A 54,920-nucleotide genomic window follows, 5' to 3' on the forward strand; every position below is an offset into this window, starting at 1 on the left:
AAGCCCCGCTTCGGCGGCGCCCTGCAGGATCTCGTCGAGTAGCGGGATCAGCGATTCGCCGCCCTCGAGGCTGAAACGCTTCTGGCCGACGAACTTCGTCTGCAGGAACGTCTCGAATGCCTCCGCCTGGTTCAGCTTGTCGAGGATCCGCATCTGCTCGTCGTGGCCGGGCTTTTGGTACTTCACCTCGACGTTGCGCTGGAACCAGGCGCGCTGCTCCGGGTCCTGGATGTGCATGTACTCGATGCCGATGGTGCGGCAGTACGAGTCGCGGAGAACCCCGAGCACCTCGCGCAGCTTCATGACGCGCTTGCCGCCGAAGCCACCGGTGACGAAGGAACGATCCAGATCCCAGAAGGTCAGGCCGTGGCTTTCGATCTCCAGGTCAGGGTGCGTGCGCTGAACGTATTCCAGCGGGTCGATGTCGGCCATGAGGTGACCGCGCACGCGGAAGGAGTTGATGAGCTCCTGCACGCGCGCGGTCTTGTCGACCCGCTCGGCGATGTCCACGTTGATGTCGTTGGCCCACCGGATCGGCGCCGTCGGGATGCGCACGGCAGCGAAGATCTCATCGTAGAAGCCGCGCTGGCCGATGAGCAGCTCGTGCACCTTCTTGAGGAACTCGCCCGAGCCGGCACCCTGGATGACACGGTGGTCGTAGGTGCTCGTGAGGGTGATCGTCTTGCCGATCGCGAGCTCGTTGAGCGTCTTCTCGCTCGAACCCTGGAACTCCGCCGGGTACTCGAGGGCGCCGGCGCCGATGATGCAGCCCTGGCCGTTCATGAGTCGCGGCACCGAGTGCACGGTGCCGATGCCGCCCGGATTTGTCAGCGAGATCGTCGTGCTCTGGAAGTCGGCGGCCGTCAGCTTGTTGCCGCGTGCGCGAGCCACGAGGTCTTCGTACGCGGCGAGGTACTCGTTGAATCCGAGCGTGTCGGCGCGCTTGATGCTGGGCACGAGAAGCGCACGCGTGCCGTCGGGCTTGGGCAGGTCGATCGCGATGCCCAGGTTCACGTGCGCGGGTGCGACGACCGACGGCTTTCCAGCGACCTCGGCGTAGAACACGTTCTGGCTCGGGAACTCCTTGAGTGCCTGAATGATCGCCCAGCCGATGAGGTGGGTGAAGCTGAGCTTGCCGCCGCGCGTACGAGACAGGTGGTTGTTGACGACGATGCGGTTGTCGATCATGAGCTTCGCCGGAATCGTGCGCACGCTCGTGGCCGTGGGCACGGTCAGCGATTCGTCCATGTTCGCCGCGAGAGTCTTCGGAAGGCCGCGCAGCGGGGTCACCTTGTCGTCGTCCGCCTGCTCCTCCGGGGCCGGGGCCGACTTCGGCACCTGCGCGGGGATCGGCTGCGGCGCGGCGGGCTTGGCGGTGGTGCGGGCGACCGGCTGGGCGCCGAGCACGGGGACCGGCGCCGTCAGGGGGTGGGCTTCGGACGGCGGTGCCGCCGCGGCATCCGTCTTCCCTTCGCCCTTCTGCCCGGCCTCGCCGACGACGGGACGATAGGCCTCGAGAATGGGCCACCAGTCCTTGTCGACGGAGTTGCGATCCCGAGCGAACCGCTCGTACATCTCCTCGACGAGCCATTCGTTTCGGCCGAATTCGCCCTCGTTCGACACTCCTGCGCCCGTCACCTGGTGGGACACGCCCGATCGCCTGCCTTCGTCTGTGAAATGTGGGAGACATACGGGTTCGCTTCTGCCCCGCACACCTTCGTCAAGCCTAATCCAGTCTGCGTGCCCGGTGCGTGCCATCGAGTCACTACTCTTGACGCGTATGGAGTTCTACGGCGAGCGTCCGGACGTCGACCTGACGTACTCGGATGTGTTCCTTGTCCCGCGTCGATCGGCGATCCGCAGCCGGCTCGACGTCGACCTCGCGCCGCGCGACGGCACCTCGGCGACCGTTCCGCTCGTGTCGGCGAACATGAACTCGGTCACCGGTGCCCGGCTCGCGGCCACGCTCGCCCGTCGAGGCGGGCTCGGAGTGCTCCCTCAGGACATGCCGCTGCAGGAACTGGATGCCGCCATCCGCTGGGTGAAGGATCAGCCGGTGGCGTGGGACACACCGATCGTGCTGCCGCCGCACGCGAGCGTCGCCGATGCCGCGCGCATGCTGCCGGCCACCCCCGGGCACGGCATCGTCGTCGCCGACGAGGCGACCGGCCCGCTGTCGTTCGACCGCGTCCACGGCATCGTGGCGGCGGAGCGTCTCGGCACCGCCCTGCCCGACGCGCGCCTGGGCGATCTCGCCCGCGGCGGCGTGCCGTCGATCGACGCCGAGGACGTCGAGAGCCCGCGTCACGCGTTCGACCTGCTCGTCAGCGTCGACGCCGAAATGGTGTGCGTCCTGCACCGTGGCTTCGTCGTGGGCACCCTGTCGCGCCGCACGGCATTGCGAGCTACGCTGTATCGTCCCGCGGTCGACGCGGACGGTCGCCTGATCGTGGCATCCGCCGTCGGCATCAACGGCGATGTGGCAGCCAAGGCCCGCGCCCTCGCCGCCGCGGGTGTGGATGTGCTCGTCGTCGACACCGCACACGGCCATCAGGAGGGCATGCTGCGCGCCCTGCAGTCGGTCTCCGAGCTCGCCCTCGGCATCCCGATCGTCGCGGGCAACGTCGTCACCGCCGAGGGGGTGCACGACCTCGTCTCCGCGGGGGCCGACATCATCAAGGTGGGTGTGGGACCGGGTGCCATGTGCACGACCCGCATGATGACCGCCGTCGGGCGTCCGCAATTCTCCGCGGTGCTCGAAGCCGCCGAGGCGGCGCGGGTCATGGGCGTCCACGTCTGGGCCGACGGTGGTGTGCGGTATCCACGCGACGTCGCCTTGGCGCTCGCGGCCGGCGCGTCGTCGGTGATGATCGGCTCGTGGTTCGCCGGCACGATCGAGGCGCCCGGCGAACTGCAGACGGACGCCTCGGGCCGCGTCTTCAAGGAGTCGTGGGGCATGGCCTCGACCAAGGCCGTGCACGAGCGCTTCGGGCGGCTCGACCCCTACGAGCTGGCGCGCAAGGAGTTGTTCGCGGAGGGGATCTCGTCGTCGAAGATCTACCTCGACCCGCTGCGGCCGAGTGTGGAGGACCTGCTCGACATGATCACCTCGGGGGTGCGCTCGTCGTTCACGTACGCCGGGGCGGCATCGGTGCCCGAGTTCCACGACAAGGCGCGCGTCGGCCTGCAGTCCGCCGCCGGCTACGAAGAGGGCAAGGCGCTCCCCGTCAGCTGGTGACCCGCGCGTGCGGCGCGCGCGTAATCGCCGAAGAACAGGCGTCTCGTGCGGAGCACCCGACACTCTTGGAGACGCGGCTTCGGGAGCCCCAGCCGGGCGATGACGACGCGCCTCTGGCTCTGGCGGACGTTCGCGGCGACGGATGACATCCACTCGGCTCTCCGGACTCGTCACCCTGCCACCGTGGCCGTCATCCGGGTTCCTCCTCGCCCGTGACGAGGTCAGGGTGCCGCTCCGTAGAGAGCGCTCCGTGGGGTCCACCTGTGGAGAACCGCTCGCCGTGGCGCACCGCGTACACTTGATGCCCTGATGGACGACCCTCCTAGTTGCAGACGATCGCCCCGCGCCGGCTTCCGCTCCGGTCCCCGCTCCGATGATCTGGGCGGTGGGTGATGTACGAGTGGATCATGCTGGGCGTGGGGCTGCTGCTCATCATCGGCACAGGCCTGTTCGTGGCCTCCGAATTCGCGCTCGTGAACCTCGATCGCGCCGAGCTCGAAGCGCGGCGCGAGCGCGGCGAGACACGGCTGACGCTCACCATCAACGCACTGCGCATCACGTCGACGCACCTGTCGAGCGCGCAGCTCGGCATCACACTGACGACACTGCTGACCGGGTACACGATGGAGCCGGCGATCTCGACGCTGCTGGCGCCGGTGTTCGACGTGTGGGGCGTGCCGGCGGCGGTCTCCCGCACCCTCGCCGCGGTGATCGGCGTCGCGATCGCGACGATCCTGTCGATGATCATCGGCGAGCTGGTGCCGAAGAACTTCGCTCTGGCGCTGCCGCGTCAGACCGGCAAGCTGGTCATCCCGTTCCAGGTGGCGTTCACGGCGGTGTTCCGGCCGGCCGTCGCACTGCTCGACGGCAGCGCGAACGCGCTGATCCGGTCCTTCGGCATCGAGCCGAAGGAGGAGCTGTCGGGCGCTCGCACGGCGGAAGAGCTGTCGAGCCTCGTGCGCCGCTCCGCCAGCGCGGGTGTGCTCGAGGCCGACACCGCATCGCTGCTGGCGCGCACGCTCACGTTCTCGCGTCTGAGCGCCGGCGACGTCATGACCGCCCGCCCCAGTGTGCACGCCGTGGCCGTCGGCGACTCGGTGGACGACCTCATCCAGCTCGCACGGCGCACCGGGCACAGTCGCTTCCCGGTGTTCGACGAGTCGATGGACGACATCGTCGGCGTCGCACACCTGAAGCAGGCGGTGTCGGTGCCGCGCGCCAAGCGTGCCGACGTCCCCGCGGGAGGGATCGCGACCGAGCCCATGCGGGTTCCCGAGACGCTGCATCTGGACGGGCTGCTCGCCGAACTGCGCGCCCGGGGGTATCAGATGGCGATCGTCGTCGACGAGTACGGCGGCACTGCCGGGGTCGTCACGCTCGAGGATCTCGTCGAGGAGATCGTCGGCGAGGTTTTCGACGAGCACGACCGTGGCCGTGCGGGCATCGTGCGCGGGCGCGAGTCGCTCACGTTCCCGGCCGATCTGCGGCCCGATGAGCTGCGCGACCGGGCCGGGGTGGAGGTTCCCGAAGGCGACGTCTACGACACTGTCGGCGGCTACATCATGAGCGTGCTCGAGCGGATCCCCGTGGTGGGCGACGAGGTGCGCGTGGAGGGCGGCACGATGACCGTGCTGCGCATGGACGGGCGCCGTGTCGACCGCGTGCGTTTCACGCCCGATCCGCCCGCGACCGCTGCCGAGGCCGGTGATCGACCGTGAGCGATTGGATGGGGCTCGTCTGGCTGGTGGTACTGCTGGCCCTCAACGCGTTCTTCGTGGGTGCCGAGTTCGCCGTCGTCTCTGCGCGGCGTTCCCAGATCGAACCGCTCGCTGACGCCGGGTCGCGTGCTGCGAAGACCGCGCTGTACGCGATGGAGCGCGCGACGCTCATGCTGGCGACCAGCCAGCTGGGCATCACGATCTGCTCACTGCTGATCCTGAACGTCTCGGAGCCGGCCATCCACCACCTGCTGGCGGTGCCGCTGGGCCTGACCGGGTGGGAGGTGACGGTCGTCGACTCGCTCGCCTTCGTCATCACGCTGGTGATCGTGTCGTACCTGCACGTCGTGTTCGGCGAGATGGTGCCGAAGAACCTGGCCTTCTCGCTGCCGGATCGGGCCGTACTGTTGCTGGCGACGCCGCTCGTGTGGGTGTCGAAGGTGTTCCACCCGCTGATCGCGTCGCTGAACTGGACCGCGAACCACGTGCTGCGCCTGTTCGGCACCGAGCCCAAAGACGAGGCGGCGTCGACCTTCACGCTGGACGAGGTCGCGACGATCGTGAACCGCTCCCGTGAGGAGGGTGTGCTCGACGACAGGTCGGGCACCGTTGCCGCCGCCGTGGAGTTCACCGACAAGAAGGCCCGCGACGTCGCCGTGTCGCCGACGGCGCTGGTCACGCTGCCGGAGATGACGACGCCCGACCAGATCGAGCGGGCGGTGGCCACGCACGGCTTCTCGCGCTACGTCATCACCGATGCCGACGGGAATCTCGTCGGGTACGTGCATCTCAAGGACGTGCTGCGGGCCGCCGAGGGGCCGGATGCCGGAACCGACACCGCGCCGATCCCTGCCAAGCGCATCCACCGCATGGTGCCGATCCACGAGAGCACCGACCTGGAGGACGCACTGGCCGCCATGCGCCGCGCGGGCCGCCACCTCGCCGCCGTGCGCGACGACGAGGGCGAGCTGAGCGGCGTGCTCTTCCTCGAGGATGTGATCGAGGAGCTCATCGGTGAGGTACAAGACGCGACGAGGCGGCGATGAGCGCGAGGATCCGGGTGCCGGGCCCCGCCGATGACAAGTACCGTCGCGGGGTGGTCGGCCTGCGCACGGGATCGGATGCCTACCCCGGTGCCGCCGTGCTGGGCGTCGAGGCCGCGTGGCGGACGGGCATCGGCATGGTGCGGTACGTCGGGCCCGACCGTGCCGCGCAGCTCGTGCTGCAGCGTCGTCCGGAGACGGTGTGGGGCGATGGGCGCGTGCAGGCCTGGGTGATCGGCTCGGGCACCGAGGCTGGGACGCGTCCGGCCGAGGAGACGGCGGCGCTGCGCGGCATCCTGTCGGGTTCTGTTCCCGTGGTCGTCGACGCGGGCGCGCTCGGCCTCGCGCCGGGGGCCGCCGCGCCCCTGCTGGCGACCCCGCATGCACGCGAGCACGACGCGTTGCGTGCGGCGCTCGGCCTGGCGCCGGTCGCACCCGACGCCGACGACGACACCCGCGCGGACGCGGTGCGCGCGACCGCCGACGCCCTCGGCGGTGCCGTGCTGCTCAAGGGCAGTGTCACGATCGTCGCCGCACCGGGCGGAGCCGCGATCCGCGTCGGACCGGCGACGCCGTGGCTGGCCACGGCCGGCACGGGCGACGTGCTGGCCGGCGTGCTGGGATCGCTCACGGCGGCGGCCGGTGCGGCCGCGCCAGACGAGCTCGTCTCCGTCGCGGCACTCGCCGCGCGCCTGCACGACCGTGCGGCGCGCATCGCGGCGGGTGTCTACGGACCGCGCGGCGGGCCGATCACGGCGCTCGACGTCGCCGCGGCCCTGCCGCACGCCGTCGCCGAGCAGTCGGCCTGATCGGACCGGACTCTACACTCGAAGCGTGTCGAGGCGAGCGGTGCTGTGGGTCGCGTTCGCGGCCGTGCACTCGTTCGTCGCCGTGCTCGGCTTCGTGCTCCCGAACGAGCCGATGGGCGACCTCGACAAGGTGTACGAGCCGTGGTCGCGTGCGGTGCTCGGCGGCGGCTGGATCATGGGTGTGCACGAGTCGTGGGTGTATCCGCAGCTCGCCCTCGTGCCGCTGGTGGTCGTGCAGCTGGTCGCGCAGCCGTTCGCTCTGCTGCTGCCGGCGGCCGGCGCGTTTGCGGTGGCATGGGCGATCGTGGTCACCGTGGCGGACGCTCTGGCGTTCGCGCTGCTCGTCGGGCGTGCGCGTTCGACCGGCCGGCGACGTGCCGCGTGGTACTGGCTCGCGTTCGTCGCGCTGCTGGGGCCGATCGCCATGTACCGCGTGGATGCGGTCACGGTGCCGCTCGCCGTGGCCGGATGCCTGTGGCTCATCGGCCGGCCCTGGCTCGGGGGCGCACTGCTGGCCGTGGCCACGTGGATCAAGGTGTGGCCGGCAGCCCTCGTCGCGGCGGCACTGGTCACCGTCCGGCGGCGATGGGCCGTGCTCGGCGCGGGGGCGGCCGTCACCGCAGCGGTCGTGCTCGCGGTGGCCGCCGCCGGCGGTCTGGGGCACCTGCTGGGCTTCGTCGGCGGCCAGACGGGTCGCGGCCTGCAGATCGAGGCGCCGGTGAGCGCCATGTTCCTGTGGCCCGCCGCGCTCGGTGCCCCCGGCGTCGCGGCGTACTACGACACGGGGCTGCTGACCTATCAGGTGAGCGGACCGGGGGTAGACGCGGTGAGCGCGGCCATGACGCCGCTGCTGGTGACCGCCGTGGTCGGCATCCTGGTCGTTGCCGTCGTGAAGCGGGTGCGCGCAGCATCCTTCGTCGCGCTGTTCCCCGCCCTGTCCCTGGCGCTGGTGATGGCGCTCATCGTGGTCAACAAGGTGGGGTCGCCGCAGTTCTACCTGTGGATCGTCGTACCGCTCATCGCGGGGCTCGTCCTCGAGCGGGACCGGTGGTGGGCGACCGGCGTGCTTGGCCTGGTCGTCGCGGCCCTCACACAGCTTGTGTACCCCGTCGTGTACGCCGGGCTTGCGGTGATGCCGAACCCTGCGATCGTCGCCGTGCTCGTGCTGACGATCCGCAACCTCGCTGCGATCGCGCTGTTCGTGTGGTCGCTGGTGCTGCTCGCGCGCGTGCGCACGCGGCGCGCGGTGCCCGTCGCCGTCTGAGAGGATCGAGCCATGCTCATCGCCTTCTCCGTTGCTCCGAGCGGCACCGGGCGCGCCGACGGGTCGGTGCACGACGCGGTCGCTGCCGCCGTCGCCGTCGTGCGCGCCTCCGGCCTGCCGCACCGCACCTCATCGATGTTCACCGAGATCGAGGGGGAGTGGGACGAGGCGATGGATGTCGTCAGACGCGCCACCGAGGCGGTGTTGCCGTTCGGCTCGCGGGTCTCGCTCGTGCTGAAGGCCGACATCCGGCCCGGGTACACCGGGGAACTGGACGGCAAGCTCGAGCGGCTCGAGCGCGCCCTCCACGATGAGCGCCGCGATGACTGACCGCGACGGCGCGGCGCCGCCCGACTTGGCCGCAGCCATGGACGGTGCACGGATGCGCACGCACGAGGACGGCACCGATCCCGAGGTGCCCGTCGCGGGCACCGCACTGCTGCTCGACGACGGCGCCGACGGCCCCGAGGTGCTCATGCTCGAACGCCCCGACCGCGGGTCGTTCGCGGGGGCCTGGGTGTTCCCCGGCGGCAAGGTCGAGGACGGGGACGAGGGCGGCGGAGAAGAGGATGTCGCCCGTGCCGCCGCCGCCCGGGAGACCTGGGAGGAGACGGGCCTCGTCGTCGCGACGGGGGCACTGCGCACGCTCTCGTGCTGGGACCCGCCGCCGGGCCTGGCACTGCGCATTCGCACCTGGTTCTTCCTCGCCGAGCGGCCCACCGGTGCCCTCGCGCTCGCCGCGGATGAGGCGGTGGACGCCGCCTGGGTGCGACCGGCCGATGTGCTTGCGAGGCACGCGCGTGGGGAACTCACGCTGTATCCACCAACGTGGGTGACCCTGCACGGGCTGGCACGGCAGCCGGATGTCACGGCCGTCTTCGACGCCGCGCGGCTGAGCGGTGTGGAGCGCTTCGAGACCGTGACGCGGCCGGGGAGGGCCGGTCCCATGCTGCTGTGGAACGGTGATGCCGAGTACGGGCTGGGCGACCCGCCGGAGGCCGCGTCGGCACGGCACCGGCTCGAGGTCGGCGCGCGCCCCTGGCTCTACACCCGCACGGACGCCTGAGCTCACACCGCCGTATCGAGGAGCCGCCTCAGGTGCGTGCCGACCGCCGCGGTCTCGATGAGGAACCCGTCGTGCCCGAAGTCGCTCACGAGCACCACCGCCGCGTCCCCGCCGAGCGTCGAGGGGATGCCACGGGCGATCCTGTGCTGCCCGTCGATTGGGAACAGCCGGTCGCTGTCGATCCCGAGCACAAGGGAGGTCGCGGTCACGCGCGCCAGCGCGTCCTCCACGCCGCCGCGGTCGCGGCCGATGTCGTGGGAGTCCATCGCACCGACGAGGCGGATGTACGAGTTGGCGTCGAAGCGCCGCGTGAACTTGTTGCCGTGGAAGTCGAGATAGCTCTCCACCGCGAAGCGGCCGCCGTCGCCCAGCGGGCTGACCCCCGACTGCCAGGAACGCCGGAAGCGCTGATTCAGCTCGGCGGGACTGCGATAGTTGAGCAGGGCCATGCGGCGGGCCAGGGCGAGACCGCGATGCGGGCCGTCGCCGTCGCCCGCGTCGTAGTACTCCCCGCCCTGGAATCGCGGGTCCATGCGGATCGCCTCGAGCTGCACCGAGTTGAGGGCGATCTGGTCGGCGGTGTTCACCGGTGGTGCCGACAGCACAGCGAGGCGCGCGACGCGATCGGGGTGCGACACGGCCCACTCCAGCGCGTGCATCCCGCCCATTGACCCGCCGATCACCGCCGCCCAGCGGTCGATGCCCAGTGCGTCGGCGAGCCGCGCCTGCGCGGCGACCTGATCGCGGATCGTGAGGTAGGGAAAACGGGAGGCCCATTCGTAGCCGTCGGAGGCGACGCTGGCCGGCCCGGTCGAGCCCTGGCATCCGCCCAGCATGTTCGGGGCGACCACGAACCAGCGGTCCGTGTCGACCGGGCCGCCGGGGCCCACCACCTCGCCCCACCAGCCGGCGGTGGGATGCGTCGGGCCCGCCGCCCCGCGCACATGGCTGTCGCCGGTGAGCGCGTGCGCGATGAGCACGGCGTTGTCACGTGCCTCGTTGAGCTCGCCCCAGGTCTCGTAGGCGAGCCGAAGCCCGGGAAGCCGCTCACCACCCTCGGTGTCAAGGGCGCCGAACGTGGCGAACAGGCGGTCGCCGGGCGCGTCGCCGTCGCGCCACGCGCCGGTGACCGGCGGGCGGCCGAGCAGCAGGCGCGCATCGGCCTCGGTCACCAGAGCCGATGGCACCGTGTCCTCGGAGATCTGCCAGTCCATGCGCCCCATTCTCGCGGCTCGCGCTGTGCGCAGGGGCTCGTGTTACGGCCGGCGCAGGGTCACTCTACGTTGTGGGGACCGGTGACCAGCACCTCTGGCGCGCCGAGCGTGCCGCCCACGATGCAGTCGATCGCGCCCGCGCCCCCGCCCGTGGTCTGGGTGTATGTCACGGTGACCGCGAACGTGCCGCCGCCCTGATCGTGCACCGCGTCGGCGCGGTAGCCGTCGCGTTGCCAGTCGGCCATGGGGAAGTACTCGGTGGCGATGCCCGCGCAGATCGACCACGCGTTCAGCGCGGCCAGCGGATCGTCGGGCGAGGCGTCACTGGAGGCCGGGGGTGCCGGCTCCTCTGTCTCGGCAGGGGTGGGCGGCGGCGGTGTGGTGACGGGTCCGGTACCGGTCGGTGTCGGCGCGGGAGTCGTGGCGCCGGGTACCGGTTCGGGGACGCACGCCGAAAGGGCGAAGGCCGCCAAGGCGAGCGACGTCACAGCACACACGGTACGAAACGCCACAGAACTCTCCCTTGCCGGCCCTGCCCTTCAGCGTAGTGACGGATCAGGCTCGCGTGGCCTCCGACGCCCGGCGTGCCGCGGCGAGGGCCTGCTCGAGATCTGCCTTGAGGTCGTCGACGTTCTCCAGTCCCACCGACAGGCGCACGAGGCCTGGCGTGACCCCGGTGGTCAGCTGCTGCTCGGGGGTCAGCTGCGAGTGGGTCGTTGATGCCGGGTGGATCACCAGCGAGCGCACGTCGCCGATGTTGGCGAGGTGGCTGAACAGGGTCAGCGAGTTGACGAACTCGCGGCCCGCCTCGATGCCGCCCTTGAGTTCGAACGAGAGCACCGCGCCGACGCCCTTCGGGGCGTACTCGTTCGCAGCGGCGTACCACGGCGACGTCGGCAGGCCCGCGTAGCTGACCGAGGCGATGTCGTCCTGGTTCTCGAGCCATTCGGCGATCTCCTGGGCGTTCTGCACGTGACGTTCGATCCGCAGCGACAGCGTCTCGATGCCCTGGATGAGCAGCCAGGCGCTGTTCGGCGAGATCGCCGCGCCGATGTCGCGCAGCAGTTGCACACGTGCCTTGATGATGTAGGCCAGACCGTCGCCGACCGCCGCCGTGTAGCTGGCGCCGTGGTACGACGGGTCGGGCTCGGTGAGGCCGGGGAACTTCTCGACGTGCTTCGACCAGGCGAAGGTGCCGCCGTCGACGATGACGCCGCCGATCGTGGTGCCGTGACCGCCGAGGAACTTCGTCGCCGAGTGGATGATGATGTCGGCACCGTGCTCGAACGGGCGGATCAGGTACGGGGTCGCGATCGTGTTGTCGACGATGAGCGGCACGCCGTTCTCGTGTGCGATGTTGGCGACCGTACGGATGTCGAGGACGTTGATGCGCGGGTTGCCGATGGTCTCGGCGAAGAACAGCTTCGTGTTCGGGCGCACCGCGGCACGCCACTCCTCGGGGTCGTCCTGGTTCTCGACGAACGTGACCTCGATGCCGAGCTTGGCGAGCGTGTACTTGAAGAGGTTGTACGTGCCGCCGTAGATCGACGACGACGAGACGAAGTGGTCGCCGGCCTCCGCGATGTTCAGGATCGCGAAGGTCGACGCGGCCTGCCCGCTGGACAGCAGCAGGGCGCCGGTGCCGCCCTCGAGGGCGGCCAGGCGCTGCTCGACGACGTCCTGCGTCGGATTCTGGATGCGGGTGTAGATGTTGCCGAACTCGGCCAGCGCGAACAGGTTCGCGGCGTGGTCGGTGTTGTCGAACACGTACGAGGTCGTCTGGTAGATCGGGGTCGCGCGGGACTTCGTGACCGGATCCGGCTGCGCGCCGGTGTGGATCTGCTTGGTCTCGAAGCGCCAGTTCTCGGGTGCGGACATCGGTTGCTCCTGCGGGTCGTTCCTGCCGACGGCGGGTTCCGCGGCTGGATCGAGGCTACGGAGGGGGAGGCCGCGGTGACAACGAGCGGGAAATGTTACGTAACACGCGCGGTGCCCGGGCGGGCGGGCGTCACGGGTTAGCGTGGAGGGATGAGCAGACGTGCTGTCGTGACAGGGGCGAGTTCGGGAATCGGGGCAGCGACGGTGCGCGCCCTGCGGGCGGCCGGGTGGGATGTCGTCGGTGTGGCGCGCCGTGCCGATCGCCTCGCTCGGCTCGAGGCCGAGACCGGTGCTGCGGTGTTCGCCGCCGACCTGACCAGAGCCGAGGATGTCGATGCACTGACGCTGTGGCTGGATGAGACCGGCCCCGTGCACGCACTCGTGAACGTCGCCGGCGGTGCCCGCGGCACCGACCGGGTCGACGAGGGCGCCGCCGACGACTGGACATGGATGTACGAGACGAACGTGCTGGCGACCCAGCGCGTGGTCGCGGCGCTGCTGCCGCTGCTGCGCGCGGGCGCCGCCCGGGACGGGCACGCCGACACCGTCTTCGTCACCTCGACGGCCGCCTTCACTCCGTACCCCGGCGGCGGCGGGTACAACGCGGCCAAAGCCGGGCAGGCGATGATCGCCCACGTGCTGCGGCTCGAGCTGAACGGCGAGCCGATCCGGGTGACCGAGGTCGCGCCAGGGATGGTCTACACCGAGGAGTTCACCCTCAACCGACTCGGCGGTGACGCCGACGCGGCGTCACGCGTCTACGAGGGCGTCGAGCATCCGCTGACCGCCGACGACGTCGCCGACGTCATCGCATATGCGGTGAACGCGCCCGGCCATGTCAACCTCGACCTGGTGACCATGCGTCCGGTCGCCCAGTCGGCGCAGCACCTGCTCGCCCGCGGACCCCTCCGCCCGCGTGGCTACGACGACTGAGGCCGCGGCCCGGTGACGACGTGGCGATGACGCTGACCGAGCTGGCGGATGCCGGGCTCATCGACGCGGACTGGGCGGCAGCGCTCGCGCCCGTGGGGCCCGACATCGCCGCCCTCGGCGACCGGCTGCGTGCCGAGCAGGCCGCGGGCAGGCGGTATCTGCCCGCGGGAGACCGGGTGCTGCGGGCCTTCCAGTGCCCGCTGGCCGACGTGAAGGTGCTCATCGTCGGACAGGACCCGTATCCGACCCCGGGTCACCCGATCGGGTTGTCGTTCGCGGTCGATCGGCCGGTGCGTCCGCTTCCGCGCAGCCTCGGCAACATCTACCGCGAGCTGCACACCGACCTCGGCATCCCGCCCGCCGTGCACGGCGACCTGTCGGCTTGGAGCACGCAGGGCGTGATGCTGCTGAACAGAGTGCTCACCGTCGCGCCGGGAGCACCGGCATCCCACCGCGGCTGGGGCTGGGAGAAGGTCACCGAGCACGCGATCCGCGTGCTCGTGGCGCGAGGTCGCCCGCTCGCCGCGATCCTGTGGGGCAGGGATGCCGCGGGCCTGAAGCCGCTGCTGGGATCGACGCCCGTCGTCGAATCGGCGCATCCTTCACCGCTGTCGGCCGCGCGCGGCTTCTTCGGCTCGCGACCGTTCTCGCGTGCCGACGCGCTGCTGCGCGCACAGGGGGCCGAACCTGTCGACTGGCGGCTGCCGGACTGACGCGTCGCATAGGCTCTTCCCGTGCTGGAGGAAGAGTACGAGAAGGACCGCCGTCGCCCGCCACGGCACCTGCGTCGCGTCCGGCCGACCGAGCAGCCGTTCTCGTACTCGCTGCGCCCCGTGCGGGAGAGTGACACTCCCGACATCCGCGAGATCTACAACCACTATGTGACCAACTCCTCGGTCACCTTCGACGAGCAGGAGTCGACCCTCGCGCACTGGCACGAGAAGCGGCAGCGACTGCACGCGGCGGGACTGCCGTTCCTGGTGGCCGAGTCCCCGACCGGGCAGGTGCTCGGCTACGCGTACGTGCAGCCGTGGTCGAGCAAGACGGCGTATCGGTTCACCGTCGAGGACTCGATCTACCTCGGTCAGGCAGCCGCCGGTCACGGCCTGGGAACGGCGCTGCTGGCCGCGCTCGTCACTGCGTGCGAGGAGTCCGGCATCCGCACGATCATCGCGGTCATCAGCGACAAGGGGGCCGAAGCATCCATCGCCGTCCACCGGCGCCTCGGATTCGTCGAGACCGGACGCATGGGCCGTGTCGGCTTCAAGTTCGGGCGCTGGCTCGGGGTCGTCAACATGCAGAAGACCCTGACGCGTCGCCGGCGCTGAGGGCGCCTACGCCCCGATCACCGGAACCGAGGCGAGCAGCCGCCGCGTGTAGGCCCGGGCGGGGTGTTCGAGCACCTGCTGCGTGGCACCCTGCTCGACGATGCGGCCGTCCTTCATGACCGCGACGGTGTCGCACAGGTGCTGCACCACGCCGATGTCGTGCGAGACCAGGACCAGCGTGAGGCCGTCACGCGCGCGCAGCTCGCGCAGCAGCTCGAGGATCTGCGCGCGCACGGTGACATCCAATGCCGACAGCGGCTCATCGCCGACGAGCACGCGCGGGCGGTGCACGATGGCGCGGGCGATCGCAATGCGCTGACGCTGACCGCCGGAGAACTCGTGCGGGTAGCGGTCGGCCATGGCAGCCTCCAGCCCGACCCGCTTGAGCACCTCGCGCACCAGCGCCCGGCGATCGCCCGCGATCCCCAGCGCCCACAGCGGCTCGCCGACGATGCGCCCCACGCTCATGCGCGGGTCGAGCGATGCGTACGGGTCCTGGAAGACGATGCCGGTTTCGCGGCGCAGCCAGTGCAGCGACCGCGCTGACGCCCGGGCGTCCACCCGGCGTCCGTCGAACGACACGACGCCGGAGGTGGGCGCATCCAGGGCCAGCAGCAGCCGCACGAGGGTCGTCTTCCCCGAGCCGGACTCGCCGATCAGCCCCACGGCCTCGCCCTCGGCGACGGTGAGGTCTGCGTCCTCGAGCGCGGTCGAGTACCGTCGCCGCTCGAACAGCGACTCCTTGGGGAGGGGATGCCTGCGCGTCAGGCCGCGGGCCTCGAGGAGAGCGGTCACAGGGCACCTCCGGGCCGCCACAGCGTCGTGGTCGCGTCGCGCAGCAGCGCCTGCGTCACGGGGGAGCGCGGTGCTGTCAGCAGATCGTGCACGCTCGCCGATTCCACGACCCGGCCCTCGGCGAGCACGACGCCGTCCGTCGCGATCTGCGACAGCACCGCCAGATCGTGCGTGATGAACACGAGCGACATGCCCGAGCTGTCGGTCAGCTGCTGCAGCAGGCGCAGGATGTCATCCTGGGTCGTCACATCGAGCGCCGTCGTCGGCTCGTCGGCGATCAGCAGCCTCGGGCGGCACGCCAGTGCGATGGCGATGGCCGCGCGCTGGCGCTGCCCGCCCGACAGCTCGTGCGGGTATCGGGCGACGATGCGCTCCGGGTCGGGCAGGAACACCCGCCCCGCCTCGGCGACGGCGCGTGTGCGGGCGGCACGGCGGCCGAGGTTCTCGTGGATGCGCACCGACTCGGCGATCTGCCGGCCGATCGAGCGGATCGGGTTGAGTGCGGTGCGCGGCTCCTGGAAGACGATGCCGATGTCGTCGCCGCGCAACGAGGCCAGCTCGCGGTCGGGCAGGCCGATCAGCTCGCGCCCGTTCCACCGCACGCTGCCGGATGCCTCCGCGCCGTGCGGCAGCAGCCCCAGCACCGCCAGCGCGGTCAGCGACTTGCCCGAGCCGGACTCGCCGATGAGCCCGATGCGTGCGCCGTCCGGCACGGTGAACGAGACGCCGTCGACCACACGGCGTCCGTCGACCGTGACGACCAGCTCCTGCACCTCGAGCGTCACGCGCGCACCCCCGGTGTGTGCCGGGTTGCTGCCCGCGGGCGGGGGGCCATGGGGTCCCGGCCGTGCGACAGCGTCGGGTCGGTGGCGTCGCGCAGCGCATCGCCGAGCAGGTTCAGCGCCAGCACGGTGATCGTGACCGCCAGCCCCGGCCACACCACCGCAACCGGGTGCACGGTGATGTACCGCTGCATGTCGGCCAGCAGCACGCCCCACGACGGGTCGGTCACCGGCGCGCCGAAGCCCAGGTACGACAGCCCCGCCTCCGCGAGCACGGCGATGGCCATGCCCCACGACAGCTGCACGATGAACACCGGTGCCGCGTTGGGCAGCAGGTGCCGCCACAGGTTCTGGGCCGGAGTGAGGCCGGACGCCCGGCCGGCGAGCACGAACTCGCTGTGCAGCACCCGCCGCAGCTCCGGCCGGGTCACGCGCGCGATGTTGACGCCGAAGCCGATTCCCACAGACCAGATGACCACCCACAGCGACCCGCCCCACACGGCCGAGATCATCATCGCGATGAGCAGCACCGGGAAGGCGATGAGGATGTCGACCAGCACCGCCACCGACTCGCGAACCCACCGTGCGGTGAGGGCGCCGAGCGCGGCTAGCGCGATGCCGATGACTGTCGCGATGACTCCCGCACCGACCGCGACGAACACCGCGGTCCCGGCACCGGCCATGATCAGGCTCAGGATGTCGCGCCCGGTGCCGTCGGTGCCCAGCAGATGCGGCCAGCCCGGCGGTTCCCAGCGGATGTCGATGTCGGTGTGGGCGGTGTCGAAGGGCGTCCAGAACAGTGCCACGCCGGCCGCGAGCAGCACGACGAGCACGGTCATCATGCCGAATCGCCCGGTTCCGCTGCGCCACAGCCGGCCCAGCCACGCGCCGCGCCTCATGCCGTCGCCTCCGTCTGCCGCAGGCGCGGATCGATGAGCCGGTGGGCGAGGTCGACGACGAACCCGACGATCAGCACGAAGCCGGTGAGCACGAGCAGTTCGCTCTGCACCTTGGGCAGATCACGAGCCGCGACGTCGGCCACCAGCATCCGCCCGATCCCGGGCAGGCCGAACAGCTGCTCGATGATCACGGCACCGACGAGGATCCCGGCGACCTGCAGCCCGAGCACGGTGATCACCGAGAGAGCGACGTTCGGAAGACCGTGGCGCACCAGCGCCTGGTTGCGGGTGAGCCCTTTCGCCGCTGCGGTGCGCACGTAGTCCTGCCCGACAGCCTGCAGCGTCGCGCTGCGCACGAAACGCAGCAGCACGGCGCCCTCGACGATGCCGATGGTGACCGCGGGCAGGATGAGTGCGCGCAGGGCCGGCGCCGGCTCCTGCCATCCGGATCGGGGGAAGCCCTGCGCCGGCAGCCAGCCGAGCCAGACGGCGAAGACCACGACGAGCATCATGCCCGCCCAGACGACCGGAACGGCCGCGAGCGCCTGGGCGCCGATGCTCAGCGCCGTGCCGTCGGCGCGCCCGCGGCGCATCGCGGAGAGGACTCCGAACGGGACGCTGAACCCGAGTGCGACGACCAGCGCGAGGATGCCGAGCGGCACCGTGACGGCCGCCTTCTGGGCGACCTCGGCCGCCACCGGCGAGCCGGTGAGCAGCGACGTGCCGAGATCGCCTCGCAGCACCCCGCCGATCCAGTGCAGATACTGCAGCGGCAGGGGCTCGTCGAGTCCCAGCTGATCGCGCACGGCCTGGATCTGCGCGGGTGTGGCGTTCATCCCGGCGATGAGCTGGGCGACGTCGCCGGGGAGCACCCGCAGGGTCACGAAGATCAGGACGCTGGCCACGAGAAGCCCCAGCATCAGCAGGGCGAGTCGCGTCAGCGCGTAGCGGATCACCCGGAGCTCTTGCTCAGCTCAGCGAGGTTGATGCGGGCGTTCACGTTGTCGACGGGGAACCCGGTGATGCCGGTGCCGATCGCCTGCACCGACTGCCAGTTGTACAGCCAGTCGGCGGCCATGTCCTCGGAGACGATGCGGGCGGCCTGGCGCAGGTAGTCGGCGGCCTCCGACTCGGTGAGCGCGCCGAGCGACTGCTCGAACAGCGACTGTACCCGGGGGTTGTCGTAGGTGAAGTAGTAGTCGGGGTTGGCCCAGTTCTCGACGTCGCGCGCCTCGGCGTGGTTGATCAGCGACAGCTGGTAGTCGCGGTTCGAGTAGACATTGTTGATCCATGTGGGGAAGTCGACCTGTTTGACCGTGAGGGTGATCCCGATCTTGTCGAAGTCCGAGACGAGCAGCTGCGGGATCGTGGTTCCGTAGCCGCTCCACGTCGTGAGCGTCAGCGTCGTGCCGGTGGCTCCGGCGTCCTCGAGCAGCTGCTTGGCGGCCTCCACGTCGTACGGGGCCACGTCGGAGAGGTCCTCGTACCCGGGGTCGAGCACAGGGATGGGCCCGTGCATCGGTACGCCCGCTCCGGCGGCGGCGATGAGCGCATCGTGGTCGATGCCCTGGCGGATCGCCTGGCGAACGTCCTTGTCGGCGAGGCGCCCCGCGGTGGAGTTCATGGCGAGCACCCACTTGTCGGTGGACTGACCGAGCTCGACGGCGAAGTCGCCGGTGGCTTCGATCTGCTCTTTCAGGGTCGCGTCGAAGCCGGTCAGCACGTCGAACTCACCCGCAAGCGCACCCGTGAGCGCCGCCTGGTTGTCGGGGACGTAGTCGAAGACGACCTCGGCGACCTTCGCCCTCTCGCCCCAGTAGTCGGCGTACCGGCCGAACGTGATCGAGTCGCCCTGCTTCCAGGCGTCGAGCACGAACGGACCGGTGCCGTTGGCCGCGGTCTTGTAGTCGATCGTGTCGTCCTTCTTGAAGATCAGCCCCGCGCGCCCGGTGAGGTTCCACAGCAGCGCCGAGTCCGGCTCCGACAGTGTCATCACGACGTCCTGCCCGTCTGCCTCGATCGACGCGACCTGCGCGAGCCGGGCCGAGTCGGCCCAGGCCTCGTCGGTGTGCTCGCGCAGCGACCATACGACGTCGTCGACGGTCAACTCCGAGCCGTCGTGGAAGGTGACGCCGTCGCGGACGGTGAAGGTGTACGTCAGACCGTCCGTCGACACGCTGTAGTCCGAGGCGAGGCTCGGCACGATGTCCTGCCCCGGAGTGCGTGCTACGAGCCCCTGGTAGATGTTGTCGATCAGGATCTGGTCCAGGGCCGCACCCGCCGTCTGGCGGATGTCGAGGTTGCCGGGCTCGAGCACCAGGCGGATCGCCACGGACGCGTTGGCGTCTGCGCTGCCCGGTGAACTCGACGGCGCGGTGTCACCGGCGCATGCCGTCAGCAGCAGCGCGGTGGAGGCGAGCACGGCGGAGCCTGTGAGAGCGATGGCACGGAGCCGGGGACGGCGCATGGGGTTCCTTTCGCGGGTGCGCAGATCGGCGCACACCAGGGCACGACGTCTCATCCTAGATCGAATCCGGCAGGCCGGACCGCGGTGCGGTGCGGATAGCCTGGGCTCATGCCTGCCGAACACCGTGTGCATCTGTCCCGTGCCGCTCGTCCCGCCTACGAAGCGCTTTCGTCGCTGTCCTCCACTGTCGGTACGATCGCCGACGAGGCCGGCCTGGACGCGCGCATCAGGGAGATCGTGCAAATCCACGCCTCGCAGCTCAACGGCTGTGCGTACTGCGTGCGCATCCACGTCGATCGCGCGGTCGAGGCGGGCCTCGATGCCGATGTGATCGCCCAGATCGCGACCTGGCGCGAGTCCGGCGTGTTCACCGAGCGCGAGCGCGCCGCGCTCGAGCTCGCCGAGGCCTTCACGTTCATCCACGAGGACGGTATCCCCGACGAGGTGTACGACCACGTCGGAGGCATCCTCAGCGAGCAGGAGTACGTCGCGCTGAGCTGGGTGCTCGTGTCGATCAACGCGTTCAACCGGGTCGTGATCGCGGGTCGGTACCCCGTGCCGCCGCGCGCGGCGTCGGGGCAGTGATCCCGCAGGTCGCCGGGGCGGTCAACTTTCGCGACATCGGCGGTCTGCGTGCGGGTTCCGCACGCACGCGCAGCGGCGTGCTGTTCCGCTCGGGAAGCCTGGCGCGACTGGAGCCCGAAGGCGTCGAGGCGATGCGTGCCATGGGTGTGCGGTGCATCATCGATCTGCGTGCCGACGACGAGGTGGCGCAGTCGCCGAGCCGGGTCGCGGCGCTGGATGCGCAGACCACCCGCGTGCCGCTGTTCCTGGGCTCGGTCGCCTCGTTCTTCGCCGAGGATCGCAGTCTCGACGACCTGTATGCGGGCCTCGTCGACGAGTCGGCCGACGGCATCGTGCAGGTGGTGCGGGGGATCGTGAACGATCAGCCGGTGCTTGTGCACTGCACGGTCGGAAAGGACCGCACGGGTGTGTGCATCGCGGTGACTCTCGCCGCCGCCGGAGTGGACACCGAGGCCATCGTCGCCGACTACGCCCGCACCGAGTCGCAGCTGTCGCCGCGGCGGAATCGCGCCGTGGTCGCTCACCTGCGTTCGCTGCATCCCGAGGCGGTGCACTTGGAAGACCTGGCGACACGGTCGCCCGCGCGCGTCATGACGACGCTGCTCGCGCGACTGGGGGAGCGGCACGGGACAGCGGCCGACTACCTGCGCGCGCACGGTCTGCGCGACGACGAGCTGGTCGAGCTGCGCCGGGTACTGACGACCGATCAGTGAGAGAAGGTTAGGCAACCCTTAACCAAAGGGTATACTCGGGATGTCATGGAGCACACGCCACACATCGAGCACAGCGCGTCCGCCTGCCGGCGGCCGCGTCACGCGCGCGTGCAGCACCTCGTCACCGCCGACGAGAGCTCGCTGTCCGACCTCGAGGTGCTGCTGGCCACGCTGCCGCTGTGCTCGACGGGTCGAGTTTTCGTCGAGGTGCCCGACCCCGCATGGATGTGCGAGCTCGACGTCCCCGCGCGCATGGTGCTCACGTGGCTCGACCGCTCGGTGCGCACCGGCGATCCGGGCACCGGCCGTGCGTGCGCGCCCGGTGCCGCGCTGACCCGCGCCGTGACGGCGTGGGCGGAGGAGATGCTCTGCGGCGAGGCGGACTGTGCAGATGGCGACGGCACCCGCATCCATCTACTCGGGGGCTACCTCGGCACGGCCGACATCGTCGAGCACTTGACCGAGCGCCTGCACATCCCGGCCGCCCGCATCCACGCACCGGAGCGGTTCGGGTTGCTGGCCGCGCACTGAGCCGGCCGCGCACGATCACCGCGACGACGACCGCCGCGGAAGGTATCGGCCGTCCTCGAGCCCGGCTTCGATCTCGAACCGGTTGCGCAGCGGATCGCGCCCGGCGAGCAGGTACAGCACCGGCATGAGGAAACCGTAGCGGCGCCACTGCGCCCTGTGCACGGCCTCGTGCGCCAGCACGCGGTCGTCGAACGGGTCGTCCCCGGTGAGGAAGCAGCAGCCGACGCAGACGCCGCCCCTGGGGAAGAGTCGTCGCGGCAGGCCGCGGAAGACCCAGAGGCCGTGCGATCGCTCGATGCGACCGGTGCTCCACAGCGTTCCCCAGATCCAGCCGACCGCGCAGCCGTACCAGTAGCCGACGAGGCTGATCTTCGAGTCGAGCAGAATCCGCGGGATGAATCGATCGGAACTCATGCCAGGGCGCCCACCACGCGCAGGATCGCGCCGAGGTCGTCCCCGGCGGCCGCAGGCGACGGCGGTGCGAACCCCGCGATCGTCGCGCCGACCAACGGCACCGCCGCGCGCAGGCGGCGCAGCGCGGCCACCAGGGGTGCGACGTCGATGCCGAACGGAACCGGCGAGGTGACGCCGCCCAGGGCCGCCGGGTCGAGCACGTCCAGGTCGAGGTGCACGTAGACTGCGTCGGCACCCGTCGCCTGCACCGCGGTCGCCAACGCGTCGGGCTCGGCGAGCTCGTCGGCCGAGAGCACGCCGCCGAGCCGTTCGGCGCGCTCAGCCTCGCCCGCGTCGTACGCACGCACCCCGGCCAGCACGACGCGCAAGGGTGGGATGCCGGGGTGCACCGCCAGTGTCTCGGGGCCGTCACCGAGCACGGCTGACAGCGCCATACCGCTGAACGCACCCGACGGGGAGGTCGCGGGGACGTTCAGATCGGCGTGGGCGTCGAGCCAGACCACGGCGAGGTGCGGCATCGCCGCAGCGGCCGCGGCGATCACTGCGGGCGAGATGCCGCAGTCGCCGCCGATGACCACCGTGTGCTCACCGCGATCGGCCAGGATCTCGTCGAGTGCCTCGCGCACGCGCAGAAGGGCACTGTAGCGGTGCACACCGGTCTCGATCGCCTCACCGGCCTCGAGGGGCACCTCGAGACTCGTGCAGGCCGCGCGTGGCAGGTCGCCGGCGATCGCCTGTGCGCCGTCGACGAGCATCATCGCGCGTGCCGACGGCGAACCCTGCCATTGCGGGGCGATCACGAAGCGGGCCATGCGGCCGTCCGATCAGTCGGCGGCCGCGTCGATCGCGGCGTGGGCCGCACGGCTCTCGACGGCGGCCGGCGCGGCGGACTTCAGCGCCGCGAGGCGCGCCTCCACCTCGGTGAGCTCGCCGAGGTCCTCCAGCTGATTGAACTGCGCGTCCAGCGAGGTGGCGGCCAGCTCCTGCTTGCCCTGGGCCAGCGCCTCCTGACGGCGCACCTGGTCTTCGAAGCGACCGAGCTCGCTGGTCGGGTCGAGCACATCGATCGACTTGACCGCATCGTGCACCTTGTTCTGCGCCTCGGCGACCTTGGCGCGGGCGAGCAGTTCGGCGCGCTTGGACTTGAGCTGCACCAGCTTGTCCTTCATGCCGTTGAGGCCGTCCTTGAGCTTGGCGACGACCTCGTTCTGCGCGGCGATGGTCGGCTCGACCGTCTTCGCATCGTTCTCGGCGCCGATCTGCCGCTGCAGGGCGATCTTGGCCAGGTTGTCGAACTTGTCGGCATCGGCGCCGTTGCCCGCACCGCGCAGCTCGTCGGCTTTGCGGCTGGCCGCGAGGGCCTTCTGGCCCCAGTCGGCGGCGGACTGCACGTCCTCCTGGTGGTCGCGCTCCATGAGGCGCAGGTTGCCGATGGTCTCGGCGATGGCCGCCTCGGCGTCGGCGATGTTGTTCGTGTAGTCCCGTACCAGCTGATCGAGCATCTTCTCGGGATCCTCGGCCTGATCGATGAGCGCGTTGATGTTCGCGCGCACGAGAGTCGAGATGCGACCGAAGATGGACTGCTTGGCCATGGTGTTCCTTCCGTTGACACGTGTGCTGGCGACCTAGAAACGGCCGCCGCCCCTGCGGCTGCGGGTGCCCCCGCCGCCGAAGCTCCCCGATGAGCGGCCGCTGCTGCGACGCCCGCCGCCGCTCATACCGCCGCCGAACATTCCCGACGAATGGCCGCGCCGACGCCCGCCACCCCCGCCGCCGAGCATGGAGTTGATCACGATCCCGCCGAGGACGGCGCCGAGCATGTTGCTGCCGCTGCCGCCAAGCGATCCGCCGCCGGAGAACGACCCGACGTCGGTCTGGGCAGACTGGATAGCCTGGCCGGCCAGCTGATTCGCGCGCTGCGCCTGCGCGAGGGCCTGGGCGGGGTCGGATGCCTGCAACTGCTGCGCGTGCACGAGTGACGCGCCCGCTTCGGCCAGACGCGTGCGGGCGGTGGCCCCCACGGCCCCGCGCCGGGTGGTGATGTAGTCCTCCGCCGCGGACACTTGGCCACGGGCCTGCAGCATGACCTGTCCGAGCTGCTGCTCGGCGCGCCGTGCGGCCTCCTGCCGATCGCGGACGCCGGCGACCACCGCGTCGATCTGAGTGTTGGCACCTTCGAGGGTCTCGAGCACGCGAAACGGCGCGAGCGGGGGTGCGGCGGCGGTGGCGGTGGCGATCGCCTGCTGCGCCGCAGCGACGACCGGTGCCAGCGCCCCGCTCTCGTCGGGCATGGCCGATGCGGCCGCGACGTCCTGGGTGAGGTTGGCGACGAGGTCGTCGATCGCGCGTTCGGCGGCGGCCAGATCGGTGCCCACCGTGCCCACGGCGGCGCTGAGCTGCGCGGCCTGGTCGACGGCCTCTTCGGCCGCGCGGATGCTGACGGCGGCCTCACCGCCGCGACCGGCGCCGATGTTCTGCTGCGCGGCGGCGAGCTGCTCGTCGGCGAACGCGAGGCGCTGCCGAGCCTGCTCGGGGTTGTCGGCGACGGTCGCCAGGGCCGTCGGCACGTAGCGTGCGGCGAGCACGCTGAGGGACGCCGCGGCCTCGTCGATGCGCGGCGACATCGTGGCACGCACCTCCTGCACCCGGGCGAGCGCCTCGGGGGCGTTCTGCTCGAGTCTGCGCAGTTCGTCGAATGCTGCGGCCTTCTCGTCGAGGAGGGCGCCCGCATCGCTGCACAGCTGGACGATCTGGCGGTTCCAGGCGCGCACCTGCTCGTCGGTGTCGGGGGTGGCGTCATCGAGCTGCTGGCGCAGTGCGAACGCCTGATCGAGCGTCTTCCTGGCCTGCCCGAGGGCGGTGGCGAACTCGGTGGTGGCGGCCTCACCGAACTCGGCCGTGGCGAACCCTAGCTCCTCCTGGCTGGTGCGGATCGCGTCGTCCATGGCGACGAGCGCCGATCCGGCGCGACGCTCCAGCTCGGCGATCGGCAACTGCTCCGACTCCGCTGCGGTCGTCGGCTTGCTCTTGCGACGACTGCGCACGACGATGACGACGATGACGATGGCCACGGCGATGATCACGACGACGAGCAGACCGATGAGGAAGCCGTTCGCGCCGCCCTCGGCGCCTCCGCCCGCACCGGAGCCGCCGCCGGCGGCATCGGTGATACCGGCCGCGGCGCCGTCGACGGCGCCCATCCAGTCCAGCTCGCGCAGCGGCGGCTGGATCCGCTGCTGCTCGATCGTGAGGATCTGCTCGTTGGACAGAGGCCCGGCCGAGTCCGCTGACAGGTAGTACTGGCGGCCTTCGACGGCGACCGCGAGCAGATACTGCGTGGGGCCGAGACCGTTCTGCTCGGCGACGGTGTTCGCCCAGTCCTCGGGGCCGGAGGCACCGCTGAAGGTGTCGATGAAGACGACCCACAGGTCGACGCCCGTGTCGGAGCGCAGCTGTTCGAGCCGCTGCTGCGCCTGCGCCTCTTCCGCGGCGGTGAGCACGTCGGCGTCGTCGAGCACGTAGCCGGCGCCGAGCGGCAACGGATCGGTGGCCCAGGCGGCACCGGCCGGGCCGGCCGCGATCATCGCCAGCACGGCGAGCACCACTATCCAGCCTCTCCGCATGCCATCCCCTTCTGAAGCGAATCCTGCCTCCACTCTATTGATGGCGTGCCGCCCGGCGGTAGCCCCGGAGGCGGGTAGCGTGGCGGATCGGACGAGGAGGGGTGCTGTGGACGACCGGTATGGCGACGATGTGCTCGCGACGGGCTGGCGCGAGCGCACCGCGCGACGGCTGCCGGAGGTCGAGGTGTCCGTCGGGCTCGTGCTCGAGCTCGCAGACGGAGGCTACGTGGGCGAGGTGACCCGGGTGTCGGGGCGGGAGCTCGAGCTCGAGGACCGGCACGGCCGGCGACGGCTTTTCCCGCTCGACGCGGGCTTTCTGCTCGAGGGCGAGCTCGTGCGGGTCACACCTGCCCCCGTGCGGCCGGCCGTGCCGGCCCGGCGACGCACGGCGTCCGGCTCGTTCGCCCTCGACGACACCCGCGCACGCGTCGCCCGCGCCAGCCGCATCCTCGTGGAGGGTCGCCACGACGCCGAGCTCGTCGAGCGGGTGTGGGGCGACGACCTGCGCGCCGAAGGAGTCGTGGTCGAGTACCTGCAGGGCGTCGACCTGCTCGACGCGGCCCTGCGCGACGATCCGCCCTCACCGGAGCGCCGGTACGGCGTTCTCGTCGACCACCTCGTGCCGGGCTCGAAGGAGTCGCGCCTCGCACAGCAGGTGAGCGCGGGGCCGCACGGCGCGCACGTGCTGATCGTCGGCCACCCGTTCGTCGACGTGTGGCAGTGCGTCACCCCCCGCGCGCTCGGCATCTCAGCCTGGCCCGAGGTGCCGCGCGACGTGGACTGGAAGACCGGAGTGTGCCGTGCGCTCGGGTGGCCCGCCGCCAGCCCGACCGACCTCGCGCGGGCGTGGCAGCGTGTGCTCGGCGCGGTGTCGAGCTATCGCGATCTCGAGCCTGCCCTGCTCGGGCGCGTCGAGCAGCTCATCGACTTCGTCACGGCGTCCTGAGCCGCGGGGCGCCGAGCGACGGGCCGTGGCCGGATAGCCTGGACGCATGCCGTCCACACCCACCGAACCGCGCAGGTTCCGAGACTCCCCGGTCTCGTTTGTGCGTCGCAGCGGCCGTATGTCCGACGCGCAGGAGCGCGCCTTCGCCGAACTCTCCGACCGGTACCTGCTGACGGTGCCGCGGGGGGCGGCCTCGACGTCGGTGCACCCTGATGCTCGGCTCGACGCGGCCGGCGAGTACGGGCGCACCGCACCGCTCATCGTGGAGGTCGGCTCGGGGCAGGGGCATGCGATCGTGCATGCGGCGGCAACGCGCCCGCGCGACGACTTCCTCGCCGTCGAGGTGTTCCGGGCCGGGCTCGCCCGCACGATGCTCGGCGCCGAGAGAGCGGGTGCGCACAACCTGCGCCTGGTCGAGGCCAATGCGCCGGAGGTGCTCGAGCACTTCGTGCCCGAGGCATCCGTCGCCGAGCTCTGGGTCTTCTTTCCCGACCCGTGGCACAAGTCGCGTCACGTCAAGCGTCGGCTCGTCAAGCCGGGGTTCGGCGCGCTCGCGGAGCGTGTGCTCAAGGACGGTGGGATGCTGCGCCTCGCCACCGACTGGGAGGACTATGCGCTGCAGATTCGCGAGGTCCTCGACGATGAGTCCGGCTTCGAGCGTGACTTCGCGGGGGAGTGGGCGCCGCGCTTCGACGGGCGGGTGCTGACCTCCTTCGAGCGCAAGGGCGCCGCCCAGGGGCGGGCGATCCGCGACCTCGCCTACCGGCGCCGCCCGCGCCGATGACCGCGCACGTGCCTGCCGTGCCGACCCGGCCGGCGGTCTCGATCGACCTCGTCCCGGCGCTGCTGGTCTGCGCCGCCGCCCCGGCGTTCTTCGTCGTGCAGCTGCCCTGGCTGGGCTGGCTACTGCTGGCCGCTGGCCTCGCGGTGGCGCTCGTGCTGCCCGGCAGATCGTCGCTCGTGCGCGATCTGTCGCTGATCGCGCTGGGCCTGCTCGTGGTCAGCGCGATCCCGCTCGAAGCGCAGCTCGACAACGCGGCCATGGTGCGCTTCGGTGTGGCCCTCGGTGCCGCCGTCGCCCTGCCGTACGTCGTGTCGCGCTGGGTGTACGGCGACCGTGCGATCGGCTTCCCGTGGCGCGGCGGCGGGCGGTGGACCGCATTGCACTGGGGGTGGCTGATCGCCGTGCTGGTGCTCGGCTGGCTGATCCTGCCGTTCTACTTCATCACCTCCGGTGTGTACCAGAACTGGCCGGTCGTCGACACACCAAACCTGATCGCGCGGCTCTTCGTCGGCGTCGGTGCCGTCGGCATCTGGGACGAGCTGTTCTTCATCTGCACGTGCTTCGCGCTGCTGCGCCGGCACTTCCGCGACGGCACGGCGAACGTGATGCAGACGATCGTGTTCGTGTCTTTCCTGTGGGAGCTCGGCTACCGCGCGTGGGGGCCGGCCCTGACGATCCCGTTCGCGCTGCTGCAGGGGGTCATCTTCATGAAGACCCGGTCGCTCGCCTATGTCGTCACGGTGCACCTGCTTTTCGACGCCGTGGTGTTCGCGGTGCTCGTGCACGCCCACAATCCGGGGCTTCTGGGTGGGATCTTCCTGAGCGGGTAGGACTGTCGGGTATCATGGCGGCGGGTTCCGACAGGACCCCCGGACGACGGATCAGTACCCGGTGTACGACAAGACTGGCCATGGAGGCGAGTCATGTCGTGGGTCATCCTCATCGCGTCCGGCGTGTTCGAGGCCGTCTGGGCGATCGCTCTGGGCACGTCCGAGGGCTTCACCAAACTGTGGCCGAGTGTCGTCTTCGGCGGCGCGCTGGTGGTGAGCATGGGCGGGCTGGCGTGGGCGATGCGCGACATCTCCACCGGCACCGCGTACGCCGTGTGGGTCGGGGTGGGCGCGTCGCTGGCCGTCGTCTACGGCTGGGTCACCGGCGACGAGTCGTTCTCGATCGTGAAGATGCTGCTGATCCTCGGCCTCGTGGGCTGCATCGTCGGGCTGAAGTTCGTCAGCGACGAGTGATCACACGCTCGGTGTCGGGGTCGGCATCGGTGTCGGTGCGGGTGCGAACAGCCCCGGCCACAGCGCGGCCGCGAGAGGGTAGCCGACGAACGCGATGACGTCGATCAGGACGTGCGTGATCACCAGCGGCATCACCCGTCCCCACCGGTGATAGCACCAGCCGAAGACGATGCCCATGGCGACATTGCCGACGATCGCGCCGAAGCCCTGGTACGCGTGATAGGCGCCGCGTAGGGCCGCCGTCGACAGGATGATCGTCCACGTGCTCCACCCGAGGCGCTTGAGTCGGTCGAACAGGTATCCGATGACGATGACCTCTTCGGTGAGCCCGGCACGCAGCGCGGCCAGCAGGAGGGCCGGGATCGTCCACCACGATGGGTCCAGCGGTGCGGCGTCCACCTGCACGGTGACGCCGAGCGCACGACCGGCGGCGTACAGCGCAAGACCGGGCACGCCGATGACGGCGAGCAGGAGCACGCTCTGGCCGAGGTCGCGCCCGAAGCGGCGGAAGTCCAGGCCGATGCGTCGGAACGTCGAGACACCGGGCTCCCAGAGCAGATAGACGGCGAGGGCCACCGGGGCGAGGGCGAGCACCTGCCCGAGGAACTGATAAAGCACGTCCCACACGTCCGCGGCGGAGGCAGTCGGATTGAGGGACGTCTGCTGGTTGCCCAGCGACACCTCGCGCTGCAGCGCCTGCACCAGAGCGAGCACGGAGTACAGGGCCGAGCGGCCCACCGAGAGCGCCAGCACGATGGCGATCTCCCACCACAGGCGGGACGACCGGGAGAAAGGGGACACGTTGTCAGGATGTCACACGCGCGCATCTTTGAGTTAAGGATATGTAACGTTTGCGCCAAATGTTCTGTCACTTCCGCACCGCTTGCTTAGGCTCGACGTATCCCTGCCCAGCGCGATCCATGCTGGGCACACCACCCCTTGCACAGGAGGCAATGTGAGTAATCGCACGTGGCGCAGGAGCGCCATCGCGGTCACCGTGGCGGGCGCGACAGCGCTGGCACTGGTCGGCTGCTCGACGTCGGGCGGCGGCGGCTCGGAGGAGCCTATCGTCGACACGCAGGTCATTCTCGCCGAGGCAAACGAGCTGACCAGCTTCAACCCCAACACGCCGCAGGGCAACCTCGACATCAACAGCAAGGTCGACTACGCGACCAACGAGGGCTTCTTCTACATCGACGACAAGTTCAACATCGTCCCGAACACCGCGTTCGGCACGATGGAGGCCGTCTCCGAAGACCCGCTGACGGTGAAGTACACCCTCAACGAGGGCCTCGAATGGTCGGACGGCGAGCCGATCACCACCGATGACCTGCTCCTGGGGTGGGCGGCGTTCTCCGGCTACTTCGATGACGCGTCGTTCAACGAAGACGGAGATGTCACCACTGGCACGCAGTACTTCACGATCGCGGGCAGCACCGCCGGTCTCGACCAGACCGAGCTGCCCACCATCAGCGACGACAAGCGCGAGCTGACACTGATCTACGACGTGCCCTACGTCGACTGGAACCTGCAGGGTCTGCTCTCCAAGCCGATTCACATCGTCGCGGAGAAGGCCGGCTACACCGTCGAGGAGGTCGTCGAGGCCATCACGACCCTCCCGCGCGGCAACGTCGACGCGCCGGTCGACGCCAACCCCGTCCTCAAGGCCGTCTCGGAGTTCTGGAACACCGGATACGACGTGACGTCGATGCCCGACGACGAGGCGCTTCTCGTCGGCAACGGCCCGTTCATCGTCTCGGAGTGGGCGCCCACGCAGTCGATGACCCTCGTGGAGAACGAGAACTACAAGGGCGACCACAACGTGGCGTTCTCGACGCTCGTGTTCCGCTTCGTCGGCGACTCGCAGGCGCAGGTGAGCGCTCTGCAGAACGGCGAGGCCGACATCATCAACCCGCAGGCCAGCGGCGACACCCTCACCACGCTCCAGGGCATCGAAGGCGTCCGCGTCCTGACCGGCCCGGAGCTGTCGTACGACCACGTCGACCTGTCGTTCCGTGGCGTGTTCGCAGACCCGGCCGTTCGTGAGGCGTTCATGAAGGTGATCCCGCGTCAGCAGATCGTCGACACGGTGATCAAGCAGGTCAACCCCGATGCAGAGGTGCTCAACTCGCAGGTCTACCTGTCGTCGCAGGTCGAGCCGTACGCGGCCGCTGTGGCCGTGAACGGATCGGACGCCTACGCCGACGTCGACATCGAGGGCGCTAAGGCGCTGCTGAACGGCCAGACGCCGACCGTGCGCATCCTGTACAACATCAACAACCCGAACCGCGTGAACGCGTACGAGATCATCCAGGCCTCCGCCACCGAGGCCGGCTTCGTGATCGAGGATGTGGGCCGTGAGGACTGGGGCTCCCAGCTGGGGACCGACATCTACGATGCCTCGATCTTCGGTTGGATCTCGCCCGGTGTCGGAAACGCGAGCTACCCGCAGATCTTCGCCACCAACGGTGGCGGGAACTTCAACGGCATCAGCGTTCCCGAGATCGACCAGCTTGCGACCGACATCCAGACGATGACGGACCCTGCCGACGTGCAGACCGCCGCGATCGAGATCGACACGCTGCTGTTCGAGAACTTCTACGGGCTGCCGCTGTTCCAGAGCCCCGGTGTGCAGGCGCACACCGATCGTCTGAACGGCGTCACCTTCATGGCGAACCAGACGGGCCCGGTGTGGAACTTCTGGGAGTGGACTGTTGAGGACGCCGCGGCTGAGTAAGCCCGCCCTCGACTGACGCATGAGCGGGGCGTCGGGATTCTCCCGGCGCCCCGCTCCATGCAAGCGTGAACCCGAATCTTCCTCCGGCCGCTGCAACGTTGCACCCGCCCGAGACCAGCGCCGCGCGCCGCGCGCTGGTACTTTCATGTCCATGAAGGGGCATTCCATTGATTAGCTACGTCCTTCGGCGCATCGGAGTCTCGATCCTCATCCTGATCGCGGCTTCCTTCCTGATGTACGTCCTCGTCGCGTGGGCGAGGGACCCGCTGCAGGATCTCTACGCCTCGAACAGCCCGAACAAGGAGCAGCTGATCCTCCAGCGGATCCAGTGGCTCGACCTCGACAAGCCGATCCCGCTGCGGTGGCTGATGTGGCTGGGCGGCGCAGCCCGCTGCGCCGTGCCGTTCGCGGGCTGCGACCTCGGCGTGACGATCACGAACCAGGACGTCACCGTGCTGCTCGCCCGGGCGATGACATCCACCCTCCAGCTCGTGACCGCTGCCACCATCTTCGCGATCGTGCTGGGCATCCTCATCGGCATCATCTCGGCACTGCGCCAGTACAGCGCCGTCGACTACACGTTCACCTTCGCCAGCTTCTTCCTCTACTCGCTGCCCTCGTTCCTGATGGCGGTGCTGCTGAAGGTCTTTGTCGCCCTCGGGTTCAACGACTGGCTGCGAGATCCCGTCTTCAACTGGGTGTGGATCACTGCGATAGCACTGATCGGCGGGGGCCTGCTGCAGGCGCTGATCGCCGGTCCACGCTGGCGCCGGCTGTCGGTCTTCGCGATCTCCGCGGTCGTGCTGGCCGTGACGACCTTCCTCATGGGCGCGACCTCGTGGTTTCTCGACCCGTCGCTCGGCCCGGTGCTCAGCCCGCTGCTGATCGCGGCCCTCGGCGCCGGCATGGTGGTGCTCATCGCAGGCGTCCGCGCACGGTACGCGTGGCGCACCGCCGGCGTGACCGTCGTCGTCCTGATCGTCGCCTACTTCGTCCTGCAGCCCATGCTGCGATCGTTCGATGGCTGGGGCCTGGCCCTGCTGTCCCTCGTGGCCGGCCTCGTCGGCGCCGTCGCGGGTTGGATCCTCGGCGAGTACGACAAGAGCCAGGCGATCCGCATCGGCGTGCTCACCGGCCTGCTCGGCATGGGCGTCATCGTGCTGGACCAGTTCATGCGCACGTGGAACGAGTATCTGCGCAACCCTCGCATCCGAGGCCGTCCACTGGCGACGGTCGGCAGTGAGACCCCGAACCTGCAGGGCGACTTCTGGGTGCACGGCATCGACAACTTCACGCACCTCCTGCTGCCGACGATCAGCCTCATGCTGATCTCGTTCGCCGGCTATACGCGGTACGCGCGCGGCGGCATGCTCGAGACGCTCAACCAGGACTACGTGCGCACGGCACGCGCGAAGGGTCTGCCCGAGCGGACGGTGGTCGTGCGCCATGCCTTCCGCAACTCGCTGATCCCGATCACCACGATCATCGCCTTCGACATCGGCGGCCTCATCGGCGGTGCGATTATCACGGAGCGCATCTTCGCGTTCTCGGGTATGGGTGCGCTGTTCTATCAGGGCCTGAACGCGGCCGATCCCAATCCCGTGATGGCGTACTTCATCGTGATCGCGATCTTCGCGATCGCGGCAAACTTCCTTGCCGATCTCGCATACTCCGCACTCGACCCGAGAGTGAGGGCAAAGTGATGACCGTTCCCAACCCCGAGTTCGAAACCTCTGCGACGCCGCCCGCCGGAGCGGAGAGCGTGACCCCCGACGGCGAGAAGGGGATCAGCCAGGGACGGTTGATCCTGCGTCGCTTCATGAGCCACAAGATCGCGCTCGTGAGCATCGCGCTCTTCCTCGCGATCGTTGCCTTCGCGATCACCGCCACAGGCTTCGGCGACATCCCGGGCTGGTGGAAGTGGGACCACAAGCAGCTCATCCCCCCCGCCAACGGGGGGCGGCCGACGCTGTCGCTGATTCCGGAGTGGCTCGGCGGCGAGGGCATCAAGCTGGGTGATCACCCGTTCGGGCAGAGCACCGTCGGCAAGGACTACTTCGCGATGGTGATGCGTGGCATCGTCAACTCGTCGTACATCATGTTCATCATCGGGCTGATCGGCACGGCAGTGGGTGTCGTGATCGGTGCCATCGCCGGGTACTACCGCGGCTGGGTCGACGCGATCCTCATGCGCATCACCGACGTCGTCATCGTCATCCCGATCATCGTGATCGGCGCGGTCGTCGGCTCGGCCGTGGGCGGCCTCGGCCCGCTGCTGCTGGCGGTCATGCTCGGCTTCTTCGCCTGGACCGGCATCGCCCGACTCGTGCGGGCCGAGTTCCTCTCGCTGCGTGAGCGCGAGTTCGTCGAGGCAGCGCGTGTGGCCGGGGCATCCGATCTGCGGATCATCTTCAAGCACATCCTGCCCAACGCCATCGGCGTGGTGATCGTCGCGGCAACGCTGCTCATCGCCGCCGCCATCATCCTCGAGACGTCGCTGAGCTTCCTCGGCTTCGGCGTCCGGCTGCCCGAGGTGTCGCTCGGTCGCCTGATCAGCGACAACGAGTCGGCGTTTCAGACACGCCCGTACCTGTTCTGGTGGCCGGCGGTGTTCATCGTCGTTCTCGGGCTGCTGGTGAACTTCGTCGGTGACGGCCTGCGCGACGCCTTCGACCCGCGGCAGAAGCGCGTCATCTTCCGCCGTGTGCGTGAGCTGCCGTCGAACGCCGAGGTCACCGCGACCGCAGGGGTCGTCAGCGATGCGCCCGGCGAACCCGAGGACAGCGGGATCCCGGGAGCCGGCCCCCGACGGGAGCCGCCGGGATGACCCGCCTCATCAGTCGTCGCCGCTCACGTGAGGATCAGCGCGCCGACGGTCAGCGCCAGCAGCACCGCGGTGGTACCGATCGTCACGACATCCCAGTGCCGCGCGACCGGCGCGTCGTCGGCGGCACCCGCCTCGATCAGGCCGTCGTCGCGGCGTCGCTGCCACGCCTCGCGCACGAGCATCGCCGCATCGCCCGAGTCGGTGCCCAGCAGGTCGCCCACCCGCGGTGTGCCGCCGACCGCACGTCGTTCGCGATTGGCCTCGGCGCGCCCGGTGATCGCCGACGCGACGAAGCCGGGGGCGGGCGCCGACCAGGCGACGAAGCGGCGCCCCGGCGTGAACAGCGTCAGGGCGTGGCGGGTGTCGACGTGGATCAGGGCAACCCACGGGATGTCGACGCGGTGCGTGACGTTCTGCACGGTCACACCCGCATCGGACACGCCGACCCCCGGGCGCCACAACGCCGCCCATCCAAGGAACGCGGCCAGCACGGCGAGCGGGTAGATCCACAGCGAGCGCAGATCGCCGTCGACGATCATGAGCACGACGAACAGCGCGGCTGCAGTCCAGATGATGATCGCCATGATCCGGTTGAACCGCGAGTGAATCCGCCGGCGGGAGTCGTGCATCCCTCCATTCTCACCCCTTTGCAGTACAGGACGACGTGATGAACCAGCCCCGATCCCGCGAAACGTACGACGGCCCCCTCCTGGAGGTGCGAGGGCTGTCGGTGGACTTCGCCGTCGACAACTACTGGGTTCCCGCGGCCAAGGAGCTCGACTACACCGTCGACGCGGGTGAAGCGCTCGCGCTCGTGGGGGAGTCCGGCTCGGGCAAGAGCGCCAGCTCGATGGCACTGCTCGGACTGCTTCCCGGCAACGCGCGGGTGCGCGGCAGCGTCAAGCTCGCCGGTCGCGAGATCCTCGGCCTCAAGCGCGACCAGCTGCAGCGCATCCGCGGCAGCGAGATCGCCGTGATCTTCCAGGAGCCGATGACAGCGCTGAACCCCGTGTACACGGTCGGCGCCCAGATCGTCGAGACGCTGCGCGTGCACTTCGGCATGTCGCCCAGCCAGGCCGGGGAGCGCGCACTGGAGCTGCTCGCGGTCGTCGAGATGCCCGATCCGATGAAGGCGTTCAACTCCTACCCGCATCAGCTCTCCGGCGGTCAGCGGCAGCGTGCGATGATCGCGCAGTCGATCTCGTGCGACCCGTGGCTGCTCATCGCCGACGAGCCCACGACGGCGCTCGACGTGACGGTGCAGGCCGAGATCCTCGACCTCATGCGCGACCTGCGGCACCGCCTCGACTCGGCGATCCTGCTGATCACGCACGACATGGGTGTGGTCGCGGACATCGCCGACGACATGGTCGTCATGCGCCAGGGCGAGATCGTCGAGCGCGGGTCGGTGCACGACGTGTTCGCGCGACCCGAGCACCCGTACACGAAGCAGCTGCTGGGCGCCGTGCCGCGCATCGGCAAGGACGCAGACGACGAGAAGATCGACACCACAGCCGCGCTGGCGGGCGACACCTCCGCGATCCGGCTCGCCGAGGTCGCCTCCCGTGCCGACGCCGAACGCCGCGCCGAACTGGGCGAGCCGGTGCTTGCGTTCGAGAACGTCGCCATCGACTATCCGAAGCGCGGGCGCGTTCCCGCCTTCCGCGCCGTCAAGGACGCGAGCTTCCGCATCTACCGCGGCGAGGTCACCGGTCTCGTCGGCGAGTCCGGATCGGGCAAGACCACGATCGGGCGTGCCGCGATCGGGCTACTGCCGATCGCCGAGGGCGAGGCATCCGTCGTCGGATACGACATCAGCCGCAACGACCGACGCATCCTGCGCAAGGTGCACCAGGACGTCGGGATCGTCTTCCAGGACCCGTCGTCGTCGCTGAACCCGCGGCTTCCCGTGGGCCATTCGATCGGTGAGCCGATGCTGCTCGCCGGCGTCGCGAAAGGGAAGGCCCTCGACCAGAAGGTCGCCGACCTGCTCGACGCGGTCGAACTGCCGCGCGGGTATCGCAACCGGTACCCGCACGAGCTCTCAGGCGGACAGAAGCAGCGTGTGGGCATCGCCCGCGCCCTCTCGCTCGAGCCGAAGCTGCTCGTCGCCGACGAGCCCACGTCGGCGCTCGACGTATCGGTGCAGGCGACCGTACTCGCGCTGCTGCGCCGGCTGCAGGGCGAGATGGGCTTCGCATGCCTGTTCATCAGCCACGACCTGGCGGTCGTCGACTCGCTGGCCGACCGCATCATCGTCATGCACCACGGGTCGATCGTCGAACAGGGCGCGACCGGACAGGTCCTGCGCGCCCCGCAAGAGGCGTACACCCAGCGGCTCATCGCCGCAGTGCCCGTGCCGGACCCCGACGAGCAGCGCTCGCGCCGCGAGGCGCGGGCGGCGCTGCTGGCTGCGGACGAGTCACGATAGCGGGCACGGTACGATAGAGGGTCCGGTTCCGGGCGTTTCCACCCTCTTCAAGGATCCCTTCACATGGCCCGTGCTCTCCGTCCCGACCTCCGCAACGTCGCCATCGTGGCGCACGTCGACCACGGCAAGACGACGCTCGTCGACGCCATGCTGCGTCAGACGGGCTCGTTCGGCGAGCACGCGCACGTCGACGAGCGCGTCATGGACTCGAACGACCTCGAGCGTGAGAAGGGCATCACGATCCTCGCCAAGAACACGGCGATCACGTACAACGGAGCCCACACCGTCCAGCCGGTGACGATCAACGTCATCGATACTCCGGGCCACGCGGACTTCGGCGGCGAGGTGGAGCGCGGCCTGTCGATGGTCGACGGTGTCGTGCTGCTCGTCGACGCGAGCGAGGGGCCGCTGCCGCAGACCCGCTTCGTGCTGCGCAAGGCGCTGGAGGCGAAGCTCCCGGTCATCCTGCTGGTCAACAAGACCGACCGCCCCGACGCGCGGATCGACGAGGTCGAGGCAGAGGCGCACGATCTGCTGCTGAACCTGGCTTCCGATCTGCACGACGATGTGCCCGATCTCGACGTCGACGCGCTGCTGGACATGCCGGTGGTCTATGCGTCCGGCCGCGCGGGCGCGGCATCCCGCACCCGACCCGCCAACGGCGAGCTGCCCGACAACGCCGACCTCGAGCCGTTGTTCGAGGCGATCCTCACGCACGTCCCGGCGCCGTCGTACGACGACGAGGCACCGCTGCAGGCGTGGGTGACGAATCTGGACTCCAGCCCGTTCCTGGGCCGGCTCGCCCTGCTGCGCGTGTTCAACGGCACGCTGCGCAAGGGACAGAACGTCGCGTGGGTGCGTCACGATGGCTCGCACACGAGCGCGCGTATCACGGAGCTGCTGAAGACCCGCGCCCTGGAGCGATACCCGGCCGAGTCCGCCGGCCCGGGCGACATCGTGGCGATCGCCGGCATCGAGCAGATCACGATCGGCGAGACGATCGCCGACCCCGAGGACGTGCGGGCGCTGCCGGCGATCCACGTGGACGACCCGGCGATCTCGATGACGATCGGAACGAACACGTCGCCGCTGGCCGGGAAGGTCAAGGGGCACAAGCTCACGGCCCGCATGGTCAAGGACCGTCTGGACCGCGAGCTGATCGGCAACGTGTCGCTCAAGGTCGTCGAGATCGGGCGGCCGGACGCGTGGGAGGTACAGGGTCGTGGCGAGCTGGCGCTGGCGATCCTCGTCGAGAACATGCGCCGTGAGGGCTTCGAGCTCACGGTGGGCAAGCCCCAGGTCGTGACCCGCAAGGGCGAGAACGGGCAGGTGCAGGAACCGTTCGAGCACCTCACCATCGACGCGCCCGAGGAGTACCTGGGCTCGATCACCCAGCTGATGGCGGCACGCAAGGGTCGTATGGAGAGCATGGTCAACCACGGCACCGGCTGGGTGCGCATGGAGTTCATCGTGCCGTCCCGCGGTCTGATCGGGTTCCGCACCGAGTTCATGTCGATCACGCGGGGTACGGGCATCGCGAACGCCATCTCGCACGGCTACGGCGACTGGGCGGGCCAGATCGTCGCCCGCTCGTCGGGATCGATCGTCGCCGACCGTGCCGGCGTGGCGACGCCGTTCGCGATGATGGCACTGCAGGAGCGGATGAGCTTCTTCGTGCAGCCCACCGAAGAGGTCTACGCGGGCATGGTCGTCGGTGAGAACACGCGTGCCGACGACATGGACGTGAACATCACCAAGGAGAAGAAGCTCACCAACATGCGTTCGTCGACCGCCGACGAGCTCGAGCGGCTCACCCCGCCGCGGCAGCTGTCGTTGGAGGAGAGCCTCGAGTTCGCACGTGATGACGAGTGCGTCGAGGTGACGCCCGAGAAGGTGCGCATCCGCAAGGTGGTGCTCGACCAGACCGAGCGCGCCCGCGCGGCGGCACGGCTGAAGCGCCGGGACGCCGGCGCCTGACGTGCCCCGGCTCGAGTTCCATGCGCACGGAGTGGGTATGCTCACGCCGTGACCCGTGAACCCGACGTCGAGGTGCGGCGTGCATGGCGCCAGGGCGTCGCCGTGGCGATCGCGACGAGCGCCTACGGCATCTCGTTCGGAGCCCTCGCCGTCGCGTCGGGCCTCGACGTGTGGCAGACGTGCGTGCTGAGCCTGCTGATGTTCACCGGCGGATCGCAGTTCGCCTTCATCGGCGTCATCGGCGCCGGGGGTCTTGCCGCCGCACCCGCCGCGATCGCGTCGGCTGCGCTGTTGGGCGCCCGCAACATCGCCTACGGTATGCGGATGTCGCCCGTCATCGGTCGGGGTCCGACAAGGCGCGCCGTCGCAGCCCACTTCACGATCGACGAGTCGACGGCCGTCTCTCTGGCGCAGACACGACCCCGGGCGCGCACGCTCGGGTTCTGGGTGACGGGCATCGCCATCTACGTCGGCTGGAACGCCACGACCCTGGCGGGAGCGCTGCTCGGTGACGTGCTGGGCGACCCGAAGACGTACGGACTGGATGCCGCGGCTGCAGCTGCCTTCCTCGCGCTGCTGTGGCCGCGCCTCCGGTCGCGGCAGGCGATCGCGGTGGGGGCGGCGGCCGCCGTGGTGGCGGCATCCCTCACACCCTGGCTCATGCCCGGGCTCCCTGTGCTGGTCGCCGCGCTCGCCGCGGTCGTGGTCGGCTGGTTCAACTGGCTCGGCCGCAAGGACGCCCCGGCCGCCGAGACGGATCCGCATCCCCGCCCCGCGACAGGGGAGGGGCGATCATGACCATGTGGAACGCCGTGCTGCTCGCGGCGATCGTGTGTCTTGCGCTGAAGATGCTCGGCTACCTCACCCCGCCGCACTGGCTCGAGGCGCCGCGGCCAGCGCGCATCGCCGACCTGCTGACCGTCGCGCTGCTGGGCGCGCTCGTGGCCGTGCAGACCTTGGGCGCCGGGATGGCCGTGGCGGTCGACGCCCGCGTGCCGGCTCTGCTCGTCGCGGGCGTGCTGCTGGCCTTCCGTGCGCCATTCCTCGTGGTCGTGCTCGCGGCTGCCGCCGTAGCGGCGGTGCTGCGGCTGCTCGGTCTGGCCACCTGAGCGCCGGCATTCCGCACACGTCACGGGGGCGGCCGACGGGCCACCGGTTCCGCCGTCGCAGACCGAGACGATGAGATCGCGTTGCTCGTTCGTGACGAACGCGCGGTCAGCGTCGGTAGCATCGAAGGATGCCGACCTGGGTCTCCCGCACCATCACCTGGCTCGTCGCCCTGATCGTCGGCGTCGTGTACGGCATGGCGGGCACGATCGCGCACGCCTTCCGGCTCGGCTGGTTCCCGCTCGGCGTCCTGCTCGCACTCATCGGCACCGCGGCGCTGCTCGTGGCGGTGCGCGCCCTCACCGCCGATCGCCTCGCGGCGCTGGCGACGGGGATCGGCGTGCTCATCACGGCGGTCGTGCTGAGCGGTCGCGGCCCCGGCGGCTCGGTCGTGGTGCCCGAGGGCGACGCGGTCATGGTCGGTCCGGTCCATCTCGGGCTCGTCTGGCTGATCGGCTGTGCGATCGTGGCGGTGCTCGTCGTCGTGTGGCCGTCGCCCCGGCGCTGGGCGGCCGAGCACTGATCGCACCGAACTAGACTGGGGGCGTGACGTATGTGATCGCCCTGCCCTGCGTGGACGTGAAAGACCGCGCGTGTGTCGACGAGTGCCCCGTGGACTGCATCTACGAAGGCGACCGCATGCTCTACATCCACCCGGACGAGTGCGTCGACTGCGGCGCGTGCGAACCCGTCTGCCCGGTGGAGGCGATCTTCTACGAGGACGACACACCCGAGGAGTGGCAGGACTATTACAAGGCCAACGTCGAGTTCTTCGAAGACATCGGCTCGCCCGGTGGGGCGGCGAAGGTGGGCGTGATCCACAAGGACCACCCGATCGTGGCGGCGCTACCCCCGCAGGCGCCCTGACATGGGGGTCGCGGACCTCGCCGACTACCCGTGGGACGCCGTCGCACCCTATGCGGAGCGGGCGCGCACACACCCCGACGGCATCGTCGACCTGTCGATCGGCTCGCCCGTCGACCCGACGCCGCAGCTCGTGCGCGACGCGCTGGCCGCGGCGACCGACGCGCACGCATACCCCCAGACGGTCGGCACTCCGCCGCTGCGCGAGGCGATCGCGCAGTGGTTCGCGCGGCGCCGGGGCGTGCCGGATCTCGGCGCCGCGCACGTGCTGCCCACGATCGGCTCGAAGGAGCTCGTGGCGCTGCTGCCGACGCTGCTCGACCTCGGCCCGGGCGACGTCGTCGTGCACCCGCGCGTGGCCTACCCGACCTACGAGGTGGGTGCCCGCGTGGCTGGGGCGACGCCGTTCGCCGGCGACGATCCGGCGCAGTGGCCGGAGGGGACCCGGCTGATCTGGCTGAACTCTCCGGGGAACCCCGACGGGCGGGTGTGGGATGCCACGGCCCTGCGTGCCGCGCGCGATCGCGCGCGCGAACTGGGCGCCGTGCTCGCCGGCGACGAGTGCTACGCAGAGCTCGGCTGGGACGCCCCGTGGGACGCGGAGCCGATTCCCTCGGTGCTCGATCCGCGGGTGACCGGCGGCGACCTCACCGGCATCCTGTCGGTCTACTCCCTCAGCAAGCAGTCGAACCTCGCCGGCTACCGGGCCGCGTTCGTCGCCGGCGACCGGGCGCTCATCGCCCGGCTGGTGACCGCCCGCAAGCACCTCGGGCTCATGCTTCCCGCGCCCGTGCAGCAGGCGATGGCCGTGGCGCTGGGCGACGACACGCACGTGGCGGCGCAGAAGGAGCGGTACCGGCGGCGGCGGTCGGTGCTGCGCTCCGCCCTCGAGCAGGCCGGGTTCCGCGTCGACCGCAGCGAGGCGGGGCTGTATCTGTGGGTCACCGAGGGGCGTGACGCGTGGGAGAGCCTGGGGCGGCTGGCCGACCTCGGCATCCTCGGCGGACCGGGCGTGTTCTATGGTCCGGCGGCACCGCAGCACGTGCGGTTGTCGTTGACGGCGTCGGACGAGCGCATCGACGCGGCCGTGGCCCGCCTCGCCGCGGTCCGCTGAAGGAATCCTCCATCGGATCGGCCCAGGCTTTGACTGTGGCAACAGTTGGCCGAGGGGCCTATTAGGCTGTACATGCGGTTTCCGCAGGCGTTCCTGGCCGTGCGGCCCCGTGCACACCCCCGATTGAGATCTTCGCGAGGAGGCGCCGTGAGCGACGTGGGAACGCAGGAAATGGCCACGCTTCGCGTGGGCGGACGCACCGCGGACCTGCCCGTGCTGCACGGCACCGAGGGTGCGCCGAGCATCGACATCTCCACGCTGACCCGGCAGACCGGTCACACGGCACTCGACTACGGCTTCGTGAACACCGCGTCGACGAGGTCGGCCATCACCTATATCGACGGTGACGAGGGGATCCTGCGCTACCGCGGGTACCCGATCGAGCAGCTCGCGAAGAACAGCACGTACCTCGAGGTGGCCTGGCTGCTCATGTACGGCGAGCTTCCGACGCCGGACCAGCTCGCCGAGTTCGACAACGACATCCGCCGACACACGCTGCTTCACGAAGACCTGAAGCGCTTCTTCTCGGCGCTTCCGCACACCGCCCACCCCATGTCGGTGCTGTCGTCGGCGGTATCGGCCCTGTCGACCTACTACGAGCACGAGTCCGACCCGCACGACCCCGAGCACGTCCAGCTCAACATGGTGCGCATGCTCGCGAAGCTGCCCGTCATCGCGGCCTACGCCCACAAGAAGAGCATCGGGCAGGCGTTCCTGTACCCCGACAACTCGCTGAGCTTCGTCGACAACTTCCTGAAGCTCAACTTCGGCGTGCTCTCCGAGGAGTACGAGGTCAACCCGGTCATGTCGCGGGCGCTCGAGCGACTGCTGATCCTGCACGAGGACCACGAGCAGAACGCCTCGACCTCGACGGTGCGACTGGTGGGCTCCACGGGTGCCAACCAGTTCTCGTCGATCTCGGCCGGCATCAACGCCCTCTACGGTCCGCTGCACGGCGGCGCCAACGAGGCGGTGCTCGACATGCTCGCGCGCATCCGCGACTCCGGTGAGTCGGTGCAGCGCTTCGTCGAACGCGTCAAGAACAAGGAAGAGGGCGTCAAGCTCATGGGCTTCGGCCACCGGGTCTACAAGAACTACGACCCGCGTGCGAAGCTCGTCAAGGAGTCCGCCGACGAGGTGCTGCGCGAACTCGGCGTCCACGACCCGCTGCTGGATCTGGCGCAGGAGCTGGAGAACGTGGCGCTCGAGGACGACTACTTCAAGGAGCGCCGCCTCTACCCGAACGTCGACTTCTACACCGGCGTCATCTACAAGGCGATGGGCTTTCCCACGCGCATGTTCACGGTGCTCTTCGCGATCGGACGGCTTCCCGGCTGGCTTGCGCACTGGCGCGAGATGCAGCACGACCCGCAGACCAAGATCGGGCGCCCGCAGCAGCTGTACACAGGGGCGGACGAGCGCCGGTACCCGGGAGCCTGACTACGCGTGCAGCGCCTCGTTGAGCGTGACGCCGACGCCCGTGCGACGGATCGCCTCGACCGATCCGGTCAGTGAGTTGCGCCGGAACAACAGCCCGTCACGGCCCGACAGCTCGGCGGCCTTGACGCTCGGCCGCGCGCCGTCGGCCCGCGCGGGCTCGTCGGCCAGCACGACCTTCGTGCCGCCGGTGACGTAGAGACCCGCCTCGACGACGCAGTCGTCGCCCAGCGAGATCCCGATGCCGGCGTTCGCGCCGAGCAGAGTGCGCACGCCGATCGAGATGCGGTGCGTGCCGCCGCCCGACAGGGTGCCCATGATCGAAGCGCCGCCGCCGATGTCGGTGCCGTCGCCCACTGTCACACCCTGCGAGATGCGGCCCTCGACCATCGAGGCCCCCAGCGTGCCGGCGTTGAAGTTGACGAAGCCCTCGTGCATGACGGTCGTGCCGGGGGAGAGGTACGCGCCCAGGCGCACCCGGCTCGCGTCGCCGATGCGCACGCCGCTCGGGCTGACGTAGTCGAGCAGGCGGGGGAACTTGTCGAGGCTGTGCACCTGAATGCCGTCGCGCAGCAGCTGTGGGCGAAGTCGCGAGAAGTCCTCGGGGTGAACGGGGCCCGCGTTCGTCCAGGCGACAGTGGGCAGGAAGCCGAAGATCCCGTCGAGGTTCACGTCGTTGGGGCGCACGAGGCGGTGCGAGAGCGCGTGCAGCCGCAGGTAGACGTCCGCGGTCGACGCGGGCGCGGCATCCAGGTCGATCTCGTGCGTCACGATCTCGACCGACACCGACCGCCGCGGGTCGGGGACCGCGAGCCGCTCGAGGTTCTCCGGCGGGGTGCCACGGTCGAAGCCGAGGGGGATGCGGCCCGTCTGCGGTTCGGGGTACCAGGTGTCCAGGAGCGTTCCGTCGTCGGCGGCGGTCGCCAGACCGACGCCCCAGATCCAGCGTTCGTGTGCCATGCCTCCAGGCTATCGGGGCGGGCGCCGTCGATAGACTCGGGGGATGCCGGCGCTCGATCTGACCCAGTCCTCCGTCGACCTCACTCGCACGATCTGCGACGTCCCGAGCGTCTCGGGCGATGAGACACGCCTCGCCGACCTCATCCACGAGGCGCTGCGGGGGCTGCCGCACCTGGAGGTACACCGCGACGGCGACACGATCGTCGCCCGCACCGGCCTCGGCCGTGACCGGCGCGTCGCGATCGCCGGCCACATCGACACGGTGCCGGTCAACCACAACCTGCCCACGCGCGACATCGTCGACGACGGCGAGCCGTACCTGTGGGGCCGCGGCACGGTCGACATGAAGGCCGGCGTGGCCGTGCAACTGAAGCTCGCCGCCGAGCTGACCGACCCGCGGGTCGACCTGACCTGGATGTGGTACGACCACGAGGAGGTGGATGCCGGCCTCAACGGCCTCAGCCGCCTCGCCGCCGCGCGCCCCGATCTGTTCGCCGCGGACTTTGCGATCCTGGGCGAGCCGTCGAACGGCGCGGTGGAGGGCGGATGCAACGGCAATCTGCGGGTGCTGGTGCGCACGCGCGGCGTGCGGGCGCACTCCGCACGGGCGTGGATGGGCGAGAACGCGATCCACGCGGCCGCCCCGATCCTCGCACGGTTGAGCGAGCATCGCCCGCGCGAGGTGGCGGTCGACGGGCTCGTGTACCGCGAGGGCCTGAACGCCGTGCGCATCGACGGCGGCATCGCGGGCAACGTGATCCCCGACCTGTGCGAGGTCGAGGTGAACTACCGCTTCGCGCCCAGCCGCTCGGTCGAGGAGGCCGGGCGGTACGTTCGCGACGTCTTCGCGGGGTTCGACGTCGACGTGGTCGACCAGGCGTCCGGCGCCCGGCCCGGGCTCGACGCACCGCTGGCACAGGAGTTCCTCGCCGCCGTGGGCGCCGAGCCGCGCCCGAAGTACGGGTGGACCGACGTGGCCCGGTTCAGCGCGCTGGGCGTTCCCGCGGTCAACTACGGGCCCGGCGACCCGTCGCTGGCGCATCACGATCAGGAGCGGGTGCCGCTGGCGCAGATCGACGAGGTCGAGCGAGGTCTGCGGGCGTGGCTGTCGAGCCCCTGAGGCGGAGTGTCCCGCGGCACTGGGAGATGCTGCCCGCAGCGGTGCGCATCGGCATCCTCTATCTCGCCGCGCGTCTCGCGACGACGGCGTTCCTCATCGGGGCGGCCGAGCTATCCGGTCCGGAGTCGCGCTGGGGCACCCAGGCGGGCATCGGCGAGTTCGTGCTGGCCTGGGACGCGCAGTGGTACTGGTTCGTCGCCGTCAACGGGTACCCGGCGACCCTGCCGCTGACCGACGCGGGTCAGGTCGCCGAGAACCAGTGGGCATTCATGCCGATCTACGCATACCTCTCGCAACTGGTCGGCCTGCCCTTCGACTCGTGGGGAATCGGCGCCTTCATCGTGACGCTCGTGGCCGGCTACTTCGCGTGCCTCGTGTTCTACCGGCTGCTGCGCGTGCGCCAGCACCGCTCCACGGCGACGTGGGCGACGCTCTTCCTCGCGGCGGGGCCGCTGGCGGTGCTGTTCCAGGTGGGATACGCCGAATCGCTGTTCCTGCTGTGGCTCTTCCTCGCGCTGGACGGCGTCGTGCGCCGACGGTACGGCCGGCTGTACCTGCTGATCGTCCTGATGGGATACACGCGCCCCGGCGTGCTGGCCTTCGCGCTCTTCCTCGGCCTGTACGGCATCTGGCGTTGGTTCCGCCGCCGGCAAGAGTCGCTGCCGGTGCGCGAGATCGTGCACATCGTCACACTGGGCGCGCTCGCAACGCTCGTCGGCTTCTCATGGCAGTTCTTCGCCGCCATCATCACCGGCGACCCCGGCGCGTACCTGGCCACCGAGCTGTCGTGGCGGCGCAACTGGATCGCTGACGCGTCGGGCGGGTTCATCCCGTTCGACGGGTTCGTGCAGGGGGCGGAGTTCTGGTTCACCGCGTGGGGCCCGGGTGCCGTCGTCGGGTACGTCGCGCTGGGGCTCGCCGTGCTCGCCGTCGCCGCGCTGCTGCTGTTCGAGCCGCATGTGCGCCGGCTCGGCGTCGAGCTGCGGCTGTGGGCGGCCAGCTACCTCGTCTACCTGCTCGCCGTGTTCTTCCCCCAGTCGAGTCTCTTCCGGCTGCTCGTGCCCGTCTCGCCGCTGTGGGGTGCGCTGGCGATGCCCCGCTCATGGGTGTGGCGCCTGGGCGTGCTCGCCGCGTGCCTCATCGGGCAGTGGTGGTGGATCTACAACATGTACGGCCTGGCGAACGCGTACTGGCAGATTCCGTAGGGCGATAGACTGGAGAGGCAGACCCGCGACGAAAGGAAGCCACATGGCAGCCATGAAGCCGAGAACCGGAGATGGGCCGATGGAGGCCGTGAAGGAGGGTCGCCTGATCATCGTGCGCGTGCCGCTCGAGGGTGGCGGCCGACTGGTCGTCTCGGTCAACGACGCCGAGGCCAAGGAACTCCACGACGCGCTCGGCGCGGTGGTGAACGCCGCGTAGCGACACCGTCTCGTGCAACGGCCGGACCCCTCGAGGGGCCGGCCGTTCCGGTGTTCAGGCGGGGTCGGTGATCGTCGTCAGCTGCAGCAGGCCCTCGCCGACGATCGACAGCGCCCCGAGCACGGCAGGGGAGTTCTGCGTCTCCTGGATCAGCGAACGATAGGCCGTGGTGAGCGGGTCGCGCTGCACAGGGTCGGCGACGCGGCCGTCGGCGAGCACGCGCGGGACGAGCACGGTGCCGCCGGGCCGCACCAGGCGCAGCCCGTGCTCGACGTACTCGATGACGTTCTCGGGGTCGGCATCGACGAACACGATGTCGTACGACGCCTCGTTCATGCGCGGCAGCACGTCCGCCGCGCGCCCGGTGATGAGGCGCGTGCGTGCGGCGGGGACCTTCGCGTCGTGGAACGACTGGCGGGCGGTGCCCAGGTGCTCGGGCTCCTTCTCGATGGTCGTCAGGATCGCGCGCGGCGCACCGTGCAGCAGCCACAGGCCGGACACGCCCGCTCCCGTACCGATCTCTACCATCTGCTGGGCGCCGGTGGCGGCAGCGATGAGGGCCGCCTGCGCGCCGACCGCGGCGCTGATCGGCTCGGCGCCGATCTCGAGGGCGTGGGTCCGCGCCCGGGCGATGTGCTCGGGTTCGACCACGGACTCCTGTGCGAACCGCGCGTTCGCCTTCCGCTCGCTCATGTGCTCCTCCGTCAGCCAGAGTACCCGCCGCCACTGCGGGATCCGGCAGGGCACGACGGTAATCTGAAAGGCATGTTCAACGGCATCACCTTCGAGAAGCTTCTGCTGATCGGGGTGCTCGCCGCATTGCTGATCGGGCCCGAGCGCCTGCCCCGTGCGGCGGAGGGCCTGGCGCGCTTCGTCAAGCGCGCCAAGGAGTACATGCGTGGCGCGCAATCGCGGCTGCGCGACGAGATGGGCGATGAATTCGACGAGGTCGACTGGCGCAAGCTCGATCCGCGCCAGTACGACCCGCGGCGCATCATCCGCGAGGCGCTGCTCGACGACGCCCCGGTGACACCGGCTGCGGCGGTCGCGGCACCCGCACGGGCTGCCGCGCCGATGCCGACCCCGGTTGGCCGCGTCGTGTTCTCGGCAGACGACCTGCCGCCCTACGATGCCGAGGCCACGTGAGCCCTCGTGCCGGGTCGCTCAGCGTGGCGTGAAGGGCAGGGAGCGGCCGGCGAGCCCGCGGCCGGTCGAAGCGACGGATGCGGCGATCTCGCCGATGGCGCCGGCGGCCGGATCGTCCGGGTGTGCGGCCACCACGGGGGTGCCCGCGTCGCCGTCGGCGCGCAGCTGCGGGCTGAGCGGGATGGAGGCGAGCAGGCGGACCGGCTCGTCGTCCGTGGTGAGGGCGGCCGCGACCTCGGCCCCGCCGCCGCTGCCGAACAGCTCGAAGGCCGTGCCGTCGGGCAGTGCCATGGCCGACATGGTCTCGACGACCCCGAGGATGCGCTGCCCCGTCTGCCGGGCGACCAGTCCGCTGCGCACGGCCACGTCGGAGGCCGCGGACTGCGGTGTGGTCACCACGAGCACCTCGGCGTGGGGGAGCAGCTGCCCGACCGAGATCGCCACGTCGCCGGTGCCCGGAGGCATGTCGATCAGCAGCACGTCGAGGTCGCCGAAGTACACGTCGGTGAGGAACTGCTGCACGGTGCGGTGCAGCATGGGCCCCCGCCAGGCGACGGCACCGCCGTCACCTGCGCGCAGGAACATGCCGATCGAGATCGCCTTCACGTCGTAGCCGACCGGCGGCAGCATGAGGTCGTCGATGCGGGTCGGCTGCGGCGCACGACCCTCGGCGTCGACCAGCCCGAGCAGTCCGGGGATCGAGAACCCGTGCACGTCGGCGTCGATGAGCCCGACCGACAGTCCGCGGCGCGCGAGCGCCACGGCGAGGTTCGCGGTGACGGTCGACTTGCCGACACCGCCCTTGCCGCTGGTGACGGCGACGACCCGGGTCAGCGAGTCGGGGCCGAACGGCATGACGCGGGCGGGCCGCCCCGCACGCAGCTTCTCGGTGAGCGCACGCCGTTCGTCGGCGCTCATGACGCCGACGTCGACGGTCACGGCGTCGATTCCGGGCACGGCGGCGGCGGCATCCCGCACGTTCTGCTCGATCTGACGCGCGGCCGGGCAGCCGGCCACCGTGAGCGCGATCCCGACCCGGGCGACCGATCCGTCCACCGCGATGTCGCGCACCATGTCGAGGTCGCCGATGGGCCGGCGCAGCTCCGGGTCGGGGACGGCGGCGACCGCACGGCGCACGGCGTCGGCCTTCACGGCGCGCGCCGCTCGTCGCGCGACGGATCGTCGAGCCGGTCGATCAGCGCCTTCAGCTCATCGCGCAGCGCCTCCCGGGTGAGCATCTCGCCGCCGAGGTCGGTCATCGCCATGCGCAGCGCCACGACCTCGCGGGCCAGATACTCGGTGTCGGCGAGGTTGCGCTCGGCGCGCTGCCGGTCCTGTTCGATCTGCACGCGGTCGCGGTCGTCCTGCCGGTTCTGCGCGAGCAGGATCAGGGGTGCCGCATAGGACGCCTGAAGCGACAGGATGAGCGTCAGCAGGGTGAAGTTCGTCGCGGCCGGGTCGAACTGCAGCTCGCGGGGCATCGCGATGTTCCACGTCAGCCACGCCGCGACGAAGACCGTCATCCCGAGGAGGAATCCCGACGTGCCCATCGCGCGCGCGAACGACTCGGAGAACCGGCCGAACCGGTCGCGCGAGGGGTGCGGGGCGCGGTTCAGCCGCCCGGCACGCCCGCGGGGTGCGTCGAGCGGGACGCGGCGATCGGCGCGCGCCATCACTGCGCGAGCTCCCGGTCGTGCTCCTCGTCCTGAGAGCGCCAGTCCTTGGGCAGCAGGTAGTCGAGCACGTCGTCGACCGACACCACGCCCACCAGTCGGTGCGCCTGGTCGACGACGGGGAGCGACACCAGGTCGTAGCTGGCGAGCATACGGGCGACCTCCGATGCGGACGACGTCGCCGCCACGGGGTCGACGGTGTCGTCGATGATGGCCCCGAGCCGCTCGTGCGGCGGATAGCGCAGCATCCGCTGGAAGTGCACCGTGCCCAGCAGTCGCCCGGTCGGCGTCTCGTACGGCGGCAGCGTGACGAACACCGATGCGGCCAGTGCCGGATGCAGCTCGTGCCGCCGGATGAGGGCGAGGGCCTCGGCGACGGTGGCCTCGGCCGACAGCACGATCGGCTCGGGGGTCATGAGGCCGCCGGCGGTGTCGGGGAGGTACTGCAGCAGCGCCCGCACGTCGTCGGCCTCGTCGGGCTCCATGAGCTCGAGCAGCTCCTCGCGCTGCCCCTCGGGAATGTGGGCGAGCACGTCGGCCGCGTCGTCGGGCTCCATCGCGTCGAGGATGTCGGCGGCCCGCTCGTCCTCCAGGCCGTCGAGGATGTGCACCTGCTCGTCCTCGGGCATCTCCTCGAGGGCGTCGGCGAGCCGGTCGTCGGGCAGCTCCGAGACCACCTGGAGTCGGCGCCGGGCGGGCAGGTCGAGGAGCGCATTGGCGAGGTCGGCGGGCTTGAGCTCCGAGTAGCTGGCGACCAGCTGCTCCGCGGACTGCGCCTCGCCCGGCTCGGCGCTCTCGCGCACCTCGCTCCACGCGGCGAACGTCGTCGGGCCCTTCGCGAACGGCGAGGCACTCGTCTTCGGCTTGCGCAGGAACAGCTGTCCCACGTTCCATTCGCCGAGGCGGTCGCGTTCGATCGCGACGTCCTCGATGTGCGCCCCACCCGATCCGTCGCGGAGGAACACGCGCCGACCGATGAGCTCGGCGAGCACGCGCACCTCGCCACCGCGCTGCTGGAAGCGGCGCACGTTGATCAGCCCGGTCGTGATCACCTGGCCCGCCGCGATCGAGGTGACCCGCCCGATCGACAGGAACACCTGTCGACGCCCGGGGATCTCGCACACCAGTCCGATGACGCGCGGGGGGTCGTCTTTGCGGAAGACGACGACGACGTCCCGCACTCTGCCGAGGCGATCGCCGGCCGGGTCGAAGACCGAGCACCCGGCCAGGCGCGCGACGAAGACCCTCTGTGTGCTCACGCTCTCAGCGTAGCCCCGCTCCCGGCGCACGGTGCGGGAGGTGACGCGCGTGGGAGGATGGGGAGATGAGCATGCGCGGAGGGTTCCCGAGGGGCGGGACGGATGCCGTCGGCGAAGCCGTCGCCCGGTACCCCGACTACGAGGCCGCCCAGAAGGCCGTTTCGCGGCTGATCGCCGCCGAGGTGCCGGCGCGTGACATCGCCATCGTCGGCACGGGGCTGCGCTCGGTCGAGCGGGTGACCGGACGACTGGGGTACGCCACAGCCGCCCGTTCCGGTGCGATCAACGGTCTGCTGCTGGGCCTGCTCTTCTCCGTCTTTCTCGTGATCGGCTCGCCGTCCGTGCCGATCCAGGCCTTCATCGGCGTCATGTTCGTGGGCATCGCGCTCGGAATGCTGATGAGCATCATCACGTACTCGTTCGTGCGCCGTCGGCGCGACTTCGCCAGTGCGATGCAGGTGGTCGCCGACCACTACGACGTAACGGTCGCGGCGGCGACCGTGCACAAGGCCCGCCAGGTGCTCGGCGTGGCCGGCCCGTCGGCGCCCGCGCCGGCCGCCGACGTCCCGCAGCATCCGGAGGCCACCGCTCCGGGGCCTACAGCGCCGGCACCGCCCGAGCCGCAGAATCACCAGGAGGAGCCGCCGCGGTACGGGCAGCGCATCGCGCCGTCGCCGCCGGAGTCGACCGCGGCCGCCTCCGACGAACCGGCCGACGACACGACACAGGCGGACGACCCGCGGCCGTGAACGACGCGGTGCTGCGCATCCCCGTGATGCTGCCCACGGGCGCCGTCGAGGTCTCCGCCGCGGTCGGGATGCCGTCGCGTCCCTGGGCCGCGGTCGCGCTTGCCCATGGTGCGGGCGCGGGCCACCGGCATCCCTTCCTCGTCGGCCTCGCCGACGCGTTGCGCGACTCCGGCGTCGCGGTGCTGCGCTTCGACTTCCCCTACCGGGAGGCGGGCAGGCGGATGCCGGGACCGGCCGGGCACGCGACGGCGACGTGGGCGGCGGTGATGGCGCAGGCGACATCGCTCGTGCACGAGGCGCCCGTGTTCGCGGCCGGAAAGTCCTACGGCGGGCGGATGGCCTCGATGGCGGCCGCGGAGGGCCTCATCGCGCCCGAAGGACTCGTGTATCTCGGGTATCCGCTGCATCCGCCCGGCCGCCCGGACCGCCTGCGGGTCGAGCACCTGCCTGCGATCGCGCAGCCCCAGCTGTTCCTCGCGGGCACGAACGACCCCTTCGTCCAGCCGCCCGAGCAGCTCGTCGCGGCGGTGACCTCGTGCCGGAGCGCCGAGCTCGTGTGGATCGACGGCGGCGGCCACTCGTTCGAGGTGAAGGGTGCGCGGCCCCCGGCTGAGACGATCGGTGCCGGCCTCGCGCCGCCGGTCATCGCATGGATGCGCTCGCAGCCGGCGCGCTCTGCGGGCGTCTAGCTACGCTGGGCGGGTGACAGACGATCCCGGCCCGGCCGCGCACGACGACGACCCGCGCGTCGGCGACATCTCGGAGCGGCAGCTCCTGCGCAGCATCCTGGCGCGCCTCGGGCCGACCGCGGCGCTGGTGGGTCCGGGCGACGACGCCGCGGTGCTCGCCGTGCCCGACGGGCGCGTCGTCGCCAGCGTCGACACGCTCGTGCACGGGCCCGACTTCCGGCTCGCGTGGTCGACGCCGTACGACCTCGGCTACAAGTCCGCCGCCGTGAACCTCGCCGATATCGCCGCGATGGGTGCGCGCCCCACGGCACTGCTCGTCGCGCTGGCGCTGCCGAACGAGACCCGCGGGTCGTTCGTCGAGCAGTTCGCCGACGGGCTGCGCGGAGCGTGCGGCGAGCTCGCTCCGGGCTGCGCGGTGGAGGGCGGCGACCTGACGGTCTCGGACACCCTCACCGTCGCCGTCACCGCGCTCGGGACCCTCGACGGACGGGAGCCGGTGCTGCGCTCCGGCGCCGGGCCCGGCGACGTCGTCGCGCTGGCCGGCGAGGCAGGAGCGGCGGCCCGCGGGCTCGACGTGCTCTTCCGCCGCTTCCGCGACGCGGCCGGAGTGCCCGTGCCGGTGCGCCGCGACGAGCTCGATCCCGGCGAGGTCGCGTGCGTGACCGCGCAGCTGCGCCCTGCCCCGCCGATCGCCCTCGGGCCGGCAGCTGCGGACGCCGGTGCCACGGCCATGATGGACGTCTCCGACGGCATCGCACTGGATGCGACGCGGCTCGCCGAGGCATCCGCCGTCACCGTCGCCGTCGACAGTGCCGCGCTCGGCGCCCGCCGGGGCTGGGCCGTCGACGGGGGAGAGGACCACGGCCTGCTGGCGACGTTCCCGCCCGGCGTGCCGCTGCCACCCGGCTTCCGCATCATCGGGCAGGTGCGTGCGCGCGCCGACGCGCCGCTGCTGGTCGACGACGAGCCCTATGTCGGGCGCGCGGGCTGGGATCCCTATCGCGACTGGGACGCCGCGACGGGCTGATCACCCGGTCGTGCCCACCACATCGTCGTGTCGCCGTAGCGCCGGTCGCGCACGTGCTCGAGCCCGGCCGGGAGCTCCGGCCGCGGAGACCGCGAGGCGCGTTCGACGATGACCGTCGCATCGGGGGAGAGTGCGGGCGCCAGAGCGTCGAGCACCGCGGTGAGCTCGACCTCGCTGAGATCATAGGGGGGATCGACGAGCACCAGGTCGAACGGCCCCGGCACACCGTGCAGGTATGCGCGCACGGCCGTCGCGTGCACGTGCAGGGTGGCATCCGTCCCCAGTGCTGTCGTTCCCAGGGCCTTCGCCACCTTCGTCGCGTTGCGTCGCGCGATCCTCGCGGCGGCGGGTGCCCTCTCGACCAGGTGGACGGATGCCGCGCCTCGGCTCGCCGCTTCGAGCCCGAGGGCCCCCGAGCCGGCGTAGAGGTCGAGCACAGCCGCGTCGCGCAGCAGGTCGGCGGCATCGAGGGCGGCGAACAGCGACTCGCGGACGCGATCGCTGGTGGGCCGCGTCCCCGCGCCTGGCACCTCCAGGGTGAGGGAGCCGGCGATACCGGCGATGATGCGCGTCACGGTCTCACGATAGCGAGCCGTCGTCCGAGGCCCGGCCTAGACTCGTGGCATGCCGACGCTGACCCTCGATTCGCGTCTCGACGGCGCGGTCGGCGGCAAGACGTCCGCCGCGCTCGCCCGCGCGTTCGGCATGCACACGGTGGGCGATCTGCTGTCGCACTACCCGCGCCGGTATGCGCTGCGCGGCGAGCTCACCCCGATCCGCTCGCTGCCGGTCGGCGAGAACGTCACGATCGTCGCCGAGGTCGTGCACGCCGGTGAGCGCCGCATGAAGAACCGCAACGGATCGCTGCTGGAAGTGGTCATCAGCGACGGGTACGGACAGCTGTCGCTCACGTTCTTCAACCAGGGCTGGCGGCTCAAAGACCTGCGGCCGGGACGGCGGGGCATCTTCTCGGGCAAGGTCGGCGAGTACCGCGGCACGCAGCAGTTCGCCCACCCCGACTACGAGCTCTTCGACGACGAGGACGGGGTCGATGCTCACGCGTATGCGCACACCCCGATCCCGATCTACCCGGCCACCGCGAGCATCGCCAGCTGGCAGCTGAAGAAGATCGTGGATCTCGTGCTCGACGGGCTCGGCCCGGTCGACGATCCGCTGCCCGCCGACCTGCGCGAGCTCCGGGGTCTGCTGACCGCGCGCGCGGCGATCGAGGCCGTCCACCGGCCGGAGACGGTGGAACAGGCGAATGCCGCGCGCGGCACCCTGCGGATGCACGAGGCGCTCATCCTGCAGACGGCCCTGCTGCAGCAACGCCAGCTGGTGCGGATGATGTCGGCGACGGCGCGGCCCGCCGGTGCGCTGCTCGAGCGCTTCGATGCGGCACTGCCGTTCGAGCGCACGCCCGATCAGACCGCCGTCGGCGACCGGATCGCCGCCGACCTCGTCGGCGACTGGCCCATGAACCGCCTCGTCCAGGGCGAGGTCGGCTCGGGAAAGACGCTGGTGGCGCTGCGCGCCATGCTGCAGGTGGCCGAATCGGGAGGCCAGTCCGCGCTCATCGCGCCGACCGAGGTGCTGGCCGGTCAGCACCTGCGCACGATCACCCGGATGCTGGGACCGCAGCTCGCACCCGAGCTCATGCCGACGCTGATGACCGGGCAGCTGCCCGCCGCAGAACGCCGGAAGGCGGCGCTGCGGGTGGCGTCGGGTCAGGCGCGAATCGTCGTGGGCACCCACGCGCTGCTGAGCGAGAAGACCACCTTCGCCGATCTGGGTCTGGTCGTCGTCGACGAGCAGCACCGGTTCGGTGTGGAACAGCGCGAGACGCTTCGGGCCAAGGGCTCCAGCCCGCACGCGCTGGTGCTCACCGCCACGCCGATCCCGCGCACGGTGGCCATGACGGTCTTCGGCGACCTCGACGTCTCCACGATCCGCACGATGCCGCCCGGCCGGGCGGGCATCCAGACCTTCGTCGCACCGCTCGCCGAGAAGCCGGGGTGGCTCGCGCGCGTGTGGGATCGCATCGTCGAAGAGGTCGGCGCCGGGCGCCAGGCGTTCGTCGTCTGCTCGGCGATCGACGCCGACACGC

General features: G+C 70.5%; 57 protein-coding genes and 1 riboswitch (1 of these 58 running past the window's edge). Of the genes, 36 read left to right on the forward strand and 21 right to left on the reverse strand.

Annotated features, from left to right (window positions below; genetic code table 11):
• Positions 1-1,650: 2-oxo acid dehydrogenase subunit E2 (locus ACK5IN_RS01095; protein ID WP_416894389.1), on the reverse strand; the 1,650-nt coding region annotated here is incomplete at its 3' end.
• A gap of 130 nt (positions 1,651-1,780) precedes the next feature.
• Here ACK5IN_RS01095 and ACK5IN_RS01100 point away from each other — a divergent pair.
• From ACK5IN_RS01100 to ACK5IN_RS01130, 7 genes are all read left to right on the forward strand, one after another.
• Entirely contained in the window at positions 1,781-3,238 is a 1,458-nt protein-coding gene (locus ACK5IN_RS01100; RefSeq protein WP_416894390.1) for a GuaB1 family IMP dehydrogenase-related protein, read from the forward strand.
• A 392-nt stretch (positions 3,239-3,630) separates the two neighbouring features.
• Positions 3,631-4,956, forward strand: coding sequence for a hemolysin family protein (locus ACK5IN_RS01105; protein WP_416894391.1), 1,326 nt, complete (start codon positions 3,631-3,633; stop codon positions 4,954-4,956).
• Positions 4,953-6,002 (forward strand): hemolysin family protein, encoded by a 1,050-nt coding sequence (locus ACK5IN_RS01110; protein WP_416894392.1) that lies wholly within the window; start codon positions 4,953-4,955, stop codon positions 6,000-6,002. Before ACK5IN_RS01105 ends, ACK5IN_RS01110 begins: the two co-directional genes overlap by 4 nt.
• Positions 5,999-6,808 (forward strand): ADP-dependent NAD(P)H-hydrate dehydratase, encoded by an 810-nt coding sequence (locus tag ACK5IN_RS01115; protein WP_416894393.1) that lies wholly within the window; start codon positions 5,999-6,001, stop codon positions 6,806-6,808. Before ACK5IN_RS01110 ends, ACK5IN_RS01115 begins: the two co-directional genes overlap by 4 nt.
• Before the next feature lie 25 nt (positions 6,809-6,833).
• Positions 6,834-8,072 (forward strand): glycosyltransferase 87 family protein, encoded by a 1,239-nt coding sequence (locus ACK5IN_RS01120; protein WP_416894394.1) that lies wholly within the window; start codon positions 6,834-6,836, stop codon positions 8,070-8,072.
• A 12-nt stretch (positions 8,073-8,084) separates the two neighbouring features.
• On the forward strand, positions 8,085-8,402 hold the full coding sequence (locus ACK5IN_RS01125) for a thiamine-binding protein (RefSeq protein ID WP_416894395.1): 318 nt from the start codon (positions 8,085-8,087) through the stop codon (positions 8,400-8,402).
• Positions 8,395-9,138 (forward strand): NUDIX domain-containing protein, encoded by a 744-nt coding sequence (locus ACK5IN_RS01130; protein ID WP_416894396.1) that lies wholly within the window; start codon positions 8,395-8,397, stop codon positions 9,136-9,138. The genes ACK5IN_RS01125 and ACK5IN_RS01130 overlap by 8 nt, the downstream gene beginning before the upstream one ends.
• A gap of 2 nt (positions 9,139-9,140) precedes the next feature.
• Here the strand turns inward: ACK5IN_RS01130 and metX are convergent, their stop codons facing one another.
• The 3 genes from metX to ACK5IN_RS01145 form a co-directional block, all read right to left on the reverse strand.
• Complete coding sequence (gene metX / locus ACK5IN_RS01135) at positions 9,141-10,352, reverse strand: homoserine O-acetyltransferase MetX (protein WP_416894397.1); 1,212 nt, start codon at positions 10,350-10,352, stop codon at positions 9,141-9,143.
• 59 nt (positions 10,353-10,411) lie between these two features.
• Complete coding sequence (locus tag ACK5IN_RS01140; RefSeq protein WP_416894398.1) at positions 10,412-10,840, reverse strand: hypothetical protein; 429 nt, start codon at positions 10,838-10,840, stop codon at positions 10,412-10,414.
• A gap of 67 nt (positions 10,841-10,907) precedes the next feature.
• Positions 10,908-12,230, reverse strand: a complete 1,323-nt coding sequence (locus ACK5IN_RS01145) for a bifunctional o-acetylhomoserine/o-acetylserine sulfhydrylase (protein ID WP_416894399.1) — start codon at positions 12,228-12,230, stop codon at positions 10,908-10,910.
• 150 nt (positions 12,231-12,380) lie between these two features.
• On the opposite strand from ACK5IN_RS01145, the gene ACK5IN_RS01150 reads away from it, so the two are divergent.
• From ACK5IN_RS01150 to ACK5IN_RS01160, 3 genes are read left to right on the forward strand one after another with little or no spacing between them, the layout of a single operon-like run.
• Positions 12,381-13,163: an SDR family oxidoreductase gene (locus tag ACK5IN_RS01150; RefSeq protein ID WP_416894400.1), complete on the forward strand. Its 783-nt coding sequence runs from the start codon at positions 12,381-12,383 to the stop codon at positions 13,161-13,163.
• A gap of 20 nt (positions 13,164-13,183) precedes the next feature.
• Entirely contained in the window at positions 13,184-13,876 is a 693-nt protein-coding gene (locus ACK5IN_RS01155) for a uracil-DNA glycosylase (protein ID WP_416894401.1), read from the forward strand.
• Positions 13,877-13,897: 21 nt separating this feature from the next.
• Positions 13,898-14,491 (forward strand): GNAT family N-acetyltransferase, encoded by a 594-nt coding sequence (locus ACK5IN_RS01160; RefSeq protein ID WP_416894402.1) that lies wholly within the window; start codon positions 13,898-13,900, stop codon positions 14,489-14,491.
• A 6-nt stretch (positions 14,492-14,497) separates the two neighbouring features.
• On the opposite strand, the gene ACK5IN_RS01165 is transcribed toward ACK5IN_RS01160, so the two are convergent.
• The 5 genes from ACK5IN_RS01165 to ACK5IN_RS01185 are packed head-to-tail and all read right to left on the reverse strand — an operon-like array spanning position 14,498 to position 19,434.
• A complete protein-coding gene (locus tag ACK5IN_RS01165) occupies positions 14,498-15,286 on the reverse strand; it encodes an ATP-binding cassette domain-containing protein (protein ID WP_416894403.1) in 789 nt (262 codons plus the stop codon).
• A complete protein-coding gene (locus ACK5IN_RS01170; protein WP_416894404.1) occupies positions 15,283-16,071 on the reverse strand; it encodes an ABC transporter ATP-binding protein in 789 nt (262 codons plus the stop codon). The genes ACK5IN_RS01165 and ACK5IN_RS01170 overlap by 4 nt, the downstream gene beginning before the upstream one ends.
• Positions 16,068-16,967, reverse strand: a complete 900-nt coding sequence (locus tag ACK5IN_RS01175) for an ABC transporter permease (protein ID WP_416894405.1) — start codon at positions 16,965-16,967, stop codon at positions 16,068-16,070. Before ACK5IN_RS01175 ends, ACK5IN_RS01170 begins: the two co-directional genes overlap by 4 nt.
• Entirely contained in the window at positions 16,964-17,923 is a 960-nt protein-coding gene (locus ACK5IN_RS01180) for an ABC transporter permease (RefSeq protein ID WP_416894406.1), read from the reverse strand. The genes ACK5IN_RS01175 and ACK5IN_RS01180 overlap by 4 nt, the downstream gene beginning before the upstream one ends.
• Positions 17,920-19,434: an ABC transporter substrate-binding protein gene (locus tag ACK5IN_RS01185; protein ID WP_416894407.1), complete on the reverse strand. Its 1,515-nt coding sequence runs from the start codon at positions 19,432-19,434 to the stop codon at positions 17,920-17,922. The genes ACK5IN_RS01180 and ACK5IN_RS01185 overlap by 4 nt, the downstream gene beginning before the upstream one ends.
• 108 nt (positions 19,435-19,542) lie before the next feature.
• On the opposite strand from ACK5IN_RS01185, the gene ACK5IN_RS01190 reads away from it, so the two are divergent.
• The 3 genes from ACK5IN_RS01190 to ACK5IN_RS01200 are packed head-to-tail and all read left to right on the forward strand — an operon-like array spanning position 19,543 to position 21,263.
• Entirely contained in the window at positions 19,543-20,019 is a 477-nt protein-coding gene (locus ACK5IN_RS01190; protein WP_416894408.1) for a carboxymuconolactone decarboxylase family protein, read from the forward strand.
• A complete protein-coding gene (locus ACK5IN_RS01195; RefSeq protein WP_416894409.1) occupies positions 20,016-20,732 on the forward strand; it encodes a tyrosine-protein phosphatase in 717 nt (238 codons plus the stop codon). The genes ACK5IN_RS01190 and ACK5IN_RS01195 overlap by 4 nt, the downstream gene beginning before the upstream one ends.
• A gap of 45 nt (positions 20,733-20,777) precedes the next feature.
• Positions 20,778-21,263 (forward strand): SIP domain-containing protein, encoded by a 486-nt coding sequence (locus ACK5IN_RS01200; protein WP_416894410.1) that lies wholly within the window; start codon positions 20,778-20,780, stop codon positions 21,261-21,263.
• A gap of 15 nt (positions 21,264-21,278) precedes the next feature.
• On the opposite strand, the gene ACK5IN_RS01205 is transcribed toward ACK5IN_RS01200, so the two are convergent.
• From ACK5IN_RS01205 to ACK5IN_RS01220, 4 genes are read right to left on the reverse strand one after another with little or no spacing between them, the layout of a single operon-like run.
• Positions 21,279-21,677 carry a Fe-S oxidoreductase gene (locus ACK5IN_RS01205; protein ID WP_416894411.1) on the reverse strand — a complete coding sequence of 133 codons (399 nt, stop codon included), beginning with the start codon at positions 21,675-21,677 and terminating at the stop codon, positions 21,279-21,281.
• A complete protein-coding gene (locus ACK5IN_RS01210; protein WP_416894412.1) occupies positions 21,674-22,489 on the reverse strand; it encodes an arginase family protein in 816 nt (271 codons plus the stop codon). Before ACK5IN_RS01210 ends, ACK5IN_RS01205 begins: the two co-directional genes overlap by 4 nt.
• 12 nt (positions 22,490-22,501) lie before the next feature.
• Positions 22,502-23,269: a PspA/IM30 family protein gene (locus ACK5IN_RS01215; protein ID WP_416894413.1), complete on the reverse strand. Its 768-nt coding sequence runs from the start codon at positions 23,267-23,269 to the stop codon at positions 22,502-22,504.
• 33 nt (positions 23,270-23,302) lie between these two features.
• Positions 23,303-25,300: a TPM domain-containing protein gene (locus ACK5IN_RS01220; protein WP_416894414.1), complete on the reverse strand. Its 1,998-nt coding sequence runs from the start codon at positions 25,298-25,300 to the stop codon at positions 23,303-23,305.
• A 106-nt stretch (positions 25,301-25,406) separates the two neighbouring features.
• Between ACK5IN_RS01220 and ACK5IN_RS01225 the strand changes: the two genes are divergently transcribed.
• The 4 genes from ACK5IN_RS01225 (at position 25,407) to ACK5IN_RS01240 (ending at position 28,274) form a co-directional block, all read left to right on the forward strand.
• Complete coding sequence (locus ACK5IN_RS01225; RefSeq protein ID WP_416894415.1) at positions 25,407-26,246, forward strand: DUF3097 family protein; 840 nt, start codon at positions 25,407-25,409, stop codon at positions 26,244-26,246.
• Between the two features lie 118 nt (positions 26,247-26,364).
• The gene (trmB, locus tag ACK5IN_RS01230) at positions 26,365-27,030 is read left to right on the forward strand and encodes a tRNA (guanosine(46)-N7)-methyltransferase TrmB (RefSeq protein ID WP_416894416.1); all 666 of its coding nucleotides are present in this window, start codon (positions 26,365-26,367) and stop codon (positions 27,028-27,030) included.
• Positions 27,027-27,860: a CPBP family intramembrane glutamic endopeptidase gene (locus ACK5IN_RS01235; RefSeq protein ID WP_416894417.1), complete on the forward strand. Its 834-nt coding sequence runs from the start codon at positions 27,027-27,029 to the stop codon at positions 27,858-27,860. Before trmB ends, ACK5IN_RS01235 begins: the two co-directional genes overlap by 4 nt.
• Positions 27,861-27,879: 19 nt before the next feature.
• Positions 27,880-27,943, forward strand: a riboswitch (guanidine-III (ykkC-III) riboswitch).
• 10 nt (positions 27,944-27,953) lie between these two features.
• A complete protein-coding gene (locus ACK5IN_RS01240; RefSeq protein WP_416894418.1) occupies positions 27,954-28,274 on the forward strand; it encodes a DMT family transporter in 321 nt (106 codons plus the stop codon).
• On the opposite strand, the gene ACK5IN_RS01245 is transcribed toward ACK5IN_RS01240, so the two are convergent.
• On the reverse strand, positions 28,275-29,075 hold the full coding sequence (locus tag ACK5IN_RS01245) for a CPBP family intramembrane glutamic endopeptidase (RefSeq protein WP_416894419.1): 801 nt from the start codon (positions 29,073-29,075) through the stop codon (positions 28,275-28,277).
• Positions 29,076-29,229: 154 nt separating this feature from the next.
• On the opposite strand from ACK5IN_RS01245, the gene ACK5IN_RS01250 reads away from it, so the two are divergent.
• The 3 genes from ACK5IN_RS01250 to ACK5IN_RS01260 all read left to right on the forward strand — a co-directional run bounded on the left by ACK5IN_RS01250 (position 29,230) and on the right by ACK5IN_RS01260 (position 33,838).
• Positions 29,230-31,011, forward strand: a complete 1,782-nt coding sequence (locus tag ACK5IN_RS01250; RefSeq protein WP_416894420.1) for an ABC transporter family substrate-binding protein — start codon at positions 29,230-29,232, stop codon at positions 31,009-31,011.
• 167 nt (positions 31,012-31,178) lie between these two features.
• Entirely contained in the window at positions 31,179-32,714 is a 1,536-nt protein-coding gene (locus tag ACK5IN_RS01255) for an ABC transporter permease subunit (RefSeq protein ID WP_416894421.1), read from the forward strand.
• The gene (locus ACK5IN_RS01260; RefSeq protein ID WP_416894422.1) at positions 32,714-33,838 is read left to right on the forward strand and encodes an ABC transporter permease; all 1,125 of its coding nucleotides are present in this window, start codon (positions 32,714-32,716) and stop codon (positions 33,836-33,838) included. The genes ACK5IN_RS01255 and ACK5IN_RS01260 overlap by 1 nt, the downstream gene beginning before the upstream one ends.
• 23 nt (positions 33,839-33,861) lie before the next feature.
• Here ACK5IN_RS01260 and ACK5IN_RS01265 read toward each other — a convergent pair whose 3' ends face one another.
• Positions 33,862-34,467, reverse strand: a complete 606-nt coding sequence (locus ACK5IN_RS01265) for a PH domain-containing protein (RefSeq protein WP_416894423.1) — start codon at positions 34,465-34,467, stop codon at positions 33,862-33,864.
• 38 nt (positions 34,468-34,505) lie between these two features.
• Between ACK5IN_RS01265 and ACK5IN_RS01270 the strand changes: the two genes are divergently transcribed.
• From ACK5IN_RS01270 to ACK5IN_RS01305, 8 genes are all read left to right on the forward strand, one after another.
• Positions 34,506-36,269 (forward strand): ABC transporter ATP-binding protein, encoded by a 1,764-nt coding sequence (locus ACK5IN_RS01270; protein WP_416894424.1) that lies wholly within the window; start codon positions 34,506-34,508, stop codon positions 36,267-36,269.
• A gap of 63 nt (positions 36,270-36,332) precedes the next feature.
• Complete coding sequence (gene typA, locus ACK5IN_RS01275; RefSeq protein ID WP_416894425.1) at positions 36,333-38,246, forward strand: translational GTPase TypA; 1,914 nt, start codon at positions 36,333-36,335, stop codon at positions 38,244-38,246.
• Between the two features lie 48 nt (positions 38,247-38,294).
• Positions 38,295-39,044, forward strand: coding sequence for an AzlC family ABC transporter permease (locus ACK5IN_RS01280; RefSeq protein ID WP_416894426.1), 750 nt, complete (start codon positions 38,295-38,297; stop codon positions 39,042-39,044).
• Entirely contained in the window at positions 39,041-39,355 is a 315-nt protein-coding gene (locus tag ACK5IN_RS01285) for an AzlD domain-containing protein (protein WP_416894427.1), read from the forward strand. The genes ACK5IN_RS01280 and ACK5IN_RS01285 overlap by 4 nt, the downstream gene beginning before the upstream one ends.
• 128 nt (positions 39,356-39,483) lie before the next feature.
• Positions 39,484-39,876, forward strand: coding sequence for a DUF6113 family protein (locus tag ACK5IN_RS01290; protein ID WP_416894428.1), 393 nt, complete (start codon positions 39,484-39,486; stop codon positions 39,874-39,876).
• Between the two features lie 23 nt (positions 39,877-39,899).
• Positions 39,900-40,220, forward strand: a complete 321-nt coding sequence (gene fdxA / locus ACK5IN_RS01295) for a ferredoxin (RefSeq protein ID WP_416894429.1) — start codon at positions 39,900-39,902, stop codon at positions 40,218-40,220.
• 1 nt (position 40,221) lies between these two features.
• Positions 40,222-41,331, forward strand: coding sequence for a succinyldiaminopimelate transaminase (gene dapC / locus ACK5IN_RS01300; protein ID WP_416894430.1), 1,110 nt, complete (start codon positions 40,222-40,224; stop codon positions 41,329-41,331).
• 171 nt (positions 41,332-41,502) lie between these two features.
• Positions 41,503-42,771 carry a citrate synthase gene (locus ACK5IN_RS01305; RefSeq protein WP_416894431.1) on the forward strand — a complete coding sequence of 423 codons (1,269 nt, stop codon included), beginning with the start codon at positions 41,503-41,505 and terminating at the stop codon, positions 42,769-42,771.
• Here the strand turns inward: ACK5IN_RS01305 and dapD are convergent, their stop codons facing one another.
• Positions 42,772-43,728, reverse strand: coding sequence for a 2,3,4,5-tetrahydropyridine-2,6-dicarboxylate N-succinyltransferase (gene dapD / locus ACK5IN_RS01310; RefSeq protein WP_416894432.1), 957 nt, complete (start codon positions 43,726-43,728; stop codon positions 42,772-42,774). It lies immediately after the preceding gene.
• A gap of 43 nt (positions 43,729-43,771) precedes the next feature.
• Here dapD and dapE point away from each other — a divergent pair, with 43 nt between their 5' ends.
• Genes dapE through ACK5IN_RS01325 form a run of 3 tightly spaced genes read left to right on the forward strand, consistent with a single transcriptional unit; the run spans position 43,772 to position 46,270 of the window.
• On the forward strand, positions 43,772-44,848 hold the full coding sequence (gene dapE, locus ACK5IN_RS01315; protein WP_416894433.1) for a succinyl-diaminopimelate desuccinylase: 1,077 nt from the start codon (positions 43,772-43,774) through the stop codon (positions 44,846-44,848).
• On the forward strand, positions 44,830-46,053 hold the full coding sequence (locus tag ACK5IN_RS01320; RefSeq protein ID WP_416894434.1) for a hypothetical protein: 1,224 nt from the start codon (positions 44,830-44,832) through the stop codon (positions 46,051-46,053). Before dapE ends, ACK5IN_RS01320 begins: the two co-directional genes overlap by 19 nt.
• Positions 46,054-46,096: 43 nt before the next feature.
• Positions 46,097-46,270 carry a DUF3117 domain-containing protein gene (locus ACK5IN_RS01325; protein WP_416894435.1) on the forward strand — a complete coding sequence of 58 codons (174 nt, stop codon included), beginning with the start codon at positions 46,097-46,099 and terminating at the stop codon, positions 46,268-46,270.
• Positions 46,271-46,324: 54 nt separating this feature from the next.
• Here the strand turns inward: ACK5IN_RS01325 and ACK5IN_RS01330 are convergent, their stop codons facing one another.
• Entirely contained in the window at positions 46,325-46,963 is a 639-nt protein-coding gene (locus ACK5IN_RS01330) for an O-methyltransferase (protein ID WP_416894436.1), read from the reverse strand.
• A gap of 72 nt (positions 46,964-47,035) precedes the next feature.
• Here ACK5IN_RS01330 and ACK5IN_RS01335 point away from each other — a divergent pair, with 72 nt between their 5' ends.
• Positions 47,036-47,416, forward strand: coding sequence for a Sec-independent protein translocase TatB (locus ACK5IN_RS01335; RefSeq protein WP_416894437.1), 381 nt, complete (start codon positions 47,036-47,038; stop codon positions 47,414-47,416).
• An 18-nt stretch (positions 47,417-47,434) separates the two neighbouring features.
• Here the strand turns inward: ACK5IN_RS01335 and ACK5IN_RS01340 are convergent, their stop codons facing one another.
• From ACK5IN_RS01340 to ACK5IN_RS01350, 3 genes are read right to left on the reverse strand one after another with little or no spacing between them, the layout of a single operon-like run.
• Positions 47,435-48,568 carry a P-loop NTPase gene (locus ACK5IN_RS01340; RefSeq protein WP_416894438.1) on the reverse strand — a complete coding sequence of 378 codons (1,134 nt, stop codon included), beginning with the start codon at positions 48,566-48,568 and terminating at the stop codon, positions 47,435-47,437.
• Entirely contained in the window at positions 48,565-49,089 is a 525-nt protein-coding gene (locus ACK5IN_RS01345) for a DUF1003 domain-containing protein (protein WP_416894439.1), read from the reverse strand. Before ACK5IN_RS01345 ends, ACK5IN_RS01340 begins: the two co-directional genes overlap by 4 nt.
• Positions 49,089-50,348 carry a magnesium transporter gene (locus tag ACK5IN_RS01350; protein ID WP_416894440.1) on the reverse strand — a complete coding sequence of 420 codons (1,260 nt, stop codon included), beginning with the start codon at positions 50,346-50,348 and terminating at the stop codon, positions 49,089-49,091. The genes ACK5IN_RS01345 and ACK5IN_RS01350 overlap by 1 nt, the downstream gene beginning before the upstream one ends.
• Before the next feature lie 65 nt (positions 50,349-50,413).
• Between ACK5IN_RS01350 and ACK5IN_RS01355 the strand changes: the two genes are divergently transcribed.
• The 3 genes from ACK5IN_RS01355 to thiL are packed head-to-tail and all read left to right on the forward strand — an operon-like array spanning position 50,414 to position 52,813.
• The gene (locus ACK5IN_RS01355) at positions 50,414-51,097 is read left to right on the forward strand and encodes a general stress protein (RefSeq protein ID WP_416894441.1); all 684 of its coding nucleotides are present in this window, start codon (positions 50,414-50,416) and stop codon (positions 51,095-51,097) included.
• A gap of 26 nt (positions 51,098-51,123) precedes the next feature.
• Positions 51,124-51,786, forward strand: a complete 663-nt coding sequence (locus ACK5IN_RS01360) for an alpha/beta family hydrolase (protein WP_416894449.1) — start codon at positions 51,124-51,126, stop codon at positions 51,784-51,786.
• 13 nt (positions 51,787-51,799) lie between these two features.
• Positions 51,800-52,813: a thiamine-phosphate kinase gene (thiL, locus tag ACK5IN_RS01365; RefSeq protein ID WP_416894442.1), complete on the forward strand. Its 1,014-nt coding sequence runs from the start codon at positions 51,800-51,802 to the stop codon at positions 52,811-52,813.
• Here the strand turns inward: thiL and rsmD are convergent.
• On the reverse strand, positions 52,783-53,388 hold the full coding sequence (gene rsmD / locus ACK5IN_RS01370; RefSeq protein ID WP_416894443.1) for a 16S rRNA (guanine(966)-N(2))-methyltransferase RsmD: 606 nt from the start codon (positions 53,386-53,388) through the stop codon (positions 52,783-52,785). The genes thiL and rsmD overlap by 31 nt on opposite strands.
• A gap of 49 nt (positions 53,389-53,437) precedes the next feature.
• Between rsmD and ACK5IN_RS01375 the strand changes: the two genes are divergently transcribed.
• Positions 53,438-54,920 carry the 5' portion of an ATP-dependent DNA helicase RecG gene (locus tag ACK5IN_RS01375; RefSeq protein ID WP_416894444.1) on the forward strand. It continues 665 nt past the right edge of the window, so 1,483 of the gene's 2,148 nt are visible here — the first part of the coding sequence; its start codon is at positions 53,438-53,440; its stop codon lies beyond the right edge, outside the window.

Source organism: Microbacterium sp. (assembly GCF_047971895.1).
Lineage (GTDB): Bacteria > Actinomycetota > Actinomycetes > Actinomycetales > Microbacteriaceae > Microbacterium.

Coding starts and splice junctions, on each gene's coding strand:
- metX (WP_416894397.1), bottom strand. CDS start 10,352: ATGGACTGGCAGATCTCCGAGGACACGGTGCCATCGGCTCTGGTGACC.
- ACK5IN_RS01130 (WP_416894396.1), top strand. CDS start 8,395: ATGACTGACCGCGACGGCGCGGCGCCGCCCGACTTGGCCGCAGCCATG.
- dapC (WP_416894430.1), top strand. CDS start 40,222: ATGGGGGTCGCGGACCTCGCCGACTACCCGTGGGACGCCGTCGCACCC.
- ACK5IN_RS01105 (WP_416894391.1), top strand. CDS start 3,631: ATGTACGAGTGGATCATGCTGGGCGTGGGGCTGCTGCTCATCATCGGC.
- ACK5IN_RS01325 (WP_416894435.1), top strand. CDS start 46,097: ATGGCAGCCATGAAGCCGAGAACCGGAGATGGGCCGATGGAGGCCGTG.
- ACK5IN_RS01305 (WP_416894431.1), top strand. CDS start 41,503: ATGGCCACGCTTCGCGTGGGCGGACGCACCGCGGACCTGCCCGTGCTG.
- ACK5IN_RS01330 (WP_416894436.1), bottom strand. CDS start 46,963: ATGAGCGAGCGGAAGGCGAACGCGCGGTTCGCACAGGAGTCCGTGGTC.
- ACK5IN_RS01220 (WP_416894414.1), bottom strand. CDS start 25,300: ATGCGGAGAGGCTGGATAGTGGTGCTCGCCGTGCTGGCGATGATCGCG.
- ACK5IN_RS01115 (WP_416894393.1), top strand. CDS start 5,999: ATGAGCGCGAGGATCCGGGTGCCGGGCCCCGCCGATGACAAGTACCGT.
- ACK5IN_RS01265 (WP_416894423.1), bottom strand. CDS start 34,467: ATGCACGACTCCCGCCGGCGGATTCACTCGCGGTTCAACCGGATCATG.
- ACK5IN_RS01185 (WP_416894407.1), bottom strand. CDS start 19,434: ATGCGCCGTCCCCGGCTCCGTGCCATCGCTCTCACAGGCTCCGCCGTG.
- ACK5IN_RS01235 (WP_416894417.1), top strand. CDS start 27,027: ATGACCGCGCACGTGCCTGCCGTGCCGACCCGGCCGGCGGTCTCGATC.
- ACK5IN_RS01145 (WP_416894399.1), bottom strand. CDS start 12,230: ATGTCCGCACCCGAGAACTGGCGCTTCGAGACCAAGCAGATCCACACC.
- ACK5IN_RS01290 (WP_416894428.1), top strand. CDS start 39,484: ATGCCGACCTGGGTCTCCCGCACCATCACCTGGCTCGTCGCCCTGATC.
- trmB (WP_416894416.1), top strand. CDS start 26,365: ATGTCCGACGCGCAGGAGCGCGCCTTCGCCGAACTCTCCGACCGGTAC.
- ACK5IN_RS01200 (WP_416894410.1), top strand. CDS start 20,778: ATGGAGCACACGCCACACATCGAGCACAGCGCGTCCGCCTGCCGGCGG.
- ACK5IN_RS01285 (WP_416894427.1), top strand. CDS start 39,041: ATGACCATGTGGAACGCCGTGCTGCTCGCGGCGATCGTGTGTCTTGCG.
- ACK5IN_RS01355 (WP_416894441.1), top strand. CDS start 50,414: ATGAGCATGCGCGGAGGGTTCCCGAGGGGCGGGACGGATGCCGTCGGC.
- ACK5IN_RS01360 (WP_416894449.1), top strand. CDS start 51,124: ATGCTGCCCACGGGCGCCGTCGAGGTCTCCGCCGCGGTCGGGATGCCG.
- ACK5IN_RS01270 (WP_416894424.1), top strand. CDS start 34,506: ATGAACCAGCCCCGATCCCGCGAAACGTACGACGGCCCCCTCCTGGAG.
- dapE (WP_416894433.1), top strand. CDS start 43,772: ATGCCGGCGCTCGATCTGACCCAGTCCTCCGTCGACCTCACTCGCACG.
- ACK5IN_RS01210 (WP_416894412.1), bottom strand. CDS start 22,489: ATGGCCCGCTTCGTGATCGCCCCGCAATGGCAGGGTTCGCCGTCGGCA.
- ACK5IN_RS01190 (WP_416894408.1), top strand. CDS start 19,543: ATGCCTGCCGAACACCGTGTGCATCTGTCCCGTGCCGCTCGTCCCGCC.
- ACK5IN_RS01335 (WP_416894437.1), top strand. CDS start 47,036: ATGTTCAACGGCATCACCTTCGAGAAGCTTCTGCTGATCGGGGTGCTC.
- ACK5IN_RS01125 (WP_416894395.1), top strand. CDS start 8,085: ATGCTCATCGCCTTCTCCGTTGCTCCGAGCGGCACCGGGCGCGCCGAC.
- typA (WP_416894425.1), top strand. CDS start 36,333: ATGGCCCGTGCTCTCCGTCCCGACCTCCGCAACGTCGCCATCGTGGCG.
- ACK5IN_RS01215 (WP_416894413.1), bottom strand. CDS start 23,269: ATGGCCAAGCAGTCCATCTTCGGTCGCATCTCGACTCTCGTGCGCGCG.
- dapD (WP_416894432.1), bottom strand. CDS start 43,728: ATGGCACACGAACGCTGGATCTGGGGCGTCGGTCTGGCGACCGCCGCC.
- ACK5IN_RS01150 (WP_416894400.1), top strand. CDS start 12,381: ATGAGCAGACGTGCTGTCGTGACAGGGGCGAGTTCGGGAATCGGGGCA.
- ACK5IN_RS01240 (WP_416894418.1), top strand. CDS start 27,954: ATGTCGTGGGTCATCCTCATCGCGTCCGGCGTGTTCGAGGCCGTCTGG.
- ACK5IN_RS01175 (WP_416894405.1), bottom strand. CDS start 16,967: ATGAGGCGCGGCGCGTGGCTGGGCCGGCTGTGGCGCAGCGGAACCGGG.
- ACK5IN_RS01260 (WP_416894422.1), top strand. CDS start 32,714: ATGACCGTTCCCAACCCCGAGTTCGAAACCTCTGCGACGCCGCCCGCC.
- ACK5IN_RS01205 (WP_416894411.1), bottom strand. CDS start 21,677: ATGAGTTCCGATCGATTCATCCCGCGGATTCTGCTCGACTCGAAGATC.
- ACK5IN_RS01345 (WP_416894439.1), bottom strand. CDS start 49,089: ATGGCGCGCGCCGATCGCCGCGTCCCGCTCGACGCACCCCGCGGGCGT.
- ACK5IN_RS01100 (WP_416894390.1), top strand. CDS start 1,781: ATGGAGTTCTACGGCGAGCGTCCGGACGTCGACCTGACGTACTCGGAT.